Here is a 46020-nt window from a genome sequence, read left to right as displayed (position 1 = left end):
TGCACCAAAAAAAACAAACGGCACAGGGCTTTTTCCCATGCCGTTTCGGACTCCATTTTTATTCCCGGTCTTGTCTTTGAGCTTAACTTAATGACATTGCTTCCGCGGGAGGTCTCAGGCAATCGAAAAAGCCGGTATTTATGGAGACTTGAATCGCTTTTTTCCAGCCGTACGCTTTGCCGCTTTTCGCTCCGTTTTGCCAACAACCTGCAAAAGTACATGTTGTTCGGCTCGTTTGTTCAAACGTTCGCTGACAACCTGCAAATCTGCAGGTTGATTCCCGCTTTTCGCGAGAAAACGATCCCTTTTCGGCTCAACAAACTGCATATTTGCAGGTTGTTGAGCCGTTTTGCCGATTTTGTATCGATCAACCTGCATATTTGCAGGTTGATCGAAGGGAGGCTTTCTTCGTGCCACATTTACTAAAAGTCGTAGGGCTTCGCCCTTCGCGGGAGGTCTCTTTCTCTTCCTTGTCATGGACTCCGTTCCGTTAATCGAAGCCTCTCTTGTAGAACAAGGCAATCGAGCCTTTCGCGCACCACAGGGAGAATACCGTGAACAACAGCGCCCAGAATAGCGCCGGCACGTGCGACGCCTGGCTTAAGTTCGATGCGTCGCCCGCCGATGAACCCCGGAGCGCGGCGGACAACACGATAATCGAACTGACGACCGATTCCACGAGGCAAATAAACGCGATGAGAAAATAATACCCTTTGATCAAGCCAGGTTTGGACAAGCGATAGACGACGAACGTCGCCGCCGCGAATCCGCCGCACCACCACATGCCGTACGCGTTGCGCACGAAGAACGCCAGCCCGAGGACGGCGACGACCGCGATGGCGATCAGTCCCGCCTTCTCTTTCCGTTTCGAATGCAGATAGAACAGAAGAAGGGCGAACAACGCGGAGCCGATATACCCGGCCAACGAAATCGGCACTCCTTTCCAAGTGGAGGAGTACGCCGATAACGTAACCCCGCTCTGGTCCGCGTACAGATGAATGAATCTCACGTCGCCTGACAGCAGCAACGTAACGAGAGCATGCGAGAGCTCGTGAACGAGCGTGTCCACGTTTCGGAAAAACGCCGAAAATGGGATAAACCGCGTCAACAATGCCGTAATCGCGAGGAACACGGCCGTTTTCGCCCAGGAACGAATAACGACAACCCCTCTCCCAATGGAATCAGTTAAATTATACCAAAGGAAGAGGGGTTGTACAGGAATGTTAAGGCAATTCGATCGCCACTTCGCGTCTCGCTTCCGCGGAACGGAGGACGCCGTCGATGATCGCTTGCTGGATCAGGATTTGTTCGCCCGGAATCGGAGCCGGACGGCCGCCCTGCACCGCTTCGGCGAAATCGCGCACCTTCTCGTCGAACAGGTTCAGCCTGTGTTCGATCAGCGGAATCGCCGTCTGCGTGTGACCGCCGTATTCGTCGTGGAACATCGTCATCGAGCCGATCGAACCGTCCCATACGCCGGACCACGGGCCGCTGCCGGCCGACGTGATTTTTAAGCCGGCGTCGGTACCGAGGAACATCGTCGCTCCGAGCGAATCCATGTGCATCGCCCAGGAGATTTTGAAGTTCAAGACGAGATCGTTCTCGAAGCGAACCATCGCCGTACCGAAATCTTCGACCTCGAACTTGCTCGCTTCGCCGTGGTATTTCGGATTGGTGCCGAAGTGGTTCGACGTAAACGCCGATACGGTCAGCGGACGGGGGTAGCCCATCGCGTTTAACGCCATATCGAGCGAGTAGCAGCCGATATCGGCCATCGCGCCCGCGCCCGCCAGCTTCTTGCTGATGAACGTGCCTCCCGGCATGCCGCGGCGGCGTCCGCCGCCCGTCTCGGCGTAATACACTTTGCCGAGACGGCCCGATTGTACGATCTCCTGCAGCAGCTTCATGTTCGGATCGTAACGAGGCTGGAAGCCGATTGTCAACATGTTGCCCGTCTCGCGGGCGGCTTGCGTCATCTCGAGCGCTTCTTCGAACGTGACCGACATCGGTTTCTCGAGCAGCACTTGCTTGCCCGCTCTAAGCGCGTCGACCGTCGTCCGGTGGTGGGACACGTTCGGCGTGCAAATGCTGACGCCGTCGATCGGTTGGGCGAGCAGTTCCAAGTGGCTATCGTAAGCGGCCGCTTCCGTCAATTGCTCTGAGTCGACGAATTGGCGCGCCTTGCCCGGAATGACGTCCGCGACGGCGACGATGTCTACGAACGGAAGCTTGCGATACGCCGCGACGTGCGCCTTCGCGATGCCGCCGCTGCCGATAATGCCGATTTTGAGCCTTTTGCTCATTTAATTAGCCTTCTCTCGTCTGGAATGGTAGTCGTTATCGAACGTCCCCAACGTGTTGGCGGCGATAGGCGTTCGGCGTCAGGTCGAACTTGTTCTTGAATACGGGGTACAGATAGTTCGGGTTCGCGAACCCGTGATTCAGCGCGATCTCCTCGATCGGCAGATCGGTATGGACGAGATCCGCGCATATGCCGGTCAGCCGCACGTGCTCCAAATATTCTCCGAACGTCGTCTGTCCTTCGCTCCGGAAAATGCGCTGTAGCTGCCTTGGGCTGACGTGGATCGTCTCCGCCACCTGCTCCAAGGAAATCGGCAAGCCTTCGTTGTCTTGAATGTATTGGGTCGCCATCTGGTACCGGTGGAACTGCATGTCCCTTACCGGAATTTCCGGTTTTCCGTTCGGCGTGTCCAGCACCCGTATCGTCCGCAACAGAATTTGAACGATCGCTTGCTTCAGCAGCGTGTAGAAGCCCGTCGGTTGCTCTTCTCCGACCCGGTAAGCGTCCAGAAACGCGCTCATCGCATGGAACCTGTCGACGAGGGGCGACAGCGGCAGCCGTCCGAGCGCATCGAAACAATTCTTCGCTTCTTCCGCCTCCAGCGAGTCTCCCCATCCTTCGGCGGAAGCTTCGTCCCCTTTCAACGGCACGATGTCCAGATGCAGACACAGCTCGTGCATCGGATCTTCCTCGTCGGACTCCTGGTAATGCACCAAGTCGGGCCCAGTCAAATAGAATAGCCCTTCGTGAAGATCGAACGTCTGATCCACGAGAATGACTTTGCCTTTCCCTTTGGCGATAAAATGAAACTCGTATTCCGAGTGTCTATGAAAGTTAATAATGTGTCCGGGCGGGAAAGCGGCCAGATGACACTTCAGCACTCGAATGCCGTAGTCGCCCCATCGAAATCTCAGATCGAGACGGTCGAGGGTATCCATATGGCCGATCATGCGGGCGTACGGGAACGGCCCGGCGTTGCTTGCCGTTTTGTTCGCTTGTTTTCTCGCCGCTCCGCCGTTCGTCGTCTCCGTTCCCATCGCTTCCGCTCCTTTCGCCGCTTTTACTTGAGTCGCGTTTACGCCAATTCGTCGATCCGGATCGGACGTCCTTCCGCTACCGAACGATTGGAAGCTTCCATTAGTCGGGTCAGATCGGACGCCAGTTCGATGTTGTACGTCGCTTCCGTCCCGTTCAGAATATGCCCCACCCACTGGCTGAAAGCGATCGGCTGCGAGTCCTCGACCGGCAGAGGTTCCCATTGTCCGCTGCCGAGGTTGGAACGGAATATGCCTTCGTCCCCCGGGAAGCCGTACAACAAGCTGCCTTCGGTGCCGTGCAGCTCGATCGAGAACGGGGAATGCGCGTTGACGAAGCCCGCTTCCACGATGCCTAGGGCGCCGTTCGGGTAACGAAGCACGGACACGGCGTTATCTTCGACTTCGCGTCCGGTCACGTAGCCGTAATTCGCGCTTACGCTCTCGGGCATGCCGAGGAAATGACGAACGAGATACATCGGATGGCAGCCGAGGTCGATCAGGGCGCCGCCCGCCGTCTGCTCCTTGTCGTAGAAATGGGCCGGCAGCCAGTTAGCGGTCGCCCCGTTATGGGACAACCGGACTCTCGCCATCGTCAGCTTGCCGAGCGTGCCGTCTTGTACGACTTTGGCGATCGCCCGAGTCGAACCGGCGTTCAGCCTCGGTAGCGATACGGTCAGCTTCACGCCCGCTTCGCGCGTCGCGGCGACGATCTCCCGAACTTCGCGATCGGTAGGCGCGACGACTTTCTCCGTGAAAATATGCTTGCCGGCGCGCGCCGCCTTCAGCATCACTTCGTAGTGAACGTTCGTCGGCGCGTCCACGATGACGGCGTCGATATCTTGCGTTAGCAGTTCATCCAGCGAAGAGAAATACGGAACGCCGTATCGGGCTGCCTTTTCCTTCCCTCTCGCCTCGTTCTCGTCCCATATCGCCGCGAGCTCCGTATTCGGATTCTCGAGCGCGTATCCGGTATATTCGTCCGCATGCACGTGCCAGTAGCTGATTTTGCCAATGCGAATCATGGTGAGTCCCCCTCGGTCGGTTACTTAAAATATACGACAACGATTCAAGATTACACAACTTAATCGCTGCATATAATGAGTTTTCGTGCCATTTAAACTACAAAAAGACGACATGAAGTGCGGATGACTTTCTCGCGCTTGCTTGTCGCCCCCGAGAAGGGATACGATAACGATAAAGGTTATCGAAAGAAAAAGGAGCTGTTTCCATGACATTCCCAACGACCGAACGATATAAAGATCGCATCAAGGACGCAATCCAAGCGCATGCCCCGAGATTAACCGAGATCGCCTCCTTCATCGGAGCCCATCCGGAGCTCGGCCACGAAGAGAAGCAAGCGTCCGCCTTGTTGTCCGGCGAACTGGAGAAGCTCGGCTTCCGCGTCGAAAGAGCCGTTCTCGGTTTGGAAACGGCGTTCATCGCCGAATACGGCGCGGCGGGGAGCGGACCGGTCATCGGACTGCTCGCGGAGTACGACGCGTTGCCGGACATCGGGCACGCGTGCGGCCACCATCTGATCTGCACGATGGCGTTGGGCGCCGCCGCGGGCTTGCGGGCGATCGCCGACGAGACGAACGGCACGATCCGGGTATACGGCACGCCGGCGGAAGAAACGAAAGGCGCGAAGATCGACATGGCCGCCGCCGGCTTGTTCGATGATTGCGACATCGCCATCATGGCCCATCCGTACTACCAATTCGAACGATCCGGTTCCTCCCTCGCGATGGACGCCCTTCAGTTCGAATTCCACGGCAAGGCCGCGCACGCCGCGGCCAATCCGGCGGACGGCGTCAACGCGCTCGACGCCGTCATTCTGCTGTTCAACGCCGTGAACGCCATGCGGCAGCAGACAAAAGACGACGCCCGCATCCACGGCATCGTCTCGAACGGCGGGCAAGCGCCGAATATTATTCCGGAATACGCGTCGGCTCAATTCTACGTCCGCTCGGCGTCCCGCGCCTACACGGACGAATTGACGCGAAAAGTTACGGCTTGCGCGGAAGCGGCCGCCGCGGCGACGGGCTGCCGAATGACCGTCAGCAACTACGAATACTCTTACGACGAGCTACGGACGAACGAGCCGCTCTCCGCCGCGTTCACCGCCAACTTGATCGCAAGCGGCGTTCCGGAGAGCGAGATCGCGCACGCGAACGACCACGGTTCGCTCGACCTCGGCAACGTCAGCTTGCGCTGTCCCGCCGCCCACCCGTTCGTGCAAGTCGTCGACGCGCCCTTCCAGCTGCACACGGTCGAGTTCCGCGACGCCGCGCAGCAACCGCGCGCATACGAAGCGATGGCGTTCGGGGCGACGATGCTCGCCTATACAGCCTGCGACGTGCTGACGGATCGCGACCTGCTCGCGCGCATTAAAGAAGATTTCGCGAGAACGGCCGGCGGGAAATAACCCGCTCGGCCGTTTTTCGTTGCGCGCTGGCGATACGTGTGCCTATAATAAGCTCATATGCCCTTAGCTATACAAAGTATAGGAGGTTTACCGCATGAACTCTTCAACCACCGCATCCGCTTCCAGCACCGTGCCTAAAGATCCCGTCGTCATCGAATGCTCCATCGAGAAGACGCTCGACGTCATCGGGGGCAAATGGGCTTTTCTCGTATTGAGGGAATTGTTCTGCGGCACCCGCCGCTTCGGCGAGTTGCAGCGCAGAATCGCTTCCGTAAGCCCGCGCGCCCTGACGAGCACGCTTCGCCACATGGAAGAGAAAGGCGTCCTGACGCGAACCGTCTTTCCGACCGTTCCCGTTACCGTCGAATATACGTTAACGCCCAAGGGCGAAGATCTACACCGCATCGTCAAGGAAATGAAGCTATGGGCCGCCAAGTGGACGTAGGCATCTCCTTATGAGTCCTAGGCTTTGCGAGCCGGAGGAATGCTTTGGCGATTTTTAAACACGTTTTCAGGGTCGTATTCGCTTTTACTCTCCGCAATCTAGGAAAGTTCGTTCCGTAGTAAACCCGCCCGGAATTTTTAATCCCTTGGTCCGGAACGTTGATATAGGAGCCCACGATAAAGGGCTACAACTTTTCGCGTGCCCATTTTATGGCATTCGAAACGTCTTTGAAGGTCAAAACGCTTATTATCGGCCACAAACAATATTCCTTGCAGCTCTGTCATTCAGATATTCCTCCCCTCCCTCCCTTGACCATAGAAGAAGCCCGCACTCGTATGGCGAGGCGGGCTTCTTCTGCAAGTATGACCGACAATCCATTTTACAGGTATCGTTCTTCCAACATCTTTAGCCCTGCGAGTAACTTTTCAGCAAATTCATAATTAATTGACTTGCCTGCTTGCGACAAAATCTGATTACTCATGGCATCGATTTTCGATTTCGTAGGCTGTGGCTCGTCAATCGTATCCTTGATCGTAGAAGCATGAGCCTGAAGCGATTGGTAAATCCCATCGTTCGTAATCATGTCGTTATCGTATGCGAACTGCAACCATTCCTCCATATGCCCGATATCAATCACAACTTTAATCTTCATCTCTAACTCGATGCGATTGCCCGCGGCATCCTGCGCTTCTACCCGCAGAATATGATCGCCGATCGTGATATCTGAAGCCTCGATGATAGCAGGAAGTATCAAGGGGGTTCCATCCCACGTTGCGGAAATGACAGCTAATCCGCTCAACGAATCAAGAGCGTCAACGCTTAGTTGAAGCTGCTCGTACGGATAAACGGAAGTATCCCCGGTATACGCAAGCTGCGGAGGTGTCTTATCGATTTTCACCTCGACCGTCTTAACCGTTTCTTCGTTGTTAGACATATCGGCGCTATAATAATTAATCGTGTGAATTCCATTCTCCGTAAGGGTCATAGACGAACCTTCCATAAATGGAGCTTCATTAACACTATAAACTGTTTTTATAACTCCACTTTCGTTATCCGCAGCGGTAAGCGTCACCGTTACATCCGTATTCTTCCAACCCGAAGGCGCATCATCGGTCGTAACCGGCGGAATATCATCATTAGCATGTACATTTTCCAAACCGGCATTGACGATCTTCATGATATTTACCATATCCGTATAGGGCTGATCTTGTTGGTTAAGCAATCCTATATTGAAGTTCTCGCCGTCCTTACGCCCAGTAACCGCTTGATCGTAGTACGAGAAATAACCAGAGCCGACAAACAATGGATGCGTGGTTTGGCTTTCTACGAAAGCTTTGAAGGCCAAACCTCTGTCCGCGATACTTCCTACGCTTGTAGCCGCATTAACAGGTGACAAGCCCCGATTATTCGTGCTGAATGTATATTCCAGATTCAATAGCGGTTTCCCGTAAGTCTCATATCTGGATATCCAATCCGCGCTATTCGTATAGTTATCTACGGAGAAAGCATCTACAAACTCCATGGCCGCCGAATCCCAATCCAGACTGGTTCGCCAGGTAGGAACGACAGACGCGCCCAGGAACAAGTGGTTTGTATCGTATTTTTTAATAATGCTTCTAATAGTAGAGAAATAAGTTTTGGATGCCAGCTTGATATATTCCGATACATCCACGGCCGGAACCTTGGTTATGATTATTGAAGTATTCTTTAAGGCGGCGAACGATTCAGCGCTCGTACCTAGAAGCTGGTTAACGGCAGTGATGTCATTGTTGTACCTTGGCGCAAGAAAATCCACAAATGCACCTTTCGCTGGAGATGTTGAATTGTACGTCAGTATCTCTTTAACAATATCGGTAGTCCAGCCAGCCTCATTATCGTAGGTATAACCGATTAGCCACTTGTCCGTCTTCCCCTGTTGAAGCTGCGTGCTGAGCGCGGTTTCAATGATGGATTCATTCTGCGGGTCAAAAACATCGTAAGTCCATTGAATACGCTTTAACCCTGCGGGATCCTGCAGGACATGAATGTAGGGGAACGTTACATGATGGGGCTTCGTCCATTTGCTGAAGGCATTAAAGCCCCAATCTATCAAACGTTTCTTGGTGATATCCTCCCATTTCGACTCAAAGTCGCTGCCATACTTTCTCATGACATTGGCGATGACGAAGCTTACTCTTTCTCCATTGGAATCATTAACATAGGCAGGAGCATACGCAACGGGATCGGGAAGCTCCTCAAACACCTGCTTCGGAGTGCCATCCGCTTTCTTAAGCGGCGTTCCGTATCCCCACTCCCATATACTTGTGGCATCTACGCCCTTCAGAATAAATTTATACCCGTCCGGGGTAACAAACCACCATTTGTTGTCGATTTGCTGAAGTCGGAAATAACCGGTATTCGTATACTTTCCTCCATTTTTAATTCCGCCGTACTGATCATATTTCGACGGGTTCAGAGAAACATTGGACAGCAGAGTTGCCTCATCCGTGTATTCCTGCTGCAGCTGCGCGTCGGACGTTACCTTTCCCTCCCATGTTTCATAAACCCATTGCCCGTATTTGTCTACCATTAGGGCATCCTTCTTAAGCTCGAGAGCCATTTGCTCCACGGTAAGCCCAGGACCGGGATTCTCGCCTTCCTGTCCGGTCCCTTTATAAATTTGAACTTCGGCGAGGGGGATATGCTGAAAGGCATGAGGACGCTTAATATCGATTACAATAAATCTGGCCGTCTTATTCGACATCGGTATGTTGACCGAATAGTTCCAGGTTGAGCTTGGGCTCGTCGAGGTTATTCCAGGTGTTCTGATGTGTTTGGCAGCAATATAGTAATAATCCGTTACAGCCTCAGGGCGGTATTTTACCGTAAACTCTTTAAACCCCCAAAAGCTATTGGGTGAATTCAGTACGACGTTAATACTTTCCAGCGGGTAGTCCTTCAGCAGGTCAAATACCACCTGCACTGTCCCTTGGGAGGTTGCGCTTCCCATCCAGCCGGCGTAGGTTGTCGTTAATCCGTCAAAAAGCACTCCATTGGTCGAGGATACCAGCCCTGTCGCTCCCTTATCGGGCGAATTACCCCCGTTCGGAGCAGGTTTATAGTAATAGTTTCCGGTTTTCAGCAGAGTGCCTGCCCCCTCCACACCGCCTGCAGGGATAAACGTTGCTACCAATAGGAAGGCTAGAAATAGTGCCAAAACGCGAGCTTGATATCCTTTACACCAAGTTGTTCCCATCATTTAACCTCCTCTTTTCTCTTAAACTAGTGCTTTAGAAACGCTTACATTTCTGATCCTTGTTATTCCTCGTACATCTGACCTTTAGCATCAAATCGCTTGACATACTCCACCAGCTCAGCGAAGTTCACCCAAGAAATGCCCACCTTCTGGTCCGCAGCGCCATAAGACATAATCAGATCGTCTCCTGCAATAATTCCGCCTGTCGTAAACAAGCAAGGCGTAGGATAATCGACGGGCATCTCCCAAGCCTGTTGGGCGTACATTAAGCGCTCGGAGCAACGATGCGTCACAATCGGAAAGTCGTTATCCTGCTCGCGAACGATTAGGAACGATTGGGTGTATCCGTAGCAGCTATCCTTCTTGCCATGATAAGAAACGAGCCATTCGTCAGATGAAATCCTCAGTGGCGCCCAGCTTGCTCCGATCCGGTTGTCTTCCCAATGGAATTGACTGGTCGCCAGCAGCCGATAGGTTACCCGATCCGCCGCCCAGAAGTCCTCTACCTTCTCCGCCGCAGCGAGGTAGATCGACGGTTTCTTTAGCCCAGACCCTTGCGGGAATACGGCAGGCGTCATCGGGCGGTGCAGCATCACATATTGCAGCTTCCCGTCAATCCGCATCTTATCGGGGAACAGGAAGACATCTCGATTATCGCTTACATGACCTTCCGTTAAAGGGCAGACATAGATAAAAGCTTCTTTATAACGGCCTGCCTTCAGCAATTCCAAATCCAGCTTATACAGAACGGTTACGGTATTGTTGGTTCGTGCGGTAACACGGAATGCATCATCACCCTCATGCACCCAGTAGGGCACATAGTCGTTGCGCGTATCAACCGACGGCTCCTGGTCAATAAGCCAATACGGGCCCGGCGGGAACATCCGGCATGCCACGGATAGATACAGCTCATCTCCCACTGGGAATAGGCGCGGGTCCTCGATGCAGCCGTTGGAATAATCGCGTACCCGGTTCCCATGTATGTCCGTAATGTAAATATCCTCGAACCTCTCATTCAGCGCAGGTGCGAGTGCAGGCCTGGAATAATCGGCATCCTATGTCTTGCCTAGATCATTGCTTACCGCATACCCCAGGAAGATCGGATACGGGTCGTGCTTGCCTTCCTTGCGCTTCCGGGACCAGGGACCCGTAGCCCGAAACAGCATATGCAACTTATCGGAAGCCGGATCTTTAACAATAGCTGGATTTAGCACCATATGGCTTGCCCACTCGCAGTCAGGAGCGGGTTCGAGCGCTGGCTGCGGGGAATATCGGAAATAAGGCTTCATGAAGCTGTTCCTCCTGTTTTTTGTTGGCATTATGAGATCAGATATTCATTAAGAAGAAAGAGAGCCAGACCTTGTCCATATTGCGTCGGGCGAATATCGAAATCGTTATAAGCCTCTTCGCTCGGCAAGACCGGGGTTCCGCCCGATACTCCGCCTACATGGCCGTTCTCGTCGACGGAGACGAGCAGTTGCTCCAAAGTCAGATCAGCAGCTTCCCGATAACCGTCATCGACCCATCCTTGATTCGCGGCTTTTAAGAAGCTGCTGGCGATCCCTACGCTTCCGGACATCTCATAGCGGTAATCCGGACGGTTAACAACAACCGGCCATAACCCGTTCTCCGCCTGATATGTTTTCAACCCCCGAAGTAAACGATGATAGCTTTCGATTAGAAGCTCCGGTACGTTCAGCATACCCTGCAGCTCTTGCAATATCATAGGTGTTGCCAGCGCGATCCACGCATTCGCCCTCCCCCACCGGGCCGCGGACATATGGTTGCTCTTTCCGCAATCCCAACCGTGGAATAGCACACCGGTTTTCTCATCCTGCAGCAGCTTGAAGTGAAGCTGAAGCTGGCAAAGCGCCTCTTCTCCAACCTTCTTATTCGCTGTTACTCTAGCTAATCGAGCGAGAAACAGCACCCCCATGAAGATCGTATCCGCCCAAACCTGCTCGGAAAACGCCTCCGGCTCGGTCACCGTGTGCTCGAAAGCCCCTTCTCTCGTCTTCGGCGCTTCTGTCAGCATCCAATCGCCAACTTCGATGGCTTTATTAAGGTAGTACTGATTTCCCGTTAATTCATACAGTCTGGGATAAATCGTAAACGGGGCCATAGCGTTAATGACCTTATGGTTATCGGATTGATACCTGTTGCGCTCCGTCCACTTTATTATTTCGCTTAGAACCTCCGGCTTTTGCGTACATTCGTAATATTCGAGTATGGCTATAATCCCTACACCCGGATTCCAATCCCAGCTTTCAATATCCATGCCCCAATCGCCAGGCTGTCCTTTCAGCATCAACGCTGCGATTCGTCCGGCCGCCTCATCACAAGCCTGCTTGCGTATACGCGTCATTTCTACACATCCTCTGTCATAAATGAGACTTCGCTATTTCGGAATAGCTGCCCAATACGATCCGGCTTCACAGGGATGGCAATGCCCATCCTCCGTCCCTGCTTCTCGCACCAGGCGTATAGGGATCCATCCTTATATTCGCTTCCGGCTTGCAGTTCTTCCGCTCGCTCCGACAGCGTAAACAAATACGCCCATGCCGCTTGATTCCATTCATGGAAATCAAACGGTTTCCTCGGACCTTCATAGATGATGTAATCGATGCTTAGGGTATCCTCTTGCTCTGATCGGGTAATCGTAATCCGCGGTACTCCCTCGTCTGACAAAGCGGACAATTGCTTAACCCGTACCGTTTGACCGCCAATGACAACTGCAGCATCGTAATCTAACTTGTTGCCAGAGTCGCCATCCGCCCCCTCGATATAACCTCCGATTTCGATACGGATTCGAAGATCCTCTGCCTTAAACACACCGTTAACAGGATCTAATATCGGGTGCCAGTCCCCGAAATCCAGCGCCAGATTGATTCCGAATACGATATCGCTCTTATCCTGCACTCCCGTGAAGACAGCCGACGAGAAGTCCTTCCCGTCTTTAAGGAAGCGCAGCTGGGCATAGGCCACCTTGCCTTGGTTATCCACATAAGCAATCAGATTCCGGCGTTGGTTCCACATCATATCCTTGGAGAAAGAACCTAAACAATACGCTTCCTGCAAGTACGTGGTAGCATAGCTCTGGTACCCTGCTTCATCTTCGTCGAATATTGGGCAACGGATATAACGCTCCTCCTCTGTGCTGAAATAAGGTAAAAGCTCCTCCGGGCAATGAAGCGCCCGCGTGTCAGGATATTTCTCCAGCATGGGAGAATAGGATCGGCTATGCGGCCCTGCCCATTCCTTCGTACGCGGATGGTAACGCTCAGCAGCCATTCTCCATGCGATGTGAAGCAGCTGCTCCGTTAACTTGATGGATGTGGGGTCCTTGGTCTCTACAATAATATGGCGAAGCTCCTCCATCGTAATCGGCGTATAACAGGGGCTGTTAAATTCGACAAAGGTGCCCAGCCGTACGGTGTAATCATACAGACGCTGCAGTCGATTTCGGCCATATTCCACGAATGTCTCTTGTCCAATGACCTCGCCGCCTACGAGTGTAACGAAAGCCCCCATGGCCGCTATATTAGTATAGCTAGGACCGACATCCCGTTTCACGATCGCTTGACAAGCACGCCCTATTGCCTCCGACAATCCTTGCCTGAGTCCTTCGCTTAAGCGATCCCCATGGTGCTTTAACACTAGTACCAGCTTCTTGCCGATGAAATCGGCAAAGTTCCAATCCGGAGTTTCCATCTGGTCCAAGTGCTCCTCATAATAATAGGACCAAATGCCATAGGTAGGGCTATCTTGACGCCTGTCCTGTAATTGCAGGATGACGGCTACTATTTCTGCCGCCCGTTCCGCATAATCAGGCAGCCTGCTGTCCAATAAATCCAGCGCATATACGACGGACAAGTAGGTGTAGTGCACGTAAGGATAGGAATCCTTTTTAAGAGCGGTATGATAGGTTTTCTCCATCGGTCCATACTGCAGCTTTACTTCTGGATTGTAAGAAGCTTCCCGTGCCGAAAGACTTGCCAATAGTTGCTCCTTATTGCTGTAAACAGTCATAATCGATCCTCCGCCAATTCGATAATGAACGCTGTTAGCTATCCCTTGACCGCGCCAATCGTCATCCCCTTGATGAAATAGCGCTGCAGGAACGGGTACAAGAAAATGATCGGCCCAATCGTGATACACACGGTCGAAAGCTGTACGCCTGATGCTGACACGGGAATGTTTACATTCGTATTTAGATAATCCAGATTCGCGTTGGACACGATTCTTCTTAACATCATCTGCAGCGGATGATTGTGCGGATTATCAATAAACATCAGCGCATTAAACCAGTCATTCCAATAGGAAAGCGAATAGAACAGCGTGATCGTTGCGATCACAGGCATGGAGATCGGCCAGATAATTCGGAAGAAGATATACAGCTCATGGGCTCCATCCACAGTCGCTGCCTCGCTTAATTCAAAGGGAAGCGTACGGAAATAGGACGTCATCAAGAATGCGTTGAATGCGGAGAACAATTGCGGCAAGATTAACGCTAATAACGAATCGCGCAAGCTCAGCCAGTTGGAGATGAGCAAGTAATAGCCTACCAAACCAGGCGCAAACAGCAGCGTGATATAAATGTAAAAGGATAGGAAATTCCGATATTTCACCTTCAGATGAGCTGCAACATAGGAGAACATGGAAGTCATGAGCACGGCTCCGGCGGTACCGACCACGGTAATAAAAATAGAAACAAAGCCGCTTCGGTACACCTGGTTGCCGGCAAACAAGAAGCGATAGGAATCAAGCGAGAATGCCGTAGGCAGCATTTGAAAGCCTTTGACAATCTGATGCTCGGCGGTGAACGATCCGATATACACAAGCCAGAAGGGAATCAAGCAAATCAGGGCAAAAAAACCTATGAATACATATGCCGCGACGGACACGGCAAATTGGGATGTATCTCGTTGTTTCATTTTCATGCCAAAGCTCCTTTCTAGAATATCTTCGAGTCATTATCAACCCTGCGGACAACCCAATTGAAGAATAGAATGGTAATGAACCCCATAACCGACTGGAATAAAGCGACTGCCGCTGCATTGCTGTAGCTGTTCATATTCGAGACATCCCTCAAGGATCGATACGTATACGTATCGATGACATCCGTAGCCTTGAAGAGCAGAGAATTGTCTCCTATGATTCCGTAGATCAAGCCGAAATCACCGTAAAAGATCCGTCCCAGCGCGAGAAGCGTCAGTACGATAATGGTCGGCCTTAGTAGCGGCAGGGTAATATACCAGATCTGATGCCAACGCTTGGCGCCGTCGATTCTTGCGCTTTCGTAATATTCCTCGGAGAAGCCGGTGATGGTTGCAAGATAAATAATCGAACCCCACCCGGCTCCCTTCCATACGAAGATGATCGTGAGCAGCATAGGCCAGACCGACGGCGTTTGAAACCAATCGATCGGCTGATAACCGAAATCCTTCAACACTCGGTTAATCATGCCGTCCTGTCCGTTAAAGAAGTTCATGACCATCAGGTTAATGACGATAATCGAAATAAAATGCGGTAAAATCACGAGAGATTGAGTCACCTTCTTGAAAAACGCTTGCCTGATTTCATTCAGCAGCAGGGCAATTAATAATGAACTAACCGTGCCTGCCGTAATGAACAGAAGGTTCAGGAATACAGTATTTAACGTAACCCCCAGCCAATCCGGACCTGTGAAGAAAAACGCGAGATTATCAAGTCCCACCCATCGGCTCCCCCAGAGCCCCTTCGCAGGTATGAACTGCTTGAAGGCCAATAGATGTGCGGACATCGGTAAATAAGAAAAAATAAATACGTACACAATCACGGGAAGCGCCATAGCGTACAGCCACTTGTTCTTCCTGAGTTCCAGGATCATACTCATGTTAACGCTCACCTTTCCTTTGTATGTACCTGAATATTACGCATTCTTGAAGCCGTGCGTATAGTATTGCTTTTATCAATGAGTTTGAACTGTAACGCTCTATGGGGGTTTGATTTCTATCACTCGCGGAAGTTCGGAGTTTACCAATATAAAAAGCCGGCGACCATGTTTCAAGGTCGCCGGCTTCTGGGATCCATTACTTCTTCTTGCCGGCTAGAAACGCATCCAGCTGCTTCTGATACTCGGTTTGGATTTTCTTTACATTCTCATACGCAATATCCTTAAACTTGACCAAGCCCTCCGTTGGTTCCACCAGACCCAATACGATCGGATCATAGTACTCTTTACCGGCGTTACTCAATTGTGCCACTTCATTGGATACCGGGCTTGGATCGAAAGTGAATCCTGAGAGAATATCCGTCGTGAAATTGTTAGGATCCCGCTCCCACTTGTTTAGCTCGATGACATCTTCAGGCAAGGTGGCATCGATGCGATCCAATGCAGGGTTCCAGCCCCAAGCGAAAGGAATACCGCCATAAGGATTTTCTATGCTGGGTTTATAAAGGCCTTCTCCTGCATCTTCCCAGTTTTTACCCTTTATTCCGTACGCAAGCAAATCGTAATTATCCTTCTGGTTCAGCCAGTTGATGAATTGAATGGCGCGTTCTTTATTTTTGCTGACAACAGGAACAGCAATATGGTTGCCTGCTTTGTACGTCGAGCTTAGCTTCATGCTAGTGTCATATAAGCTGAAAGCTTCCGCAGTCGCTCCTGGAACCGACTTTTCTAACCCTGTGCGGGTACCGAGATTTACACCGAAATCAAAAAAGGTTGTAACCGCTGCCTTCCCTTTGGTGAACTCCCCATTTCTAAGCGTAAGGGCGTCCTTGGCAAAAATTCCATCCTTGTAGAGCTTATGATTTTGCTCGATATTTTTCATGATCATTGGGTCCATGTCATCGAAAATATTATAGACCTTGCCATCATTCCCTTTGGTATACAGGCCTGGATAATTCAATACGGCGGTAAGGTTGGCATTGGGATCAAGCATACCAGCCAACTTCAAACCAATATGTTCAGTACCGTTAGGAATGTACGGGGTAACCTCCGGTGCCTTCTCTTTCACAGCGTACATAAATTGGATCAGATCGTCATAGCTCTTGATCGGATCGATACCCAGCTTCTCCCGAATATCTTTGCGTATTACAAACGTCCACGGACGGATGAAATTGACTTCAAGCGGAACCGCATACAATTTTCCGTTCACTTTGTTGGCTTCCATCAACTGCGGTGAGCGGTTGCTCTTAATTTCCGGCCCAACCTTCTCTATGAGATCATCTAACGGTTCGTAAAGACCGGCTGCAATATTTTGTGTCGGATTATTATCCCAGATCAGATCGTAGTCTTCCGCGGAGGATAAGGCAACTTGACGCTTCTGAAGAACATCCGCCCATGGAATAAACACCACGTTCAGCTTTACGTTAAGCGAATCGGCAAGACGGTTCTCCATCTCACTCTTCACTTCACTCCAATCGGCCGGCGGATCTCCCGGGAACATGATTTTCAGTGTAACCGGATCTAATTGGGCGTCCGTGGTAGCTGCTGCTTTACCGGATTCGGATGGTGACTGTTTACCGGTTTCGGACGGTGCCGCCTCATTCGAACCGCAGCCGGCCAATGTTACCGCCAGTATTAGCGAGGACGCCATTAACATGATACCTTTCCTTCTCACCTTCATTGTTTAACCCCTCCAGTTTTATGATCAACCGAGCAGTGACGTACCGATAAGCTGCGCTTTGCTTCATGCATCCCGCTTGCTCGGTTCGTGTTTGATCATAATCGGATAGCTCAATTTACGTACAGTCCGGTATCTATCAAAAGGTACGAAATGTTACAAAGGGATGAGTCCTTATTTTCTAACAAACCGAGTACGAATTTCTACAGTTCAGCATGTGTCTTCTCCAACCGGTATTGGTTCGGCGTCATTCCGGTTGCTCGTTTGAACAAGGAAAAGAAGGTACTCTTGGTTTGAAATCCGGACTGCTCCGTTATATCCGCTACGGTCCAATCGGTCGTTATCAGCAGCTTGATCGCATACTCGATCCGTTGGTTTGTAATATAATCGGATAATGAGCTATGGAAATGGTCCTTGAATATTTGTCTGGCATAGTTCACGGACATCGATACATGAGCCGCAATGTCATCCACGGAAAGCATCGGATTGTGAAGATGATTGCGCACATATTCGATCATCTCGGCGGCGACCTCATCCTTGCGGCTTGAGGCATTCTTGTTGCGGTGCTGGTCTATGATCTGCAGCAGCTCTTGGTACAGCCACGATTTTACTTCCCCTAAGGTTGCAAATTGCTCCAAGAAGGTATGGATACTCTTCATCCCTTGAAACGTTTTATAGTTCTTGAAGCTCTTCATGATCGAATAAATGATGTGGGTCAGCTGCAGCTTGCATTCCTCATAGCTTAACTCCTGCATATGCAAGGTGAGATGATCCAAATAACCTTCAAGCTCCTTATCGTTCTTGAGCTGAACAGAGTGAATAACCTGCTTCAGCAAGGCTTCATCTAGATCGCTGTCTTTGCCTCGTTCATATCGCTCCAGATCTTCGGAGGTAAACACCCTATCCTCATGATTAATAAATCCTATTAACGTCAGTTCGTATAGCTGAGTATAAATCGTCTGCAAATTCTCCTCCACATCAAGCACGGAGCTTACCGCTGCATGCACCTCCAGCTTAAGCCACCGACTGATCTGAAGCTTTACGTCCTCCATCGCTCCGACAGCTAATGCCGCGTCTTCATCTGAAAGAGCCGAAGACATGAGCGCCACGATGTGATCAGAGCCGAAATCTACCGTTTCTGCAGCATAGCCGTGATTTGCAAGGACTTCGGTCATAATGTTGCCTAATGCAAAGCGCAATGATTTGCGTGAAGCAAAGTCGAATTGCTCTTCGAAGCGTCCATAAGATTCCAGACGTATGACCGCCATGCGGAACCATCCGGTTCGAAGAATTTGCGTTTGGTTTCTAATAAACTCTTTAATCGGTCTTGAAGACTTCGAATTTAGAATCCATTGGCGCAAGAAATCATCTTTCACCAAAGCTTGGCTGCTCTTGAGCGATAAATCCAATTGTTCTATCTTCTCGACAAGGGAATGGAACCCGGAATGAATCCACGACATTTCATTATTGGTTTTCGTTTTCCGTACGATGGGATGCTTCTTGCCCAGCTTGTTTTGTATTTGATAGGCCAAGTCGCTAATAGGCTTCAAGCTGCGGTAGGACTGCCAGAACAAGTATAACAGCAAAGTTAACAGCAGAAAGATCGAAGAACCGATAATTTCGGTCCGGATCTTGGTTACTTTTGCTTGCCAGAGAGAGATCGGCGATAAGTGATAAACATTCCATCCTTCTATAGGCAACCGTTCTGTCTGAATAGACCAGGTCTCTTTGCCGGACTTCCATCTCCCGTTCTGTTCTGCTACCGATTTATCCATTTCCATTAGTTCTTTCGTTAATGCAGGATCCGTATTTCCCAGAATGAACTCCTTATTCTTGCCTTCAATATATATTTTGTTCTGATCTTCCTCCGAGATCTGCAGCATGTTCACATTCAACAAGGGTTTACTGAACAGAATCGCAACAAAACCATGATAGTTCTGATTAGGACCGGCTGCAGGCACGACAAGAGCCAGAAACGATTTACCTTCCACCTCATGGTTAACATACTGCAGATACGGCGTTTTTTGGCCCTTAATGTAGTCCAACATGATGGGGTCATAGAAATCCTGCGTCGTGTAAATACTTGAGTCCGAGGTGTAGATTTGGTCAATATCGAAATTGATTAAATAAATGCCGTAAATGAAAGGTTCGCTGCTCATAAATTCCCTTACGCTTGTCGCGGCTTTACTCAATGCGAATGGAGAGTAATCGTTATTATCCATGCTCGTCCAGATTGCAATACTTTCATCCGAATAGATTCTCAGCGCAAACTGGCGTAATTTCTGCAAGGTAAATTCCGAGGTTTTAACGACTTGTTTCATTTTCTCTCGATTAGACTTGTCCATTTCATCCATTGCGCTTCGAGCGAACTGCTGACTCAGGAACATGGTGAATACCAGGGTAAGCAAGCTCACGGCCATGGAGGAAAATAAAAATATGCTTAAATACATCTTTTGCGGTCTAATCCGGCTCCACATGGCAAACCCTTCTTCCTCAATCAATACATATAAAGAACAGTATGACAGGATTCCTGCCTTGTCCAGTATGAATCTTATCGACGAAGTGCGAATTTTACATGACTTGTTTATAAAGAGCCAGCATCCATATCTTCCGCAGCCTCAAATACGTTTTCATCAGGGACACGTGTAATTTCTTCTTGTTGCTGAATTTGCTTTTCCATTTGTGCATACCACTCTTCAAAAGACTGATCCGACTGCCGTTCCCGATTGCGGTATCTAAGCTATCACGCTAGGACATAAGAAGATGCATAACTAGCTACGCTATTCACAAGCAAAAACGCCTTCGGCGTCCTACGGACGTCGGAGTAGCTTTGCGTAGGGATCAGATGAGTATAAGGAAGTCGAAACTTATACTTTCTGATCCATAAAAAAAGGCTTCTCACAAAGTTCAAATCGAACTCGTGAGAAGCCTATTTTAATTCAATGTGGTCAAAATGTGGACAAATGACGTTTTCTAACTTGAAGTCCCTTGCTAGACAAGAGATTTCAGTTTACATCATGCCGCCCATGCCACCCATGTCGGGCATGCCGCCGGCCGGTTTGTCTTTCTCCGGTTTGTCGGCGATGACCGCTTCGGTCGTCAGGAAGACGGCCGCGACGGAAGCCGCGTTCTGCAGCGCGGAGCGCGTCACTTTAACCGGATCGATGATGCCGGCTTCGAACATGTTGACCCACTCGCCGGTAGCGGCGTTGTAGCCCGTGCCGACTTCTTCCTTCTTCAGGCGTTCGACGATGACGGAGCCTTCTTGGCCCGCGTTCGCGGCGATCGTGCGGATCGGCTCTTCCAAAGAGCGCAGGATGATGTTCACGCCCGTTTTCTCGTCGCCTTCCGCGTTAACCGCGGCAACCGCGTTGTATACGTTCACGAGAGCCGTACCGCCGCCGGATACGATGCCTTCTTCGACGGCCGCGCGAGTCGCGTTCAATGCGTCCTCGATGCGAAGCTTGCGTTCTTTCAGCTCGGTTTCGGTAGCCGCGCCGACTTTGATGACCGCTACGCCGCCGGCCAATTTGGCCAGACGCTCTTGCAGCTTCTCGCGGTCGAAGTCGGAAGTCGTTTCTTCGATTTGAGCACGGATTTGGTTAACGCGAGCCGTAATGTCGGCCTTGTCTCCCGCGCCGTCTACGACGATCGTATTTTCTTTGTTTACGCGCACTTGGCGTGCCGTACCCAGTTGTTGAACCGTCGTGGATTTGAGCTCGAGGCCGAGCTCTTCCGTGATCACTTGGCCGCCCGTGAGAGCCGCGATGTCTTGCAGCATCGCTTTGCGGCGATCGCCGAAGCCCGGAGCTTTAACGCCGACGCAAGTGAACGTGCCGCGCAGACGGTTGACGACGAGCGTGGACAACGCTTCGCCTTCGATGTCTTCGGCGATGATCAGCAATTGCTTGCCGGATTGAACGACTTTCTCGAGAACAGGAAGGATTTCTTGGATGTTGGAGATTTTCTTGTCCGTGATCAGGATCAGCGGATTGTCGAGAATCGCTTCCATTTTGTCCGTATCGGTAATCATGTAAGGAGTGATGTAGCCGCGGTCGAATTGCATGCCTTCCACGACTTCGAGTTCGGTGTTGAAGCCTTTGGACTCTTCGACGGTGATAACGCCGTCGTTGCCGACTTTGCCCATCGCGTCCGCGATCAGCTCGCCGACTTCCGAGTCAGCGGCGGAAATGGCTGCGACTTGGGAAATATCGCTGCGGCCTTCGACCGGTTTGGAGATTTCTTTCAGTTTCTCAACGGCTGCTCTAACTGCTTTGTCGATCCCCTTGCGGATGACCATCGGGTTAGCGCCTGCCGTTACGTTCTTCAAGCCTTCGCGAATCATCGCTTGGGCAAGAACGGTAGCCGTCGTCGTGCCGTCGCCCGCGATGTCGTTCGTTTTCGTCGCGACTTCTTTCACGAGTTGAGCGCCCATGTTCTCGAACGCGTCTTCGAGTTCGATTTCTTTGGCGATCGTCACGCCGTCGTTCGTGATCAGGGGAGAACCGAATTTCTTCTCGAGCACGACGTTGCGGCCTTTCGGTCCGAGCGTCACTTTAACGACGTTCGCGAGAGCGTCGACGCCGCGAAGCATCGAGCGGCGCGCGTCTTCGCTGAATTTGATTTCTTTAGCCATTGTAAGTACCCTCCCAATTATTCGTTATGGATTAACCCACGATCGCGTGGATGTCGCTCTCTTTCATAATCAAATACTCTTTGCCTTCGTATTTGATTTCCGTGCCCGCGTATTTGGAGAACAAGACGCGGTCGCCTTCTTTCACTTCCAATGCGATCCGATCGCCATCCTTGTTCAACGATCCGCTACCTACCGCAACGATCGTGCCTTCTTGCGGTTTTTCTTTCGCCGTATCCGGCAATACGATGCCGCTTGCCGTCTTCTCTTCCTTCGCCGCCGCTTCTACGAGCACGCGGTCACCCAGTGGTCTAATCATGTAAATTGCCTCCTTCTTAAAATGGTAGATGTTGGTGAGAAATTTCGTTAGCACTCAATTGCATCAAGTGCTAATAACCATTTTCTATGATACGGATTTTTAATCAGCTTTTCAAGTCCTTTTACGTTAAATGTCGCATAAAAAAAATGCGAATCCGCAACAGCCGCGGATTCGCACCCCAGTGGGCATAGCTACCAGTGTTCCCACCGGAGGTTCGCCTCATTCAAGTTTTGAAATTGCCGACCAACGCTTTCAGCCTGGAGGCCATGACGTTCAAATTCTCCGCCGTGCGGGCCATCTCCTCCGTGGAGGAAAGCTGTTCCTCGGTCATCGCCGACACTTGCTCGGTGAAGGATGCCGTCTCTTCCGTAATGCGGGTAATGTCTTGGATCGACTTCGCGACCGATGCGCTGCCCGCGGACATCTGTTCGACGGAAGCCGCCACATCCACGATGTTCGTCGTCAATTGGCCGACGTTACCGACGATCGTGCGGAACGTCTCTTCCGCGTTGCGCATGCCCGATACGGCCGAGAACACTTGGCCGGCGCTTTGCTCGAACATGGTGGCCACTTGGCCGATATCGCCGGACATCGTCCCGATCGTCTCGCCGATCTGAACGGCGGACTGCTGCGTCTGGTCCGCAAGCTTGCGGATTTCGCCGGCGACGACGGCGAAGCCCCGTCCGTGTTCGCCCGCGCGGGCCGCTTCGATCGCCGCGTTAAGCGCCAGCAAGTTCGTCTGATTCGCGACCTCGGAAATGTAACCGATGACTTCGCGCACTTGCTCGGACTTGTGGTTCAACCCTCTGACGACTTCCTGCAAGGAGCGGAACGCCGTCTCCACTTGGGCGATCTCCGCCGAAGTCGATTGCAGCAGCAACGAACCCGCTTGGGCGCTGCTGACCGTCGATTGCGCGGCGTCGGATACGCCCGTCGTCGTCGAAGCGACTTGGTTCAGTCCGTCCATCGTCTCCTGCATCGTCGCCGAAATCTCTTGCGATTGCGCGACTTGCGTCTCGGAACCCGAAGCGACTTTCTCGACCGCCTTGGATACTTCGCTGCTGACGCGGGCGTTCTCGTCCGCGCCCTGCTTCAGCAAAATCGATGAAGCGGCAAGCTCCGCCGTGCTGTCGCGAAGTTCTTTCATCATCTTCTGTAGGCCGTCCAGCATCTGGTTCGCCGCGCCGGCGAGATCTCCCATCTCGTCCGTCGAACGGATATGTATGCGTCTCGTCAGGTCGCCTCCGGAAGAAGCAATGTTCCTCAGCGTCGAGGTCACTCCGCCGATCGCTTCCGTCAAGTTGCGCGACAGCCACATCAAGCCGAAGCCCGCGGCGGCCAATATCGCGACGAAAATGACTACGACTTCGATCATTACCGCCGTATGATCCATCAGATCGAGGTTCGTCACCAACAAGATGAACGCTAATACCAAAAGCAAGGTCAATCCCGCGAAACCGATCCACATTTTCCGTCCTAACGTCATATCGCGCATTCCCTGTCCCTCCCGGATTCTTCACGCCGCTGAAAGCCCTTTCCTGAGACAAGTGTACCATAATTTCGGTAAATGGAATATCGAAATTTGACGGTTTCTGCAGCATGATGGAAGGACTGGCGGACCGTTGGCCGGGCGGATTACGCCTCGTCCAAAGCCTCGATTTCGCGCTGCAGCGCGCGTTGTCTTTTGCCGTAGGCGATCTTCGACAAGAGCACGCTGATCTCGTATAACAGCACGAGCGGTACGGCGACGAGCAAGTCGGACACGACGTCCGGAGGCGTGACCATAACGCCGATCGCGATCAGGATAAACCAAGCGATCTTCCGCATCTTGACGAGAAGGGCCGGCGTGAGAATGCCGATGCGGCTAAGGAACAAAATGACGAGCGGCAGCTCGAACAGCAGGGAAATCGGCAGCAAGATGTTGAACAGGAACGAGAAGTACTGCGTCACGCCGTACGTCTGCTCAAGGCCCAGATTATTCGTGACCTTCTCCGTGAACAGGAACGCCATCGGGAAGACGACGAAATAGGAGAACGCCAAGCCGACGAGGAACATTACTAGCGCCCAAGGGACGAACACGAGCGTCGCCTTCTGCTCCTTCTCTCCGAGAGCCGGCTTCACGAAAGACCACAGCTGGAACATCGCGAACGGAATCGCGACGATGAAGGAAATCAGGAAAGCGAATTTCATGTAGAGCCCGATGGCATCCCACGGCGAAAACGCGTGCAGGTCCAGATTGTCGACTGGAGCCGCTTCCACCAAATAATCGAATACGGGCTGGGAGCCGAACAAGCCCCCGACCAGGCCGAGCACGAATACGATCAAGCAGTAAATAATCCGTTTGCGCAATTCGCCGAGATGCTCCATGAGCGGCATCCATTCGTCGTTGCGCTGCGGGCTTTGGCTATCGGCCATGCCGTTTTCCGCCTCCTTGCGACAATGGGGCCGCCCCTAACGCGAAAGATTGCTTCGCATCGAGAGGCCGGCCCCATGAGGTGTGTACGTTGCAGTCCCGCTTATTCCGGCAGACGCCGTTCCGCTTTCTGCAGTTCCGGTTGTTCCGGAGAAACGTCGACCCGGCTTGCCGGCTTCGGATCGTCCATCAAATCGTTGGCGCCTTTCTTGAACTCGCGCAACGTGCGCCCGAACGCTTTGCCAAGCTCGGGGAGCTTGTTAGGTCCGAAGAGCAGCAGCGCGATCAACACGAGCAAAATGATACCGGATGCACCAATACCGCCCATTGTGTAACCTCCGTTCTGGTTGAAATCTTCTTGTTCTTATGGTCCATGTCTTCCGGTCGACCGTCGGCAGGAAATCAGCGGTGTAGTCCGCCGTAGCCCAGCGCGACGATGTCGTCCTTCGCGAGTTTATCCCCAGCCAATACTCTTGGCAGCAATACGTCGAATGAAGTGTAAGGGTCGTGCATGACGCACCCCGGCAATCCGAATATCGGAACGCCGCGCAAGTAGCCGAACAGCAGCATCGAACCCGGCAGCATCGGCGTGCCGTAGCTGACGATGTCCGTGCCGGCTTCCGCTATCGCCCCGGGGGTACGGTCGTCGGGATCTACCGACATGCCGCCCGACACGAGTATCATATCATACCCTCGGTCGAGGAAATAGTGAATTTCATTGACAATTGTATGGCGATCGTCGGGCGCGAAACGCTGCTCCGCGACTTCCGAGCCGAGCCCTTCGAGCTTCGCTCTTACCGCGGGACCGAACTTGTCTTCGATTCGTCCCGTGAACACTTCAGTACCGGTCGTAAGCAAGCCGGCCTTGAAGCTCCGAAGCGGTCTGACGGATACGGGAGACTTCCCGCTAGCCTCACGGTATGCCTGCGCGATCCGCTCCGCTTCGCGGACTTTGGCTTCCGGCACGAGTAGCGGAATCGCCCGCGTCGCCGCAAGAGATTCGCCGTCCTTCACGACCCGGTGGTTCAATACGGTCGCGAGGGCGATATCCCCGAGCCGGTTAATGCCTTCCACCACTTCGCGGGCGACCGACGCGAGTCCGGTAATCCGGGATTTGAGCGACACTTTGCCTTCGTGCGGCTCGCTCAGCCCGACGTTGTCCCCCGCCAGCGCGACCGCCATGCGGTGCGCCGCGTCGTCTTCGTGCAAATCCGTCTCCGCCAGCTCGATCGCGTATAGATGCTCCTTGCCGATGTCCTTCAGCCTCGGGATATCTTCGGCGGAGACGACATGTCCTTTGCGGAACAGGCGGCCCTTGAACGAACCGGGCAATATTTGCGTCAAGTCGTGCGCGAGCACCATGCCCACGGCGTCTTCGACCTTCACCTCGCGAACGACGGAATCGCCGATGCGCTTGGCGTTCCCTTCCTCCGAAGGCCTTTTGCCGTCCCCGCTCATGGCCGTCCCTGCTCCGAGCGCAATCCTTTCACCTGGTCGAGAGCCTCAGGCAAAATGTCCATGACGGGCATGAGATGCTCGTGGACGCCCTTCGGATCGCCGGGCAAATTCAGGATGAGCGTGCGACCTCGAACGGCGCATATACCGCGGAACAGCGCGGCGTAGCGGGAACGTTGAATCGCTCCCGCCCTCATCGCTTCCGGAATGCCCGGCACGAGGCGTTCCGCTACCATCAGGGTCGCTTCCGGCGTAACGTCGCGAATCGCGAGTCCGGTGCCGCCCGTCGTCAAAATCAAATCGGCTTTGAAATAATCCGCCATCTCGATAAGCGCCGCGCGGATCTCGTCCTTGTCGTCGGGTACGATCCGGTAGTCGACGATGTCCCCCATCAATTCCTCTTCGATCAGCTCGCGGATGACTTGGGCGCTCGTATCTTCGCGTTCCCCGCGAGAGCCCTTGTCGCTAGCCGTCAATAACGCGACTTTCCATCTCATTCCATATCCCCCCGAACCCATGAGTCGGTATTCTATCGCTTGAAGTCGCCGCTCTTGCCGCCCGTCTTGCTGAGCAGCATAACGGGACCGATGATCATGTCCTTCTGCAGCGCCTTGCACATATCGTAGACGGTCAACGCCGCGGCGGAGACGGCCGTGAGCGCCTCCATCTCCACGCCGGTCTTGCCCGTCGTCTTCACTTCCGCCGTGATCGTCAGCGTATTTTCCCCGTCGTCGGCGAATCGGATATCGACTCCCGTCAACGGTAGCGGATGGCACATCGGAATCCAATCCGACGTTTTCTTCGCAGCCTGTATGCCGGCGATTTGCGCGACCGCGAGCACGTCCCCTTTGGCGACGGACTTCTCGCGTATGCGGCGCAGCGTGTCCGGGGCCATCGTCACCCGTCCTTCCGCCACGGCCACGCGGGCGGTTTCCGATTTGTCCGAGACGTCGACCATTCGCGCCCGGCCCTGCTCGTTGAAATGGGTAAAGCCGTGCGCCTCCCCGTTATCCATCATGCTTCCCCCTTGCTCTCTTTAGGTAACCGGATGACGCCTTCGTCGGTCGCGACGGCGTCCAGCCGAAGATCGTGGGACTCCGCCGGCAACGATCCTTCGACGAGCTGCGCGGAGAAGGCGAAACCGATCCATAGCGGCAGTCCGACGGATTCATATTCGGCCCGACCGGTCACTTCTTGGTACAAGCGGTCGTAGTAGCCTCCGCCATAACCGAGCCTACCGCCGCTTGCGTCGAACGCCAATCCGGGCACGAGGACCGCGTCGGGCGGCAATTTCTTGTCCATCGGCCGCGTTCTGGACGGATCGGGTTCCGGTACGCCCCAACGTCCGGCGCTCCAATCGTTTACCGATTCGACTTCGCGCAGCTCCAATCCTTCTCCCCCGCCGAGCATTCGGGTCGCGTACGTACGGTCGCCGGCCTCGCTGCAGCGCTCGAACAGCGCTAGCGGCGAAGCTTCCGATTTGAACGCCGCGAAAAGGGCGATCCGCAGCGGTCGTCCGAGCCGTTCCCGAAGCGGCCGAAGGAGTTCGGCCTCTACCGCCTCGCAGATTCGCGCCGAGAGGCGTCCTCTCTCCTTGGGATCGATGCCGTCGCGGATCTCCATCATCCGGCGACGCCATTCCGGCTTGCTTGCGGGTTCGAGAAGCTTTCGATCCGTCATCCTGTCTCCCGCCTCCGTTATTCCTCAAACCAACTTATTTCCATAATAGCACTACGAACGCATTTTCGCCAAAACATAACGGCTTGGACATGACTCGCGCTCTTACGGTACACTTGGATGGATAGGCCATAACGATCTTAGAACTCGTCGGAGGGATTCCTCTTGCTCTTGCACGCATCAAGCATAACGAAACATTACGGCGCCACTCCCATCTTGGACGGAGTCTCGCTTCAAATTAACGAACGCGACCGGATCGGACTCGTCGGCGTCAACGGCGCGGGCAAATCGACGTTTCTCCGCATCGTGGCCGGCGAGTTATCCGCCGAAACCGGATCCGTCTCCAAGCCCAGGGAACTGAAAATCGGCTACCTCGCCCAGAACGGCGGCCTTCAAGGCCACCGCACCATTATGGAGGAAATGAATTCCGCGTTCGGTCCATTGCTGGAGCAGGAGAAGACGCTGCAACAGATGGAAGAACGAATCGCGGACCCTGCCGAGCTCGAGCAAGCCGGACGCTACGAAGCGCTTCTGGCGCAATATGCGGATCTCAGCGAGAAATTCCGCGAAAGCGGCGGGTTCGAAATGAAAAACCGCATCCGCAGCATCCTGCACGGCATGGGCTTCGGCGGATTCGACCCGGATACGGAGGTCGCTTCCCTGAGCGGCGGCCAGCGGACGCGGCTCGCGCTCGCGAGGCTGCTTCTCGTGCAACCCGAGCTGCTCCTGCTCGACGAGCCGACGAACCATTTGGACATCGACACGCTTACTTGGCTGGAGCAGTACTTGAGAGCGTACGCAGGCGCGATGGTCATCGTCTCCCATGACCGATACTTCTTGGACGCCACCGTCACGTCGGTCGTCGAGATCGAGCGGCATGCCGCCACGAGATATACGGGCAACTACAGCCGCTTCATGGATTTGAAAGCCGCCGCTTTCGAACAGCAAGCGAAGCTATACGAGCAGCAACGCAAAGAAATATCCCGCATGGAAGACTTCATTCAGCGCAACATCGTGCGCGCGACGACGACGAGACGGGCGCAAAGCAGACGCAACGCGCTCGAACGCATCGAACGGCTCGAGAAGCCGGGAACGTTGCGGCAAGCGAACTTCTCGTTCACGACCGAGAGAAGAAGCGGCAAGGAAGTGCTTCGGGTCGTAAACGTCTCCGCGGCGCCGAAGGAGGAGCTCGCGCCGCTCTTCCGGGGCGTATCGTTCGAGGTGAAACGCGGCGAACGGGTCGCTCTGCTTGGTCCTAACGGCATCGGGAAGACGACGCTCCTGCGCGCGCTTATCGAGAAGCTGCCGATCCGGGATGGCGTCATCGAGTGGGGAGCCGGCATTTCGCTCGGCTATTACGATCAGGAGCAACGCGAATTGAACGCATCGAATACGGTGCTCGAAGAATTATGGAGCCGATACCCGATGCTGCCCGAAGCCGAAATCCGCACCGTACTCGGCAATTTCTTGTTCAGCGGCGAGGACGTGCGCAAGAAGGTCGGATCTCTGAGCGGCGGGGAGAAAGCGCGGGTCGCCTTATCCAAGCTCATGCTGCTGAAGGCCAACGTCCTGTTGCTCGACGAACCGACCAACCATTTGGACCTAATGAGCCGGGAAGTGCTCGAAGCGGCGCTCGAGGAATACGACGGCACGTTGGTCTTCGTTTCCCATGACCGTTACTTCCTTAACAAGATCGCCGACCGCATCGTCGAGCTCGCCCCTGACGGAGCGACTCATTTCCTGGGAAATTATGACGAAATGGTCGACAAAAAGCGCCAGCTGCACGAATGGGAGCACGCAAGTTCCTACGCATCGGGGTCAAGTGCGGGCGCCGGATCGGGCACGACTGGCGCGGCAGGCGCCGGCGGGGCTGTGAATAACTACGAAGCCGAGAAGCAAGCCAAGCGCGAGGATCGCGCCCGCGCCCGCAAGCGGGAGCAAGCGGAGTCCGACATCGCCCGTCTGGAAGAGGAGATCGAGGCATTGGAGCTCGAGATGGCAGACCCCGCAACGGCTACCGACTATATGCTTCTTCGGGAAAAACAGGCCGAGACGGAGAAGAAAAAATCCGCCTTGGAGGAAGTTTACGCGGTTTGGGAAGCGTTAATGGAAGAGTAATCGCGAAAACGCTTGATTGACATTTCACTTATGCACAGCTTTATCCACAGCTTGCACATCCAATCGGATGGGTCGGGACGACGAGTCCGCGGCCGAAAAGATTGGTGCGCAAGCTCTTTTTTTGTCGATTGATGGGGATGGCATTTTTGCCCATCGTTTCATCCACAATGTCCACAATATCCACAGAAGAGTTGTGAAAAACTCATCCCGCTTTCAAGGAATTTCAAACGCATGCGTACCAAGGGATTTTGGACTTTATGCACACTGTGCACATGCGATGTGAATAACTTTGTCCACATGCTATCAGAGGACCTGATATCCAGTTTGTTAGAGTGTTCGGAATTGAATCGGCTGGCTTTCATTTATCCGATGCAGTGGAGTTCGGGAGTTCGGGAGTTCGGGAGTGAGTGTAAACTCTAACGGGGAATGGCAATCGGACAGCCGATTTCGTTGTACTGGATAAATACAGTAAATTAAGCCGTTTGGCGCTCAAATACGATTTATTCATGGATATATACATGAATTTCAGGCCGATTCGCCCAAAACGGGCTGAAATCGCTGGAATTAATGGACTTTTCCATTACACGAACCTACATAAGTGTTTTCCGCCCAGTATAACTGGATAATTCCATTTCACGTCCTTCGACGAGGCGTAGGAGAACGCCAGACGACCTCTCAAGCAGGGTACTCAAGACGACCTCTCAAACAAGCAACGCCGGTGTCGCGCGCCCCCTTTCTCGCTACCCAAAATGGCACGAGGAAATTCGACTTCAAAAAAAGACGGCAACGCCCCCGTGCACGAGGATCGCGCGATGGGTGTTGCCGTTATCGTTGATAGGTCTTATTTTTTTCGCCCGATGTACAACAAATGACTGGACGAGCCGAACAGGTACGGGCTTTCGGACGCTTCGAGCATGAGCCGCATCGCCGCGGCCGCCGACTCTTCGCCTTGACGCTCCCAATGGCGCCATTGCTCCGCGCTCAGATTCCCGGCACCCGATGAACCGATCAGCTTCACGCATTCGAAACCCGCGCTCTCCATCCCGGGAACGATCGACCCGATATCCGCAAAGTAGACGCCCGTAAACCGTCCTTCGTCCGGGTGATCGTACACCCCCGTCCTCATGAAAGCTTCCAAAGCGGGGATTTCGTCGTGCGGCTTCCAAACGAGCGGATCGGCAAGCGAGACGGCGAGATGACGAAGCTTGGACATGAACGCGACGAACGCAAGGCCTCCGCTTCTCGTCACTCTGCGCATCTCCGACAGCGCCAGCTTCCGGTCATCGGCCGATTGCAAGTGATACATCGGCCCCATCGTCAAGCAAGCATCGAAAGTTTCGTCCCCGAAGAGGCTCAAGTCTCTCGCGTCCGCGACGCGGAAGCCGCCCATGACGGAAGCGACACCTTCTTCTTCCGCCTTGGAACGAGCCTGTTCGACGAGCCGCGGGGAGAAGTCGGACACCGTCACGTCGTACCCTCTCTTCGCAAGCGCGACGGCGTACTTGCCGGGACCGGCGCCGTTATCGAGAATGCCGCCTCTCTCCGGCAAGTTGGCTATGATATGCCGAAGATTGATCTCGAATTCGATCGGCTCCCGATCCAAACGGCCCCATTCGTCGAACCGGTCGTAATACTGAAGAACGCGATTCATTCGCTCATTCCTCCCCTATTCGCGACGGTTTTATTCGCCGGCGGCTTCCCGACGGACCTCTTTCGTCCGGACAGCAAGAATCACCCCATTCACGGCCGCAACGTAGGCTTTCGCCGCCGCGAGTATAATGTCCTTGTGAACCGCGGAACCGATGTTGCGCTTGCCCGCGCTCGACACGGTGACGACCGCTTCTCCCGTCGCGTCCTCTCCGGTGGACAAGGAGTGCAGCTCCAAATCCTCGAATACGGCGTCGACCGGCATCGCTTCGCGGATACAGTGAATGACCGCCTCGAGAGGCCCATCACCCGCGCCCGTATACGTCCTCTCCTCGCCGTCCGCGGAGCTTCGAATGGTAACGGATGCGATCCGCGAGCGGTTCGAACCGGCCAGCACTTGCAGGTCGACGAGCGAGTACGGCTGCACGATCGTATCCGTCGACTCCCCGACCAATTCCATCAGCACGTCGTCGGTGACGATTTTCAACTCGTCGGCTTTCGCCTTGAATCGGTTGTACAGCTCCTCCATCTCTTTCTCGTCGAGCGAGACGCCGAATTCGGAGACGCGGTGCTTGATCGCGTGCCGGCCGGAATGCTTGCCGAGAATGATCATGCTACGCGGGATGCCCATCGCTTCCGGATCCATGATCTCGTAGGTGTTCCGGTTCTTGAGCAGGCCGTCCTGATGGATGCCCGACTCGTGCTGGAACGCGTTGCGGCCGACGATCGGCTTGTTGAACGCGATCGGAAAATGCATCGTGCGGCTGACGAGGCGAGACGTCTCGTAAATGTGCTCCGTGCGGATGCCCGTCTCGACGCCCATCGAATCGCCGCGCGTCTCGATCGCCATGACCAGCTCCTCCAGGGAGCAGTTGCCCGCCCGTTCGCCGACGCCGTTCACGCTGACCTCGACTTGGGTGACGCCGTGGCGGATCGCCGCCAAGCTGTTCGCGACTGCCAGCCCCAGATCGTTGTGGCAATGCGTGCTATAGACGACTTTGTCTCCGCCTCTGACGCCTTCGCGCACCCGGGTGAACAGCGGCCCGAACTCCTCCGGCAGGGCATACCCCATGGTGTCGGGAATGTTGATGATCGTCGCGCCTTCTTCAATGGCCGCTTCCACGACGCGGAACAGGAATTCTTCGCTCGAACGGGAGGCGTCCATCGGGGAAAACTCGATCTCGTCGACGAATTGCTTGCCGTACGCGACCATCTCCCTCATCATCTGGACGACTTGGTCTTGCGTCTTGCGCAGTTGGAAATCCAGATGGATCTGGGAAGCGGAGATGAACAAATGCAATCTGCGACGGGCCGCGTCTTGCGTAGCCGCGACGGCCGAGTCGATGTCCGCCTTGACGCAGCGTGCGAAACCGCAAATTTCCACGTTCTGAAGCTCGCGGGAAATGTGCTGGATCGCTTGGAATTCGCCGGGGCTCGAGATCGCGAAGCCCGGCTCGATGACGTCGACGCCCATGCGGGCTAATTGGCGGGCGATGACGATTTTCTGCTCCGGCTTCATGGAAGCGCCGGGCGCTTGCTCGCCGTCCCTCAGCGTCGTGTCGAAAATTTTAATGCGGCGTTTGGCTTCGGCGATGTCGCTTGCGATGTTCGTGTTCGTTGTCATAGGTACACTCTCCTTGGATGGTCGCCCCGTCCGGGACGTCGAATCGGGTTGAGAGAGCGACGGGCTCGCAAGAAGGGAAAGGCGCGCTACCTGTCCCCGCCGAGGAACGCGAAAAAGCCCGTCGTCTCTTAAGGCCAGAGACGACGGGCTTCTAGAAGCCGCCGCGGTACCACTCCGCTTGAAGGCGCTCGTCTTCCGACGGACGAACGGCCTTCCACTTGTGCCGCCTGCGCGAGTCGTTCGGTCGACCGCGCCGCGAGCGCCCTGTATCGGGGGCCAGCCGTAACGATGTACGCAGCGCGGCATGATCGTCCGCGTCTTTCCACCGTTCCGCTCCCGGGCGAGTTCGGATTCCCTCTTCGGCTGCGTCGCACCGTCCCGCAGCTCTCTGATCCCGAGGTCGTCTTACTACTCCCGTTCCATGCGTATAAAATATAAAAGCCTTCCGTCTCTTGTAAGAGACGGAAGGCTAATTAGCGATCCGCGGTACCACTCTCGTTGATACTCCCGGCAAGGGAATATCCGCTCGGACCCGATCACGGGGGTTAGCCGTAGGAATGTACGCACCGGACGCCTTCGCGTCCCCGTGTTCCATTCTTCCGCTCCCAGGCGAGTTTCGGGTTCCCGTCCGCTGCGTTGCACCGTCCCGCAGCTCTCTGAATCGGGGATAAGCCCTACTGTTCCTGTTCATCGCGTTTGCAAGTGTTATGCTCCCCTGGGGGATTGGATTTTATTATATGCACTTGCCAATCGTCTGTCAATTCGGATAATTCGCAATCGGAGAAATTTTTTCCTTCTTGACGATTTTCAGCATCGACACAGTAGCTTTCGCGCGATCGGGGCTGCCGGCAAAGAATTACTCGCTCTGGCGCACTAACTCGCTCCTGTTCAGGGCTGCCGGCAACGAATTACTCGCTCTGGCGCACTAACTCGCTCCTGATCGAAGCTAATAGGCCCAAGTCCAAAAAACAGTCTTTATCCCGAAGGATAAAGACTGTTTTTTATCAAACTATCTTAAACCGACCATTCCTCAAGGGACATAACCGCTTCCGCTTTCAGGTCGAGCGAAGAAAATTGTCCCCGCCGCCACTTCATGTCCGCGGCCGCGGCGATCATCGCCGCGTTGTCGGTGCACAGCTTGTTCGGCGGAATCAGGAGCGGCAAGCCTTCCGCCTCGCAGAGCTCGGCGAGCTTCCCCCGCAGGCCGCGGTTCGCCGCGACGCCGCCGCACAACAGCATTTGCCGGGCGCCGAATTGCTTCGCCGCGCGGATCGCCTTGCCCGTCACGACGTCGATGACCGACTGCTGGAAGCCCTTCGCGAGCGCCGAGAAGTCCGGATCTTCGCCCTTCATCCGGGAACGGTTGATCTCGGCCAGCACCGCGGATTTCAAGCCGCTGAAGCTGAAATCGTACGAGTCCGGCTCCAGCCACGAACGGGGCAGCACGATCTCCTCCTTCGCTTCTTGCGCCAGACGGTCTACGTACGGTCCTCCCGGATACGGGAACCGCAAAGCCCGCGCGACTTTGTCGTAGGCTTCGCCGACGGCGTCGTCCCGCGTCCTGCCGATCAGACGGAACTTTCCCTCCGACTCGAGCAGCACGATTTCCGTATGCCCGCCGGACACGACGAGCGCGAGCGCCGGATACACGATGTCTCCGATCAGCCGATTCGCGTAAATATGTCCCGCGATATGATGCGTGCCGATAAGCGGCACATCGAGCGCGAGCGAGAGGCTCTTCGCCGCGACGACGCCGACGAGAAGCGCCCCGATCAAGCCCGGACCTTGAGTGACCGCGATGCCGTCGATGTCGGACAAGCCGACGCCGGCTTCCTTAAGCGCTTCCTCCAAAATAATCGTGATGCTCTCCACGTGCTTGCGCGAAGCGATCTCCGGGACGACTCCGCCGAATTGGCGATGCGTGTCGATCTGGCTGGAGATGACGTTGGACAGCACTTCGCGGCCGCCGCGAACGACGGCGACGGACGTCTCGTCGCAGCTCGTCTCGATGGCCAACAGCAAGCCTTCGCGGTCGGCACCTGAAGATGAGAGATGATCGGATGATTCCCTAGATGATGCCATTTATGCTTCTTCCCTCTTTTCCGAGCCGGCGTACTCCGCTTCCTCGTCGTCTTCCGGAACGAGGTCCGCCCACATGATGAGCGCGTCCTCCAAGTTGTCCGAATAATATTCCGGTCTGACGCCGGACGGGTAAAATCCCATTTTGCGATAGAGCGACTGGGCAATTTCGTTGGACACCCTCACTTCGAGCGTCATGCGCCTGGCACCGAGAAAATATGCGGTCCGCATCATTTCTCGAAGCAGCGACTTCCCGTATCCCCGGCCCCTGAATCTCTCCCGGACGGCGATATTGGTCACGTGGGCCTCGTCGATGATAAGCCACATGCCGCCATAGCCGACAATGCCGTCTTCGCTCTCCATGATCATGTATTTAGCGAATAAATTGTTCGTCAGCTCGTTGCGGAACGCCTCGGCGGACCACGGAGCAGTGAACGCTTCGCGTTCGATCTCGACGATCGCTGCGATGTCGTTCAAGTTCATCAAGCGGTATTCCAAGACCATCACTCTCCCCGAGATGCCGCCAGCAGCTTCGCTTCCGCCTCCGCCAGCTGCGTATAGTTCGGAACGAACGCATGGGCGTCGTCGCGCTCTCCCGCGCGAACGCGCCGTTCGCCGATTCGTCCCGCCGCGGCCGCGCTTACGTCGCAAGGCAACGTCCGTAGAGGCACGCGACCGGCTTCGTTCGCCTGCTCGATTGCGTCCAAGTGCGCGGGCAACAATTCGCCGACGAACCATATCGCGGCGACGCCTTGATGCTCCGCTTCGAAGGCGAGCCGTTCCAGATGCGGCGCCCAATCGGCGATCAACCGAATGCCGTCGCCGTCCGCGCGCACCCATCGACCGTCGCCGTCCGCCACGTGCCTCGACGTATATACTTGTCCGCGTCTCGCGTCCATGAGCGGCACGATCCACGTCTCGCCCTTGACGGTCTCGTTAGCCCGGATGGCATCCCAGGCGCCGAGCGCCAGCGATTCCAAGCTGGACACGCCGACGAGCGGCTTGTTCCACGCCCACGCGAGCGTCTTCGCCGCCGTCACCGCGATCCGGACGCCGGTATACGATCCCGGCCCTTGGCCGACGGCGATGCCGTCCAACTGCTCCGGCGACATCCCGTTCCGGGCCAGCAGTTCCTTCAATTCGGAGACGATTCGCACGGAATGGTTCCGCTCCGCGAAAGATACCGTCGAATCGATCCGCTCCCCGTCTTTCACGATTGCGGCGGAGAACGCCGCAGTCGACGTGTCGAAGGCGAGCAGCGTGACGGACCCCTGCGCTAAGTCGACTTGCTCTTGATGTCGTTCGTTCATGCGTCGTCACCTTCCCCTTCGTACGCCGGCAATGCCAGCTTCTCGCACCAACGTTCGTAAGCGGCTCCGACCGGCTCGCAAACAAAGCGGCGAGAGTCCGGCCCCGTCGTCTCGATCCGCACGCGCAGCCTTTCCTCCGGCAATAGGGGAGCGATGATCGACGCCCATTCGACGAGAGTAACGCCGCTTCCGTGAAAATATTCGTCCAAGCCCAGCTCGTCCGCCTCTTCGAGCGATAGCCGATAGACGTCCATATGGTAAAAAGGGAGTTTGCCCCCTTCGTATTCTTTAATGATCGTATACGTCGGGCTGTTCACGACGTCCGTCACGCCGAGCGCTGCGGCGAACGCCTGCGCGAACCGCGTTTTGCCGGCGCCAAGATCGCCGTCGAGCGCCAGTACCGCGCCCGGTCCCGCTTGCGCCGCGAGCGCTTCCGCGAACGCGACCGTATCCTGAACGGAAGCCGCTTCGCAAACGTATTTCTTAGCCATGATGTTAATCTTACCCTTCCGGAAAATGATTGTAGCCGCCCTTCGCGAGCGGCTTCCTTGCGCCGGACGGCGTCTCCAGCACGACGCCCGGCGTTCCTTCTTCGACTTCCCCGACGACGAACAAGGGAAGTCCTTCCTCGCGAAAACGCGCCTTAAGCGCCTCTTCGTGCCGCGGATCCGCCGTCCCGAGCAGAACGTAATCCTCCCCGCCGTACAATACCCAGTCGAGCGGGCGTTTCCCTTGTTCGCTCGCGTAGGAGGCGAGCTCCCCGGATACGGGCAAAGCGCTTTCTCGCAGCACGAGCAGCGCGCCCGAAGCTTCGGCAAGCTCCCATGCTTCGCTCGCGAGCCCGTCGCTGACGTCGTTCAGCGACGCGCCCCATCCCGATTCGAGCAGCAGCCGTCCCGCCTTGACCGAAGGCGACGGGCGGCGATGCGCTTGCGCGAGGCGGGAGGGCACCGGGTTGAGCTTGGGATTGCTTTTGCTTCGGCCGTCGGATTCGGCATCGGACTTCGCGAGCATGCCGTGGAGTCCGGCCGCGGACAAACCCGTAGGCCCCGTCAGAAAAACGAACTGCCCCGGCTTCGCCCCGCTTCTCGCGATCGCCCTTCCGGATTCCACCGTACCGATGACCGTTACGCTGACGACGAGATGCGCCGGAGCGGACGTCGTATCGCCTCCGATAACGGCGATGCCGTATTTGTCCGCGCATGCGTACAATCCGTCGTAAAGTCGGCCGATCCGCTCGGCGTTCCAAGCCGGAGGCGCGCTGACGGAGACTAGCGCATGCTTGGGCACTCCGCCCATCGCGGCGATATCGCTAACGTTCGCCGCCAGCGCTTTGTAGCCGACATCGGCGTCTCCCATCGTTTCTTCGAGAAAGTGGACCCGTTCGACCATCGTGTCCACCGCTAGCAACCACTGCATTCCCGGAGCGCCGTTCACGACGGCCGCATCGTCTCCGATGCCGAGCGAGACGCCCGCCAGTTCAAACGTTTCCTTCGGCTGGCGATCTTGCGTCCAGGCGCGGATGCGCGCGAACTCGTCCAATGGCGGCACGGCGTCTCCTCTTTTCGCGGGCGAATTTGTTCCCTTCATTATAAGGGCGAAATCGGGAACATGCAAAGACCGCTCGGCTTTTCTTCGCATGCCGATTCGGCCGGCCGGACAAGCATTTACGCGTCTTTTTCCAATTCCATTCCCAACATCTAGCTAATCGCTACCGTATTTCGCCAATGAGAATTTTGTAATTCAATCGACGGAATCCGCGCCGTGGCTGCTTTTCGCCGCAAACGCGAGGACGACTGTCAGATTTTATGGCATGTTCTCCGCCGAGGTAGCTGATAGACTTTGAGATATTCCAAGCCCGATCATCGCTTCGGGCCAACTCAAGGGAGGAAATCAACCTATGAATAAGCGCAATAACGTTACGAGAATCGTCGCATTGGGCACTCTGGCATTGGCTATCTCCATCCCGGCGAGCGTCGGTGCCGCATCGGCCGCAACGCCGGCGACAACGACGACAGTCAAGACGATATATACGGGCAGCTACGATTTGAACGCCCTTTTGCAAAAATATTTCAACAGTCTGTATCCGTCCGGCAGCCAAACTAAACCGACCACGTCCAAGCCGACGACGACAACTAAACCGACCACGTCCAAGCCGACGACGACAACTCCGAGCACGTCCAAGCCAAGCACGGGCACGAGCAAGGGCACTACCACGACGGCGACTTCCGCTTACGCGGCCCAAGTCGTTACCCTCGTGAACCAAGAACGCGCCAAAGCCGGACTCAGCCCGCTGAAATCGACGAACGCCACGTTAACCAAGATGGCTCTCGACAAAGCGAAGGACATGTACAATAACGGCTACTTCAGCCACACTTCGCCAACGTACGGCTCGCCGTTCGACATGATGAAGAAGTACGGCATCAGCTACAGCTACGCGGGCGAAAACATCGCCAAAGGCCAAAAAACTCCGCAAGAAGTCATGACCGCTTGGATGAACAGCGCGGGTCATAAAGCGAACATTCTGAGCGCCAACTTCACGACGATCGGCGTCGCTTATTACAACGGCGTATGGGTACAGGAGTTTATAAAGTAATCGCGGAAAATCGTCTTACAAAAAGGCAGTCCCTCGGGTTAGGCCGCGGGCCTGCCTTTTTGCATTTAGAGAAACCAGTAGGGCGTATACGGCCTGATTGAACGCTACCTATCTGGGCTCAGTCGTCGCAATAGCGTTGCATGCCTACATGCCTGACAAACTGTAAAAGTGCAGGTTGTTTCCCCTCAAATCGGTAAAACGGCGTAACAACCTGCACCCACTACAGTTTGTTGAGCTGAAAGGGTTCGTTTTGCACTAAAATCGGCAAACAACCTGCATTTTTGCAGGTTGGCTACGGACTTTTGAAAGGACGAGCCCTATAAACTGTACTTTTGCAGTTTGTCTTGTCCAGCGAGGCAGTTATGGCATCACATGGGCGGCCGATAAAAAAATCGATTCAGCTTTTCAAGGGCAGAAAAATCGAGAACACGCTGCCGTTGCCCGGTTTGGAGCCGACTTTCATGTAACCTCCCTGCTCCAAGACGATTTTCCTGGCTACATAACAGGGGGATACGCGATGCGTGACGGGAGCCGTCTTCCCAACGAATCCGAACGAAAAAAAGGCCCCGCGTTCTCCGCCGATCCGGCGAGTCCCGCGAAGCCCGTTCGTGATATATCGTTCGTTCGATACGATCCGCTCGCTTACGCCTTCAACACGTCATGATCGACGTAACGCGCGCCGTTCAGCTCGCTGATGACGTTGATCGCGACTTTCGCGCCGTCGCCGGCCGTAATGATCGTGTGCATGCTTACGCCCGCCGCCGTGCCCGCCGCCCAGACGTTATCCAGACTTGTTTTGCCTTCGGGCGTACAATCGACTATCGTCTTGATCCGCGGTTCCGTTCCCGGCTTCGTATGGATGCCGCTCGCTTCCGCAACGTCCGTGAACATTCCCGTTGCGATGATGACGTGACCGGCTTCGTACGTATCGCCGTCCGTCTCGATCGCGATGAATCCGTCGCCCGCCGTCAGCTTGGACGCTTTCGCCGCGACGAATTCGGCGCCGAACTTGGCGGCCTGCTTTTTGCCGATCGCGACGAGATCCGGACCGGTAATGCCTTCTACTCCGTAATGATTTTCCACCCATGCCCGTTTCGTGACGCTTTGGTCGTTGTCGATGACGAGCGTTTTCTTGCCGGCTTTCGCCGCGTAGATAGCCGCGCTCGCGCCCGCCGGGCCTCCGCCGATAATGGCGATATCGTACATGACTGCTCACTCCCCAAGTAGAAATAGTAGAAACTATTTCCATTGTAGCACAGTCATCGGTCGCTCTCAAAAAGCAAGCATGTCGCGGCGATTGGGTCCTTGCGAGACGGTGCCAGCGCTGTGCGGGTGCGGTGCGAATGCGGCGGCTAGCCGGCTTTCGGCACCTCGCGCGACTTCCAGCGCGAAGTGTGACGTCACGTGATGGCTGTCAACCTAGCGTCCTAATGCTCGACTTCTTTCAGCCGATCGACGCCGACGGTCTGCGTGTTCGTCGGGCTTTGGCCGATTTGCACGGTCGCCACGCCGTTCGCTACGTCCACTTTTTCGATCCACACCGATTCCCCGTCGTCGAGCTGCACCGCGATATTGTCCGAAGAATCGTAAATTTCTTGCGCTCTTTGTGCGTTCATGGTTCGTCCCTTTCCATGTAATCGGTCGATGATTCGGTGATCAGCCCGTTATTAAGGGTCACCTGGCCGCCGCCAAGCCCTTCGTTGATCATCCGGTCGATATCCATGTCGTACACGTCCTTGCCCTCGTGAATCGCATCCGAGCCGAGCTGCGCTTGGCTTTCGTTATCCGCGCCCATCGTTTCTTCGCTCCCTTCGTGAATGGCGTTGCATCCTTTCCAAATATGCCCCTCCCGATTGATTTCCATGCGGCCGGGGAAGCTAAAGGTGCGAGTTCAAAAAGTTCGGTTATCAGCACCGAGAAGGTTGAAAGAAGCTAGGGAATGAAGATCGGAGCGTAGGCAAGACCTACGTGAGAACCGGAAGTCCCGGCTGAATTCAAAATTCGATGCCGAGTAGACTCCTTGAAATACTTCGTGATCATAACCGGACTTTTTGAACAACTGCTAAGGAAGTCACTTACGCGAAGGAGAGCTTGCTCATGCACACGGTCTGGAAAGGCGCGATCAGCTTCGGACTCGTCCACGTGCCGGTCAAAATGTTCGCGGCGACGGAAGACAAGGACGTTCATCTGAGGATGATCCATAAGGAATGCGGCACGCCGATCTCCAACGTGCGAACGTGCCCGCATTGCGAGAAGGAAGTCGAATGGGAACAGATCGCCAAAGGCTACGAATACGAGAAGGGCCGCTTCGTGCTGTTCGAGCCCGACGAGCTCGACGCGATCAAACCCGATAATACGCGGACGATCCAGATTCTGGACTTCGTCGACCTGACGGAAATCGATCCGCTTTATTATCAGAAGGCTTATTACTTGTCTCCCGACCAGGCGGGCTCCGGCGCGTACAACCTGCTGCTCGAAGCGATGCGGCAATCCGGGAAGATCGGCATCGCCAAAATCGCCATACGCAGCAAAAGCAGCCTGGCGGCGATTCGCCCTCTCGACAATTGCATCTGCATGGAGACGATGCATTTTCCGGACGAGATCCGCTCGCTGCAGCAGGTGCCGAACTTGCCCGAGCAGACGACGGTAAACGACCGGGAGCTGAGCATGGCGAAATTGCTCATCGATCAGCTCTATGCGCCGTTCGATCCGGGCAAGTACACGGACGACTACCGCGTCGCCCTTCAGGAAGCGATCCAGCGTAAAATCGCCGGCGAAGGCGCGGACATCGTCACCGCTCCGGCGGCGGAACGCACGAACGTCATCGATCTGATGGCGGCGTTGCAGGCGAGCCTCGAGGCGACGAAGCCGGCCGCGGGCGCGCCGGTTGCCGATGCGGCGATGGGCGGGACCGGAGATCCGGGTAAAGCCAAACCGAGAGGCACGCGAACGCGCAAAAAAGAAGGGGCGGTCCCTTGAAGCCGCCGACCGGCTCCGGGAACGCCCCATGCTACCTTAAGCAGTATCGCTATAGTTGCTTAAACGTGCATGTCGCCGGATTCTCTTGCGGCGCCATCGCCTGAAGCACCGGGTGTCGCATCGTGCCGGCGGGCGTCCACTCCATGTACTGGACTTTGACGACGAGCCGAGGGTCGAACCAGATCGCTTCGCGAAACTTATCCGGCTTGTCCGCGAAAGGCATCTCGGATTGTTCGATCGCGGCGAGCGCACGCCGCAGTTCCTCGCCTACCCGGCCGGAGAGCTTGCCCATTCCGGCGCGGCCGATATAGACAAGCTTTGCGCCCGCCGCCGCTGATTCCGAGTCGTACAAGCCGAGCAACAAGGAACGAAAGACGCCGCCCTCGACGATCGCTCCGCCGACGACCGCGTACAGATCGCGAAACAGCTTTATTTTAAGCCATCTTCCGTCTTTGCCGCCGATCGCGTAGGCGCTGTCGAGATTCTTGCAGACGATGCCTTCCATACGATGGGCTCTCATGACTTCGAGCAGTTGCTGACCGTTCGGGTATTCGGGAACGGCTTGAACGACGGGGCCGGGAATCAGAATATCGCTTAGCAGCTTCATCCGTTCCTTGAGCGGCCGTTCCGTGACCCATTCGCCGTCGATCGAGAGAACGTCGAAGACCATATACGCGACGGGCGTCGTTCGGACGGCCCGTTCGATCGCGGACGGCTGACGGATGCCGTCCCGCTTCATGATCTCCCGGAAAGAAGGCTTGCTCTCGTCGAATGCGATCATCTCTCCGTCGAGAACGAATCGGTTCGAGCGGCAATAATCGGTCGCGCGGGACAGCTCGGGGTAGTGCAGCGTTCGCTCGTTCATCCGGCGATTAAAGAGACGGACGCCGCTCTCGCCGCCGTAAGCGAGCATGCGGACGCCATCCCACTTCACCTGAGCGATCCACGGCTCGCCGGCCGGCGCTTCGTCCGCCGCGATCGGCTCGAACGGCATGACGGGAATATTCGGTTCGTCCATATCGAGATGATAACCTCCCCGTTCCGTTAACCTTCGCCCGGCGAACGAAAATTATGAGCGCAGCTTGCGCTAGAAGGAGGGATTGTACCGATGACAGCCCGCGCGAAGATGTCCGCCGCGTCTCCCGTTCTCGTTCGGCTGGGAGACTTCGAGCTGAACGTGACCCATCCGGACAAACCGATCTGGCCGGAGATGGGCATCGCGAAGCTGGATTACGTTCGCTTGCTCGCCGAACTCGCCCCTTACTTGCTTCCTTACGCCGCGGGGCGTTGCTTGACGACGATCCGTTTTCCGGAGGGCATCCACAGTACTTCCTTTTACCAGAAAAACGCGCCGGAGCCGACGCCCGATTTCGTCCGAACCGCCTTGGCTGGCGGCATCCGCTACGTCGTGCTCGACTCCGTTCAGTCGTTGCTATGGATGGGAAGCCTATACGCGCTCGAATTCCATGTCGCCTCCGACGAGATCGGCCAGCCTCTGCCGAACGCCTGGATGCTCGACATCGACCCGTCGCTCGACGTCGAGCCCCGCTTGATGGAAGCCGTCTCGCTCGTCGGAGAGTTGCTGGACTCGCTCGGATTGGCCGCTTTGCCTAAGACGTCCGGAGCGACCGGCGTGCAAATCGTCATGCCGATCGAACGGGGGCCGAGCTTCGACGAACTTCGGCGGTTCGGCAAGTTCGTCTCGGAATATTTGGCGGCGAGAAATCCGAAGTTGTTTACGGTGGAAAGGCTCAAGAAGGATCGCGGAGACCTCATTTATCTCGATTACTTGCAGCATTACGCAGGCAAAACGCTGCCCGCCGCCTATTCCCCCCGCGCGAGGCCGGGAGCGAGCGTGTCGACACCGATCTCGTGGGACGAGGTGCGCCGGGACGTCAAGCCGACGGACTTCCATCTGCTCAACGTCGTGGAACGGCTTAGAGAGAAGGGCGACCCGCTCCGGGCGCTAAAGCCGCAATCGCTCGCGCCCATCCTCGGGCAATTGCCGAGATGAGATGATTACAGCAGCGGAGACAAGATACGCGCCATCGCTTCCCTGAATTTCTGCTTGCGGGGACGCTTCAAGAACCGTTGCAGGTTCAGCTCTTCCGCGTCTTTGAGATCTTGCAGGAAATGCTGCTCCACGCGGGAAATCGCGCTCGGATCGAACAAATGCGCGTTGATCTCGAAGTTGCTATAGAAGCTTCGCAAATCCATGTTCGCCGAACCGACGACCGCGACCAGATCGTCGACGACGAGCGATTTGGCGTGGATGAAGCCTTTTGTATACTGCCACACCCGCACGCCCGATCTCATCATCTCCTCCGCGTAAGATAACGTCGCGTAGTGGACGAGCCACGTGTCCGGCACGTAAGGGATAATGATGCGCACGTCGATGCCGCTCGCCGCCGCGTCGTGAAGCACCATCGCGAGACTCGGGCTCGGGATGAAATACGGAGTCGTGATCCAAATCCTTCTGCGCGCCGCGCGAGCCATCGCGAATACCGAATCGTGAATCGCGTCTCCCTTGCGATTCGGACCCGCCGGTACGATCTGCACCGCCTCCGCGCCGTCGCAGCCCTGATGCTGCGGGAAGTACGACGGGTCGTCGGGAAGGCTCGTCTTCTCCCGCGCGGCCGTTTCCCAGTCCTTCAGGAATACCGCTTGCAGCCAATAGACGGAGTCGCCTTCCAGCTTCAGGTGCGTGTCCCTCCAGTAGCCCAGCCTCGGGTGTCTTCCGACGTATTCGTCGCCGACGTTAATTCCCCCGACGAAGCCGACTTTACCGTCTACGACCATGATTTTGCGATGATTGCGGTAGTTCATTCTCTTCTTCATAAACGTCGGCCTAAGCGGGTAGAAGCACGCGCACTCGACGCCGCCTTCCTTCAGCGACCTGACGTAGGAATTTCTCAATTTGATGCTGCCGATGCCGTCGTAGAGCAGCTTGACCTTGACGCCTTGGCGGGCTTTCTCGAGCAGGATGGCCTTGAACTTCTGGCCGACCTCGTCGTCCCTGACGATGTACGACGACAAGTGGATATGATGCTTCGCCCGGGCGATTTCTTCGAACATCGTCCGATACGTGTCCATGCCGTTGCTGTACACTTCGCTCCGGTTGCGGCCGGTGATCGGCAGCTCTCCGCCCTTGAGCAGCGCTTTGAACAGCCTTTCATGGCCGACGGGATCTTTCCATGGCAACTCCCGAACGTCCTTGAGGTTGCGGCTCATCGACATGAGCTTCGCCCGCCTCCGTTGGTCTTGCAGCGCGCGCCTCCGGGCTTTCCGCGTTCTGCGGTATTCGGTCGCCAGGAAATAGTACAGCGTAAATCCGACGAGCGGGAATAGAAAAAGGATGAACAGCCATGCCGTCGCGTGCGCCGGCCGGCGGAATTCGAGCAGCAGGATGGTGGCCGCTTGAAAGATGAAGATGAGGAGCAGGAACGTGATGATGAAAAAAATCATTCATTTACCCTCGCTAACGATTAAGGATTCACGTGGTAATTGTATCATCATTACCCATGGTCAACGAATGGAATCAAGATAATGGCCAATTTCTCTTTCTGCTGGCAGAAGGAGAATTAGAATCTCTATGCGCAGCGAACCAAAAAGCGGTGCAAGGCCGATGACCTTGCACCGCTGCTCGACTTCGCATCAACTGGAAGCCGACAAAGCAATAAAATCCAAATTCACGTTGCCCGTATCTCCCGAGTCGTATCGGTACGCGATCGTATTGGTCCCGGCGGCGAGATTGAGCGTTTCCGTCTTATCGCCCCACGTATCCCAATTCGCGGTCGGAGGCAACGACGTCTGTTTGATTTTCGTCCCGTTCACGTAGAGGCTTACCGTCATGGCGCTGCCCATTCCGTTGCCGTACCTGAGCGTCACGTCCGCGGCCCCGGCGCTGGCCATGTCGACCGTAAACGTCGTCGTCGCCCCGACGTTGCCGGTGTTGTAATTGTCGACGAAACCCGTGCCCGAATAACCCGTGTGGTCCCAATTGACTTTGGCGATCGTCAGCGTCGCGTCTTCCGCTTCCGCTTTCGTTGTCGGCGTCGGCGGCGTCACCACCGTCCCTCCCGCAATCGAAAGGTAATCCAAATTGACGTTGCCCGA

42 protein-coding genes, 1 pseudogene and 1 other annotated feature are annotated in these 46020 nt (G+C 55.1%); of the genes and pseudogenes, 7 read left to right on the top strand and 36 right to left on the bottom strand.

What is annotated here, in order from left to right; translation table 11 throughout:
* Positions 1-426 (top strand): hypothetical protein (locus ACFPPD_RS26475; protein WP_378083962.1); only part of this gene is annotated, 426 nt, incomplete at its 5' end.
* 64 nt (positions 427-490) lie between these two features.
* Here the strand turns inward: ACFPPD_RS26475 and ACFPPD_RS26470 are convergent.
* From ACFPPD_RS26470 to ACFPPD_RS26455, 4 genes are all read right to left on the bottom strand, one after another.
* Positions 491-1132 carry a M50 family metallopeptidase gene (locus ACFPPD_RS26470; protein WP_378083960.1) on the bottom strand — a complete coding sequence of 214 codons (642 nt, stop codon included), beginning with the start codon at positions 1130-1132 and terminating at the stop codon, positions 491-493.
* Positions 1133-1223: 91 nt separating this feature from the next.
* Positions 1224-2303, bottom strand: a complete 1080-nt coding sequence (locus tag ACFPPD_RS26465; RefSeq protein WP_209749114.1) for a Gfo/Idh/MocA family protein — start codon at positions 2301-2303, stop codon at positions 1224-1226.
* A gap of 34 nt (positions 2304-2337) precedes the next feature.
* Positions 2338-3339, bottom strand: a complete 1002-nt coding sequence (locus tag ACFPPD_RS26460) for a helix-turn-helix domain-containing protein (RefSeq protein WP_209749113.1) — start codon at positions 3337-3339, stop codon at positions 2338-2340.
* A 38-nt stretch (positions 3340-3377) separates the two neighbouring features.
* Positions 3378-4361: a Gfo/Idh/MocA family protein gene (locus ACFPPD_RS26455; protein ID WP_209749112.1), complete on the bottom strand. Its 984-nt coding sequence runs from the start codon at positions 4359-4361 to the stop codon at positions 3378-3380.
* A gap of 206 nt (positions 4362-4567) precedes the next feature.
* On the opposite strand from ACFPPD_RS26455, the gene ACFPPD_RS26450 reads away from it, so the two are divergent.
* On the top strand, positions 4568-5764 hold the full coding sequence (locus ACFPPD_RS26450; RefSeq protein ID WP_209749111.1) for an amidohydrolase: 1197 nt from the start codon (positions 4568-4570) through the stop codon (positions 5762-5764).
* Between the two features lie 94 nt (positions 5765-5858).
* Positions 5859-6209: a winged helix-turn-helix transcriptional regulator gene (locus ACFPPD_RS26445; protein ID WP_209749110.1), complete on the top strand. Its 351-nt coding sequence runs from the start codon at positions 5859-5861 to the stop codon at positions 6207-6209.
* Between the two features lie 17 nt (positions 6210-6226).
* Here ACFPPD_RS26445 and ACFPPD_RS26440 read toward each other — a convergent pair.
* The 19 genes and pseudogenes from ACFPPD_RS26440 to ACFPPD_RS26350 all read right to left on the bottom strand — a co-directional run.
* Positions 6227-6393: pseudogene (locus ACFPPD_RS26440) on the bottom strand (BBE domain-containing protein); the annotation flags it as partial.
* A 195-nt stretch (positions 6394-6588) separates the two neighbouring features.
* Entirely contained in the window at positions 6589-9444 is a 2856-nt protein-coding gene (locus ACFPPD_RS26435; RefSeq protein WP_209749109.1) for an OmpL47-type beta-barrel domain-containing protein, read from the bottom strand.
* Positions 9445-9506: 62 nt separating this feature from the next.
* Positions 9507-10340, bottom strand: coding sequence for a glycoside hydrolase family 130 protein (locus tag ACFPPD_RS26430; RefSeq protein ID WP_378083957.1), 834 nt, complete (start codon positions 10338-10340; stop codon positions 9507-9509).
* Between the two features lie 159 nt (positions 10341-10499).
* Entirely contained in the window at positions 10500-10733 is a 234-nt protein-coding gene (locus ACFPPD_RS26425; protein WP_378083954.1) for a hypothetical protein, read from the bottom strand.
* Between the two features lie 29 nt (positions 10734-10762).
* A complete protein-coding gene (locus ACFPPD_RS26420) occupies positions 10763-11809 on the bottom strand; it encodes a glycoside hydrolase family 88/105 protein (protein ID WP_209749108.1) in 1047 nt (348 codons plus the stop codon).
* A gap of 2 nt (positions 11810-11811) precedes the next feature.
* Positions 11812-13473: a hypothetical protein gene (locus ACFPPD_RS26415; protein ID WP_209749107.1), complete on the bottom strand. Its 1662-nt coding sequence runs from the start codon at positions 13471-13473 to the stop codon at positions 11812-11814.
* Positions 13474-13511: 38 nt separating this feature from the next.
* Positions 13512-14384 (bottom strand): carbohydrate ABC transporter permease, encoded by an 873-nt coding sequence (locus ACFPPD_RS26410; RefSeq protein ID WP_209749106.1) that lies wholly within the window; start codon positions 14382-14384, stop codon positions 13512-13514.
* Between the two features lie 14 nt (positions 14385-14398).
* The gene (locus ACFPPD_RS26405) at positions 14399-15319 is read right to left on the bottom strand and encodes an ABC transporter permease (RefSeq protein ID WP_209749105.1); all 921 of its coding nucleotides are present in this window, start codon (positions 15317-15319) and stop codon (positions 14399-14401) included.
* A gap of 196 nt (positions 15320-15515) precedes the next feature.
* Positions 15516-17057 carry an extracellular solute-binding protein gene (locus ACFPPD_RS26400; protein WP_209749104.1) on the bottom strand — a complete coding sequence of 514 codons (1542 nt, stop codon included), beginning with the start codon at positions 17055-17057 and terminating at the stop codon, positions 15516-15518.
* Between the two features lie 200 nt (positions 17058-17257).
* Positions 17258-19531 (bottom strand): AraC family transcriptional regulator, encoded by a 2274-nt coding sequence (locus ACFPPD_RS26395; protein WP_209749103.1) that lies wholly within the window; start codon positions 19529-19531, stop codon positions 17258-17260.
* Positions 19532-20064: 533 nt separating this feature from the next.
* Entirely contained in the window at positions 20065-21690 is a 1626-nt protein-coding gene (gene groL, locus ACFPPD_RS26390) for a chaperonin GroEL (RefSeq protein WP_209749102.1), read from the bottom strand.
* Positions 21691-21721: 31 nt separating this feature from the next.
* Positions 21722-22006, bottom strand: a complete 285-nt coding sequence (gene groES, locus ACFPPD_RS26385) for a co-chaperone GroES (protein WP_209749101.1) — start codon at positions 22004-22006, stop codon at positions 21722-21724.
* A 223-nt stretch (positions 22007-22229) separates the two neighbouring features.
* A complete protein-coding gene (locus ACFPPD_RS26380; RefSeq protein WP_209749100.1) occupies positions 22230-23501 on the bottom strand; it encodes a methyl-accepting chemotaxis protein in 1272 nt (423 codons plus the stop codon).
* 140 nt (positions 23502-23641) lie between these two features.
* Positions 23642-24421, bottom strand: coding sequence for a twin-arginine translocase subunit TatC (tatC, locus tag ACFPPD_RS26375; protein WP_209749099.1), 780 nt, complete (start codon positions 24419-24421; stop codon positions 23642-23644).
* 101 nt (positions 24422-24522) lie between these two features.
* The gene (tatA, locus tag ACFPPD_RS26370) at positions 24523-24747 is read right to left on the bottom strand and encodes a twin-arginine translocase TatA/TatE family subunit (protein ID WP_209749098.1); all 225 of its coding nucleotides are present in this window, start codon (positions 24745-24747) and stop codon (positions 24523-24525) included.
* Positions 24748-24821: 74 nt separating this feature from the next.
* Entirely contained in the window at positions 24822-25877 is a 1056-nt protein-coding gene (locus ACFPPD_RS26365) for a molybdopterin-binding protein (protein ID WP_209749097.1), read from the bottom strand.
* The gene (locus ACFPPD_RS26360; protein ID WP_209749096.1) at positions 25874-26371 is read right to left on the bottom strand and encodes a MogA/MoaB family molybdenum cofactor biosynthesis protein; all 498 of its coding nucleotides are present in this window, start codon (positions 26369-26371) and stop codon (positions 25874-25876) included. The genes ACFPPD_RS26365 and ACFPPD_RS26360 overlap by 4 nt, the downstream gene beginning before the upstream one ends.
* Before the next feature lie 32 nt (positions 26372-26403).
* Entirely contained in the window at positions 26404-26889 is a 486-nt protein-coding gene (gene moaC, locus ACFPPD_RS26355) for a cyclic pyranopterin monophosphate synthase MoaC (RefSeq protein ID WP_378083946.1), read from the bottom strand.
* Entirely contained in the window at positions 26889-27554 is a 666-nt protein-coding gene (locus tag ACFPPD_RS26350) for a 5-formyltetrahydrofolate cyclo-ligase (RefSeq protein ID WP_209749094.1), read from the bottom strand. Before ACFPPD_RS26350 ends, moaC begins: the two co-directional genes overlap by 1 nt.
* A gap of 162 nt (positions 27555-27716) precedes the next feature.
* On the opposite strand from ACFPPD_RS26350, the gene ACFPPD_RS26345 reads away from it, so the two are divergent.
* Complete coding sequence (locus ACFPPD_RS26345; protein WP_209749093.1) at positions 27717-29669, top strand: ABC-F family ATP-binding cassette domain-containing protein; 1953 nt, start codon at positions 27717-27719, stop codon at positions 29667-29669.
* 841 nt (positions 29670-30510) lie between these two features.
* Here the strand turns inward: ACFPPD_RS26345 and ACFPPD_RS26340 are convergent.
* The 7 genes from ACFPPD_RS26340 to thiL all read right to left on the bottom strand — a co-directional run bounded on the left by ACFPPD_RS26340 (position 30511) and on the right by thiL (position 37880).
* A complete protein-coding gene (locus tag ACFPPD_RS26340) occupies positions 30511-31320 on the bottom strand; it encodes a class I SAM-dependent methyltransferase (RefSeq protein WP_209749092.1) in 810 nt (269 codons plus the stop codon).
* A 30-nt stretch (positions 31321-31350) separates the two neighbouring features.
* Positions 31351-32940 carry a 2-isopropylmalate synthase gene (locus tag ACFPPD_RS26335; RefSeq protein ID WP_209749091.1) on the bottom strand — a complete coding sequence of 530 codons (1590 nt, stop codon included), beginning with the start codon at positions 32938-32940 and terminating at the stop codon, positions 31351-31353.
* 454 nt (positions 32941-33394) lie between these two features.
* Positions 33395-33640 (bottom strand) — a binding site (T-box leader).
* 314 nt (positions 33641-33954) lie between these two features.
* Complete coding sequence (tsaD, locus tag ACFPPD_RS26330; protein ID WP_209749090.1) at positions 33955-35022, bottom strand: tRNA (adenosine(37)-N6)-threonylcarbamoyltransferase complex transferase subunit TsaD; 1068 nt, start codon at positions 35020-35022, stop codon at positions 33955-33957.
* A complete protein-coding gene (gene rimI / locus ACFPPD_RS26325) occupies positions 35023-35523 on the bottom strand; it encodes a ribosomal protein S18-alanine N-acetyltransferase (RefSeq protein ID WP_209749117.1) in 501 nt (166 codons plus the stop codon).
* Positions 35523-36329 (bottom strand): tRNA (adenosine(37)-N6)-threonylcarbamoyltransferase complex dimerization subunit type 1 TsaB, encoded by an 807-nt coding sequence (gene tsaB, locus ACFPPD_RS26320; RefSeq protein ID WP_209749089.1) that lies wholly within the window; start codon positions 36327-36329, stop codon positions 35523-35525. The genes rimI and tsaB overlap by 1 nt, the downstream gene beginning before the upstream one ends.
* Positions 36326-36820: a tRNA (adenosine(37)-N6)-threonylcarbamoyltransferase complex ATPase subunit type 1 TsaE gene (gene tsaE, locus ACFPPD_RS26315; RefSeq protein ID WP_209749088.1), complete on the bottom strand. Its 495-nt coding sequence runs from the start codon at positions 36818-36820 to the stop codon at positions 36326-36328. The genes tsaB and tsaE overlap by 4 nt, the downstream gene beginning before the upstream one ends.
* A gap of 10 nt (positions 36821-36830) precedes the next feature.
* Positions 36831-37880, bottom strand: a complete 1050-nt coding sequence (gene thiL, locus ACFPPD_RS26310) for a thiamine-phosphate kinase (protein ID WP_378083941.1) — start codon at positions 37878-37880, stop codon at positions 36831-36833.
* 349 nt (positions 37881-38229) lie between these two features.
* Between thiL and ACFPPD_RS26305 the strand changes: the two genes are divergently transcribed.
* The gene (locus ACFPPD_RS26305; RefSeq protein WP_209749086.1) at positions 38230-38925 is read left to right on the top strand and encodes a CAP domain-containing protein; all 696 of its coding nucleotides are present in this window, start codon (positions 38230-38232) and stop codon (positions 38923-38925) included.
* 642 nt (positions 38926-39567) lie between these two features.
* Here ACFPPD_RS26305 and ACFPPD_RS26300 read toward each other — a convergent pair.
* From ACFPPD_RS26300 to ACFPPD_RS26290, 3 genes are all read right to left on the bottom strand, one after another.
* Positions 39568-40131 carry an FAD-dependent oxidoreductase gene (locus tag ACFPPD_RS26300; RefSeq protein ID WP_209749085.1) on the bottom strand — a complete coding sequence of 188 codons (564 nt, stop codon included), beginning with the start codon at positions 40129-40131 and terminating at the stop codon, positions 39568-39570.
* Between the two features lie 221 nt (positions 40132-40352).
* Positions 40353-40541, bottom strand: a complete 189-nt coding sequence (locus tag ACFPPD_RS26295) for an H-type small acid-soluble spore protein (protein WP_209749084.1) — start codon at positions 40539-40541, stop codon at positions 40353-40355.
* Positions 40538-40720 carry a hypothetical protein gene (locus ACFPPD_RS26290; protein ID WP_209749083.1) on the bottom strand — a complete coding sequence of 61 codons (183 nt, stop codon included), beginning with the start codon at positions 40718-40720 and terminating at the stop codon, positions 40538-40540. Before ACFPPD_RS26290 ends, ACFPPD_RS26295 begins: the two co-directional genes overlap by 4 nt.
* A gap of 302 nt (positions 40721-41022) precedes the next feature.
* On the opposite strand from ACFPPD_RS26290, the gene ku reads away from it, so the two are divergent.
* Positions 41023-41904: a non-homologous end joining protein Ku gene (gene ku, locus ACFPPD_RS26285; protein WP_209749082.1), complete on the top strand. Its 882-nt coding sequence runs from the start codon at positions 41023-41025 to the stop codon at positions 41902-41904.
* 49 nt (positions 41905-41953) lie between these two features.
* On the opposite strand, the gene ACFPPD_RS26280 is transcribed toward ku, so the two are convergent.
* Complete coding sequence (locus ACFPPD_RS26280) at positions 41954-42922, bottom strand: ATP-dependent DNA ligase (protein ID WP_209749081.1); 969 nt, start codon at positions 42920-42922, stop codon at positions 41954-41956.
* A gap of 90 nt (positions 42923-43012) precedes the next feature.
* On the opposite strand from ACFPPD_RS26280, the gene ligD reads away from it, so the two are divergent.
* Positions 43013-43918 (top strand): non-homologous end-joining DNA ligase, encoded by a 906-nt coding sequence (ligD, locus tag ACFPPD_RS26275; RefSeq protein ID WP_378083936.1) that lies wholly within the window; start codon positions 43013-43015, stop codon positions 43916-43918.
* Between the two features lie 5 nt (positions 43919-43923).
* Here ligD and cls read toward each other — a convergent pair whose 3' ends face one another.
* The gene (cls, locus tag ACFPPD_RS26270) at positions 43924-45369 is read right to left on the bottom strand and encodes a cardiolipin synthase (RefSeq protein ID WP_209749080.1); all 1446 of its coding nucleotides are present in this window, start codon (positions 45367-45369) and stop codon (positions 43924-43926) included.
* Positions 45370-45558: 189 nt separating this feature from the next.
* The coding region (locus tag ACFPPD_RS26265) for a CBM35 domain-containing protein (RefSeq protein WP_378083933.1) at positions 45559-46020 on the bottom strand (462 nt) is incomplete at its 5' end.

This window comes from Cohnella suwonensis, assembly GCF_042655365.1.
Taxonomy (GTDB): domain Bacteria; phylum Bacillota; class Bacilli; order Paenibacillales; family Paenibacillaceae; genus Cohnella; species Cohnella suwonensis.
Note: the sequence above shows the minus strand (reverse complement) of the source record. Positions and strands in the feature narration are given on the sequence as shown.

What these genes read in the sequence shown, in the direction of transcription:
- ACFPPD_RS26465 (WP_209749114.1), bottom strand. Translation starts at nt 2,303, where the DNA reads ATGAGCAAAAGGCTCAAAATCGGCATTATCGGCAGCGGCGGCATCGCG.
- ACFPPD_RS26460 (WP_209749113.1), bottom strand. Translation starts at nt 3,339, where the DNA reads ATGGGAACGGAGACGACGAACGGCGGAGCGGCGAGAAAACAAGCGAAC.
- ACFPPD_RS26455 (WP_209749112.1), bottom strand. Translation starts at nt 4,361, where the DNA reads ATGATTCGCATTGGCAAAATCAGCTACTGGCACGTGCATGCGGACGAA.
- ACFPPD_RS26450 (WP_209749111.1), top strand. Translation starts at nt 4,568, where the DNA reads ATGACATTCCCAACGACCGAACGATATAAAGATCGCATCAAGGACGCA.
- ACFPPD_RS26445 (WP_209749110.1), top strand. Translation starts at nt 5,859, where the DNA reads ATGAACTCTTCAACCACCGCATCCGCTTCCAGCACCGTGCCTAAAGAT.
- ACFPPD_RS26435 (WP_209749109.1), bottom strand. Translation starts at nt 9,444, where the DNA reads ATGGGAACAACTTGGTGTAAAGGATATCAAGCTCGCGTTTTGGCACTA.
- ACFPPD_RS26425 (WP_378083954.1), bottom strand. Translation starts at nt 10,733, where the DNA reads ATGAAGCCTTATTTCCGATATTCCCCGCAGCCAGCGCTCGAACCCGCT.
- ACFPPD_RS26420 (WP_209749108.1), bottom strand. Translation starts at nt 11,809, where the DNA reads ATGACGCGTATACGCAAGCAGGCTTGTGATGAGGCGGCCGGACGAATC.
- ACFPPD_RS26415 (WP_209749107.1), bottom strand. Translation starts at nt 13,473, where the DNA reads ATGACTGTTTACAGCAATAAGGAGCAACTATTGGCAAGTCTTTCGGCA.
- ACFPPD_RS26410 (WP_209749106.1), bottom strand. Translation starts at nt 14,384, where the DNA reads ATGAAAATGAAACAACGAGATACATCCCAATTTGCCGTGTCCGTCGCG.
- ACFPPD_RS26405 (WP_209749105.1), bottom strand. Translation starts at nt 15,319, where the DNA reads ATGAGTATGATCCTGGAACTCAGGAAGAACAAGTGGCTGTACGCTATG.
- ACFPPD_RS26400 (WP_209749104.1), bottom strand. Translation starts at nt 17,057, where the DNA reads ATGAAGGTGAGAAGGAAAGGTATCATGTTAATGGCGTCCTCGCTAATA.
- ACFPPD_RS26395 (WP_209749103.1), bottom strand. Translation starts at nt 19,531, where the DNA reads ATGTGGAGCCGGATTAGACCGCAAAAGATGTATTTAAGCATATTTTTA.
- groL (WP_209749102.1), bottom strand. Translation starts at nt 21,690, where the DNA reads ATGGCTAAAGAAATCAAATTCAGCGAAGACGCGCGCCGCTCGATGCTT.
- groES (WP_209749101.1), bottom strand. Translation starts at nt 22,006, where the DNA reads ATGATTAGACCACTGGGTGACCGCGTGCTCGTAGAAGCGGCGGCGAAG.
- ACFPPD_RS26380 (WP_209749100.1), bottom strand. Translation starts at nt 23,501, where the DNA reads ATGCGCGATATGACGTTAGGACGGAAAATGTGGATCGGTTTCGCGGGA.
- tatC (WP_209749099.1), bottom strand. Translation starts at nt 24,421, where the DNA reads ATGGCCGATAGCCAAAGCCCGCAGCGCAACGACGAATGGATGCCGCTC.
- tatA (WP_209749098.1), bottom strand. Translation starts at nt 24,747, where the DNA reads ATGGGCGGTATTGGTGCATCCGGTATCATTTTGCTCGTGTTGATCGCG.
- ACFPPD_RS26365 (WP_209749097.1), bottom strand. Translation starts at nt 25,877, where the DNA reads ATGAGCGGGGACGGCAAAAGGCCTTCGGAGGAAGGGAACGCCAAGCGC.
- ACFPPD_RS26360 (WP_209749096.1), bottom strand. Translation starts at nt 26,371, where the DNA reads ATGAGATGGAAAGTCGCGTTATTGACGGCTAGCGACAAGGGCTCTCGC.
- moaC (WP_378083946.1), bottom strand. Translation starts at nt 26,889, where the DNA reads ATGGATAACGGGGAGGCGCACGGCTTTACCCATTTCAACGAGCAGGGC.
- ACFPPD_RS26350 (WP_209749094.1), bottom strand. Translation starts at nt 27,554, where the DNA reads ATGACGGATCGAAAGCTTCTCGAACCCGCAAGCAAGCCGGAATGGCGT.
- ACFPPD_RS26340 (WP_209749092.1), bottom strand. Translation starts at nt 31,320, where the DNA reads ATGAATCGCGTTCTTCAGTATTACGACCGGTTCGACGAATGGGGCCGT.
- ACFPPD_RS26335 (WP_209749091.1), bottom strand. Translation starts at nt 32,940, where the DNA reads ATGACAACGAACACGAACATCGCAAGCGACATCGCCGAAGCCAAACGC.
- tsaD (WP_209749090.1), bottom strand. Translation starts at nt 35,022, where the DNA reads ATGGCATCATCTAGGGAATCATCCGATCATCTCTCATCTTCAGGTGCC.
- rimI (WP_209749117.1), bottom strand. Translation starts at nt 35,523, where the DNA reads ATGGTCTTGGAATACCGCTTGATGAACTTGAACGACATCGCAGCGATC.
- tsaB (WP_209749089.1), bottom strand. Translation starts at nt 36,329, where the DNA reads ATGAACGAACGACATCAAGAGCAAGTCGACTTAGCGCAGGGGTCCGTC.
- tsaE (WP_209749088.1), bottom strand. Translation starts at nt 36,820, where the DNA reads ATGGCTAAGAAATACGTTTGCGAAGCGGCTTCCGTTCAGGATACGGTC.
- ACFPPD_RS26305 (WP_209749086.1), top strand. Translation starts at nt 38,230, where the DNA reads ATGAATAAGCGCAATAACGTTACGAGAATCGTCGCATTGGGCACTCTG.
- ACFPPD_RS26300 (WP_209749085.1), bottom strand. Translation starts at nt 40,131, where the DNA reads ATGTACGATATCGCCATTATCGGCGGAGGCCCGGCGGGCGCGAGCGCG.
- ACFPPD_RS26295 (WP_209749084.1), bottom strand. Translation starts at nt 40,541, where the DNA reads ATGAACGCACAAAGAGCGCAAGAAATTTACGATTCTTCGGACAATATC.
- ACFPPD_RS26290 (WP_209749083.1), bottom strand. Translation starts at nt 40,720, where the DNA reads ATGGGCGCGGATAACGAAAGCCAAGCGCAGCTCGGCTCGGATGCGATT.
- ku (WP_209749082.1), top strand. Translation starts at nt 41,023, where the DNA reads ATGCACACGGTCTGGAAAGGCGCGATCAGCTTCGGACTCGTCCACGTG.
- ACFPPD_RS26280 (WP_209749081.1), bottom strand. Translation starts at nt 42,922, where the DNA reads ATGGACGAACCGAATATTCCCGTCATGCCGTTCGAGCCGATCGCGGCG.
- ligD (WP_378083936.1), top strand. Translation starts at nt 43,013, where the DNA reads ATGACAGCCCGCGCGAAGATGTCCGCCGCGTCTCCCGTTCTCGTTCGG.
- cls (WP_209749080.1), bottom strand. Translation starts at nt 45,369, where the DNA reads ATGATTTTTTTCATCATCACGTTCCTGCTCCTCATCTTCATCTTTCAA.